The sequence below is a fragment of the Pseudorhodoferax aquiterrae genome, assembly GCF_014652235.1.
Classification (GTDB): domain Bacteria; phylum Pseudomonadota; class Gammaproteobacteria; order Burkholderiales; family Burkholderiaceae_C; genus Pseudorhodoferax; species Pseudorhodoferax aquiterrae.
On record NZ_BMYK01000004.1, the window covers coordinates 220,236 to 274,115 of the forward strand.

The 53,880-nt window shown below is 69.1% G+C and carries 61 protein-coding genes and 1 tRNA gene (2 of these 62 running past the window's edge); 39 read left to right on the forward strand and 23 right to left on the reverse strand.

What is annotated here, in order from left to right:
• A protein-coding gene (locus IE209_RS08965) for a uracil-DNA glycosylase (RefSeq protein WP_189686615.1) crosses the window boundary here: on the forward strand, positions 1–144 show its end. Its footprint begins 723 nt before the window's first position; the window shows 144 of its 867 coding nt (coding positions 724–867); its start codon lies off the left edge, out of view; it ends in the stop codon at positions 142–144.
• Here the strand turns inward: IE209_RS08965 and IE209_RS08970 are convergent.
• Positions 131–1,024 (reverse strand): DMT family transporter, encoded by an 894-nt coding sequence (locus tag IE209_RS08970; RefSeq protein WP_189686616.1) that lies wholly within the window; start codon positions 1,022–1,024, stop codon positions 131–133. The two genes, IE209_RS08965 and IE209_RS08970, sit on opposite strands and share 14 nt — an antisense overlap.
• A gap of 44 nt (positions 1,025–1,068) precedes the next feature.
• On the opposite strand from IE209_RS08970, the gene pyrF reads away from it, so the two are divergent.
• Entirely contained in the window at positions 1,069–1,911 is an 843-nt protein-coding gene (gene pyrF / locus IE209_RS08975; protein ID WP_189686617.1) for an orotidine-5'-phosphate decarboxylase, read from the forward strand.
• Positions 1,912–1,914: 3 nt separating this feature from the next.
• Here the strand turns inward: pyrF and IE209_RS08980 are convergent, their stop codons facing one another.
• The 6 genes from IE209_RS08980 to IE209_RS09000 form a co-directional block, all read right to left on the reverse strand.
• On the reverse strand, positions 1,915–2,640 hold the full coding sequence (locus tag IE209_RS08980) for an LrgB family protein (protein WP_189686618.1): 726 nt from the start codon (positions 2,638–2,640) through the stop codon (positions 1,915–1,917).
• 9 nt (positions 2,641–2,649) lie between these two features.
• Entirely contained in the window at positions 2,650–2,997 is a 348-nt protein-coding gene (locus tag IE209_RS08985; protein WP_189686619.1) for a CidA/LrgA family protein, read from the reverse strand.
• Complete coding sequence (locus tag IE209_RS34510) at positions 2,994–3,296, reverse strand: DUF4143 domain-containing protein (RefSeq protein ID WP_268245959.1); 303 nt, start codon at positions 3,294–3,296, stop codon at positions 2,994–2,996. Before IE209_RS34510 ends, IE209_RS08985 begins: the two co-directional genes overlap by 4 nt.
• Before the next feature lie 18 nt (positions 3,297–3,314).
• Positions 3,315–4,196 carry an ATP-binding protein gene (locus tag IE209_RS08990; protein ID WP_229882763.1) on the reverse strand — a complete coding sequence of 294 codons (882 nt, stop codon included), beginning with the start codon at positions 4,194–4,196 and terminating at the stop codon, positions 3,315–3,317.
• Between the two features lie 50 nt (positions 4,197–4,246).
• Positions 4,247–5,716, reverse strand: a complete 1,470-nt coding sequence (locus tag IE209_RS08995; RefSeq protein ID WP_189686620.1) for an FAD-linked oxidase C-terminal domain-containing protein — start codon at positions 5,714–5,716, stop codon at positions 4,247–4,249.
• Positions 5,717–5,800: 84 nt separating this feature from the next.
• Entirely contained in the window at positions 5,801–6,694 is an 894-nt protein-coding gene (locus IE209_RS09000; RefSeq protein ID WP_189686621.1) for a LysR substrate-binding domain-containing protein, read from the reverse strand.
• Between the two features lie 87 nt (positions 6,695–6,781).
• On the opposite strand from IE209_RS09000, the gene asd reads away from it, so the two are divergent.
• A complete protein-coding gene (gene asd / locus IE209_RS09005) occupies positions 6,782–7,642 on the forward strand; it encodes an archaetidylserine decarboxylase (RefSeq protein WP_189686622.1) in 861 nt (286 codons plus the stop codon).
• On the opposite strand, the gene purU is transcribed toward asd, so the two are convergent.
• The 4 genes from purU to IE209_RS09025 all read right to left on the reverse strand — a co-directional run bounded on the left by purU (position 7,635) and on the right by IE209_RS09025 (position 10,966).
• Complete coding sequence (gene purU / locus IE209_RS09010) at positions 7,635–8,489, reverse strand: formyltetrahydrofolate deformylase (RefSeq protein ID WP_189686623.1); 855 nt, start codon at positions 8,487–8,489, stop codon at positions 7,635–7,637. The genes asd and purU overlap by 8 nt on opposite strands.
• A gap of 28 nt (positions 8,490–8,517) precedes the next feature.
• Complete coding sequence (locus tag IE209_RS09015; protein WP_189686624.1) at positions 8,518–9,318, reverse strand: ChaN family lipoprotein; 801 nt, start codon at positions 9,316–9,318, stop codon at positions 8,518–8,520.
• A 47-nt stretch (positions 9,319–9,365) separates the two neighbouring features.
• Positions 9,366–9,695 carry a BTH_I0359 family protein gene (locus tag IE209_RS09020; protein ID WP_145548793.1) on the reverse strand — a complete coding sequence of 110 codons (330 nt, stop codon included), beginning with the start codon at positions 9,693–9,695 and terminating at the stop codon, positions 9,366–9,368.
• Between the two features lie 110 nt (positions 9,696–9,805).
• Complete coding sequence (locus tag IE209_RS09025; RefSeq protein ID WP_229882764.1) at positions 9,806–10,966, reverse strand: DUF3108 domain-containing protein; 1,161 nt, start codon at positions 10,964–10,966, stop codon at positions 9,806–9,808.
• A 56-nt stretch (positions 10,967–11,022) separates the two neighbouring features.
• Here IE209_RS09025 and IE209_RS09030 point away from each other — a divergent pair, with 56 nt between their 5' ends.
• From IE209_RS09030 to IE209_RS09050, 5 genes are all read left to right on the forward strand, one after another.
• Entirely contained in the window at positions 11,023–11,979 is a 957-nt protein-coding gene (locus IE209_RS09030) for a fumarylacetoacetate hydrolase family protein (protein WP_189686625.1), read from the forward strand.
• A gap of 39 nt (positions 11,980–12,018) precedes the next feature.
• Positions 12,019–12,672, forward strand: a complete 654-nt coding sequence (locus IE209_RS09035) for a PhaM family polyhydroxyalkanoate granule multifunctional regulatory protein (RefSeq protein WP_189686626.1) — start codon at positions 12,019–12,021, stop codon at positions 12,670–12,672.
• A gap of 73 nt (positions 12,673–12,745) precedes the next feature.
• The gene (locus tag IE209_RS09040) at positions 12,746–14,008 is read left to right on the forward strand and encodes an FIST signal transduction protein (protein ID WP_189686627.1); all 1,263 of its coding nucleotides are present in this window, start codon (positions 12,746–12,748) and stop codon (positions 14,006–14,008) included.
• A 58-nt stretch (positions 14,009–14,066) separates the two neighbouring features.
• Positions 14,067–16,001, forward strand: a complete 1,935-nt coding sequence (locus IE209_RS09045) for an MFS transporter (protein ID WP_229882765.1) — start codon at positions 14,067–14,069, stop codon at positions 15,999–16,001.
• Between the two features lie 5 nt (positions 16,002–16,006).
• Positions 16,007–17,059, forward strand: coding sequence for a zinc ribbon domain-containing protein (locus IE209_RS09050; protein ID WP_189686629.1), 1,053 nt, complete (start codon positions 16,007–16,009; stop codon positions 17,057–17,059).
• On the opposite strand, the gene IE209_RS09055 is transcribed toward IE209_RS09050, so the two are convergent.
• The 3 genes from IE209_RS09055 to IE209_RS09065 all read right to left on the reverse strand — a co-directional run bounded on the left by IE209_RS09055 (position 17,014) and on the right by IE209_RS09065 (position 20,367).
• On the reverse strand, positions 17,014–18,120 hold the full coding sequence (locus IE209_RS09055) for an AI-2E family transporter (protein ID WP_189686630.1): 1,107 nt from the start codon (positions 18,118–18,120) through the stop codon (positions 17,014–17,016). The two genes, IE209_RS09050 and IE209_RS09055, sit on opposite strands and share 46 nt — an antisense overlap.
• A gap of 127 nt (positions 18,121–18,247) precedes the next feature.
• A complete protein-coding gene (locus tag IE209_RS09060) occupies positions 18,248–19,225 on the reverse strand; it encodes a Bug family tripartite tricarboxylate transporter substrate binding protein (protein WP_189686631.1) in 978 nt (325 codons plus the stop codon).
• Between the two features lie 26 nt (positions 19,226–19,251).
• Complete coding sequence (locus IE209_RS09065; protein ID WP_189686632.1) at positions 19,252–20,367, reverse strand: aryl-sulfate sulfotransferase; 1,116 nt, start codon at positions 20,365–20,367, stop codon at positions 19,252–19,254.
• Between the two features lie 116 nt (positions 20,368–20,483).
• On the opposite strand from IE209_RS09065, the gene IE209_RS09070 reads away from it, so the two are divergent.
• Positions 20,484–21,434 carry a LysR family transcriptional regulator gene (locus IE209_RS09070; protein ID WP_189686633.1) on the forward strand — a complete coding sequence of 317 codons (951 nt, stop codon included), beginning with the start codon at positions 20,484–20,486 and terminating at the stop codon, positions 21,432–21,434.
• Between the two features lie 3 nt (positions 21,435–21,437).
• Here IE209_RS09070 and tgt read toward each other — a convergent pair whose 3' ends face one another.
• Positions 21,438–22,610 (reverse strand): tRNA guanosine(34) transglycosylase Tgt, encoded by a 1,173-nt coding sequence (tgt, locus tag IE209_RS09075; RefSeq protein WP_189686634.1) that lies wholly within the window; start codon positions 22,608–22,610, stop codon positions 21,438–21,440.
• Positions 22,597–23,652 carry a tRNA preQ1(34) S-adenosylmethionine ribosyltransferase-isomerase QueA gene (gene queA / locus IE209_RS09080; RefSeq protein ID WP_189686635.1) on the reverse strand — a complete coding sequence of 352 codons (1,056 nt, stop codon included), beginning with the start codon at positions 23,650–23,652 and terminating at the stop codon, positions 22,597–22,599. Before queA ends, tgt begins: the two co-directional genes overlap by 14 nt.
• 81 nt (positions 23,653–23,733) lie before the next feature.
• Between queA and IE209_RS33770 the strand changes: the two genes are divergently transcribed.
• The 5 genes from IE209_RS33770 to ubiA all read left to right on the forward strand — a co-directional run bounded on the left by IE209_RS33770 (position 23,734) and on the right by ubiA (position 29,275).
• The gene (locus tag IE209_RS33770) at positions 23,734–24,678 is read left to right on the forward strand and encodes a TIGR01777 family oxidoreductase (RefSeq protein ID WP_229882766.1); all 945 of its coding nucleotides are present in this window, start codon (positions 23,734–23,736) and stop codon (positions 24,676–24,678) included.
• Between the two features lie 2 nt (positions 24,679–24,680).
• Entirely contained in the window at positions 24,681–26,726 is a 2,046-nt protein-coding gene (gene recG / locus IE209_RS09085; protein WP_308433159.1) for an ATP-dependent DNA helicase RecG, read from the forward strand.
• Between the two features lie 23 nt (positions 26,727–26,749).
• Positions 26,750–27,703, forward strand: coding sequence for a hydrogen peroxide-inducible genes activator (locus IE209_RS09090; RefSeq protein WP_145548777.1), 954 nt, complete (start codon positions 26,750–26,752; stop codon positions 27,701–27,703).
• Between the two features lie 96 nt (positions 27,704–27,799).
• On the forward strand, positions 27,800–28,330 hold the full coding sequence (locus tag IE209_RS09095; protein WP_229882768.1) for a Dps family protein: 531 nt from the start codon (positions 27,800–27,802) through the stop codon (positions 28,328–28,330).
• Positions 28,331–29,275, forward strand: coding sequence for a 4-hydroxybenzoate octaprenyltransferase (gene ubiA / locus IE209_RS09100; protein ID WP_229882769.1), 945 nt, complete (start codon positions 28,331–28,333; stop codon positions 29,273–29,275).
• On the opposite strand, the gene proC is transcribed toward ubiA, so the two are convergent.
• The 4 genes from proC to IE209_RS09120 are packed head-to-tail and all read right to left on the reverse strand — an operon-like array spanning position 29,276 to position 33,522.
• Complete coding sequence (proC, locus tag IE209_RS09105) at positions 29,276–30,103, reverse strand: pyrroline-5-carboxylate reductase (RefSeq protein ID WP_189686636.1); 828 nt, start codon at positions 30,101–30,103, stop codon at positions 29,276–29,278.
• Positions 30,103–31,239: an esterase-like activity of phytase family protein gene (locus IE209_RS09110; RefSeq protein WP_189686637.1), complete on the reverse strand. Its 1,137-nt coding sequence runs from the start codon at positions 31,237–31,239 to the stop codon at positions 30,103–30,105. Before IE209_RS09110 ends, proC begins: the two co-directional genes overlap by 1 nt.
• A gap of 12 nt (positions 31,240–31,251) precedes the next feature.
• Positions 31,252–32,745 (reverse strand): glycerol kinase GlpK, encoded by a 1,494-nt coding sequence (gene glpK / locus IE209_RS09115; RefSeq protein WP_189686638.1) that lies wholly within the window; start codon positions 32,743–32,745, stop codon positions 31,252–31,254.
• A 12-nt stretch (positions 32,746–32,757) separates the two neighbouring features.
• A complete protein-coding gene (locus IE209_RS09120; RefSeq protein WP_189686867.1) occupies positions 32,758–33,522 on the reverse strand; it encodes a DeoR/GlpR family DNA-binding transcription regulator in 765 nt (254 codons plus the stop codon).
• A 123-nt stretch (positions 33,523–33,645) separates the two neighbouring features.
• Here IE209_RS09120 and IE209_RS09125 point away from each other — a divergent pair, with 123 nt between their 5' ends.
• The 25 genes from IE209_RS09125 to IE209_RS09245 all read left to right on the forward strand — a co-directional run bounded on the left by IE209_RS09125 (position 33,646) and on the right by IE209_RS09245 (position 50,423).
• Positions 33,646–34,722, forward strand: a complete 1,077-nt coding sequence (locus IE209_RS09125) for an ABC transporter ATP-binding protein (protein ID WP_189686639.1) — start codon at positions 33,646–33,648, stop codon at positions 34,720–34,722.
• Positions 34,723–34,729: 7 nt separating this feature from the next.
• A complete protein-coding gene (locus IE209_RS09130) occupies positions 34,730–35,803 on the forward strand; it encodes an ABC transporter ATP-binding protein (RefSeq protein WP_189686640.1) in 1,074 nt (357 codons plus the stop codon).
• Complete coding sequence (locus IE209_RS09135; protein WP_189686641.1) at positions 35,800–36,693, forward strand: carbohydrate ABC transporter permease; 894 nt, start codon at positions 35,800–35,802, stop codon at positions 36,691–36,693. Before IE209_RS09130 ends, IE209_RS09135 begins: the two co-directional genes overlap by 4 nt.
• Positions 36,686–37,495: a carbohydrate ABC transporter permease gene (locus IE209_RS09140; protein WP_189686642.1), complete on the forward strand. Its 810-nt coding sequence runs from the start codon at positions 36,686–36,688 to the stop codon at positions 37,493–37,495. Before IE209_RS09135 ends, IE209_RS09140 begins: the two co-directional genes overlap by 8 nt.
• On the forward strand, positions 37,495–37,803 hold the full coding sequence (locus IE209_RS09145) for a DUF2160 domain-containing protein (RefSeq protein ID WP_189686643.1): 309 nt from the start codon (positions 37,495–37,497) through the stop codon (positions 37,801–37,803). Before IE209_RS09140 ends, IE209_RS09145 begins: the two co-directional genes overlap by 1 nt.
• Before the next feature lie 92 nt (positions 37,804–37,895).
• Positions 37,896–39,623 (forward strand): ABC transporter substrate-binding protein, encoded by a 1,728-nt coding sequence (locus IE209_RS09150; RefSeq protein WP_189686644.1) that lies wholly within the window; start codon positions 37,896–37,898, stop codon positions 39,621–39,623.
• A gap of 76 nt (positions 39,624–39,699) precedes the next feature.
• Positions 39,700–41,301, forward strand: coding sequence for a glycerol-3-phosphate dehydrogenase/oxidase (locus IE209_RS09155; RefSeq protein ID WP_189686645.1), 1,602 nt, complete (start codon positions 39,700–39,702; stop codon positions 41,299–41,301).
• Between the two features lie 212 nt (positions 41,302–41,513).
• Entirely contained in the window at positions 41,514–41,882 is a 369-nt protein-coding gene (gene rplN, locus IE209_RS09160) for a 50S ribosomal protein L14 (RefSeq protein WP_145548763.1), read from the forward strand.
• A gap of 9 nt (positions 41,883–41,891) precedes the next feature.
• Entirely contained in the window at positions 41,892–42,215 is a 324-nt protein-coding gene (rplX, locus tag IE209_RS09165; RefSeq protein WP_145548762.1) for a 50S ribosomal protein L24, read from the forward strand.
• A gap of 2 nt (positions 42,216–42,217) precedes the next feature.
• Entirely contained in the window at positions 42,218–42,757 is a 540-nt protein-coding gene (rplE, locus tag IE209_RS09170) for a 50S ribosomal protein L5 (RefSeq protein WP_189686646.1), read from the forward strand.
• Positions 42,758–42,767: 10 nt separating this feature from the next.
• The gene (rpsN, locus tag IE209_RS09175) at positions 42,768–43,073 is read left to right on the forward strand and encodes a 30S ribosomal protein S14 (RefSeq protein WP_189686647.1); all 306 of its coding nucleotides are present in this window, start codon (positions 42,768–42,770) and stop codon (positions 43,071–43,073) included.
• An 18-nt stretch (positions 43,074–43,091) separates the two neighbouring features.
• Positions 43,092–43,487 carry a 30S ribosomal protein S8 gene (rpsH, locus tag IE209_RS09180; RefSeq protein ID WP_145548759.1) on the forward strand — a complete coding sequence of 132 codons (396 nt, stop codon included), beginning with the start codon at positions 43,092–43,094 and terminating at the stop codon, positions 43,485–43,487.
• Positions 43,488–43,511: 24 nt separating this feature from the next.
• The gene (rplF, locus tag IE209_RS09185; protein WP_189686648.1) at positions 43,512–44,045 is read left to right on the forward strand and encodes a 50S ribosomal protein L6; all 534 of its coding nucleotides are present in this window, start codon (positions 43,512–43,514) and stop codon (positions 44,043–44,045) included.
• An 11-nt stretch (positions 44,046–44,056) separates the two neighbouring features.
• Positions 44,057–44,422 (forward strand): 50S ribosomal protein L18, encoded by a 366-nt coding sequence (gene rplR, locus IE209_RS09190; RefSeq protein WP_145548757.1) that lies wholly within the window; start codon positions 44,057–44,059, stop codon positions 44,420–44,422.
• Positions 44,423–44,439: 17 nt separating this feature from the next.
• Complete coding sequence (gene rpsE, locus IE209_RS09195; RefSeq protein WP_145548756.1) at positions 44,440–44,964, forward strand: 30S ribosomal protein S5; 525 nt, start codon at positions 44,440–44,442, stop codon at positions 44,962–44,964.
• Between the two features lie 14 nt (positions 44,965–44,978).
• Positions 44,979–45,161: a 50S ribosomal protein L30 gene (rpmD, locus tag IE209_RS09200; protein WP_145548755.1), complete on the forward strand. Its 183-nt coding sequence runs from the start codon at positions 44,979–44,981 to the stop codon at positions 45,159–45,161.
• A gap of 11 nt (positions 45,162–45,172) precedes the next feature.
• Positions 45,173–45,604, forward strand: coding sequence for a 50S ribosomal protein L15 (gene rplO / locus IE209_RS09205; RefSeq protein ID WP_145548754.1), 432 nt, complete (start codon positions 45,173–45,175; stop codon positions 45,602–45,604).
• A 29-nt stretch (positions 45,605–45,633) separates the two neighbouring features.
• Positions 45,634–46,953 carry a preprotein translocase subunit SecY gene (gene secY, locus IE209_RS09210; protein WP_189686649.1) on the forward strand — a complete coding sequence of 440 codons (1,320 nt, stop codon included), beginning with the start codon at positions 45,634–45,636 and terminating at the stop codon, positions 46,951–46,953.
• A gap of 151 nt (positions 46,954–47,104) precedes the next feature.
• Complete coding sequence (gene rpmJ, locus IE209_RS09215; protein WP_006297867.1) at positions 47,105–47,218, forward strand: 50S ribosomal protein L36; 114 nt, start codon at positions 47,105–47,107, stop codon at positions 47,216–47,218.
• Between the two features lie 20 nt (positions 47,219–47,238).
• The gene (gene rpsM / locus IE209_RS09220; protein WP_189686650.1) at positions 47,239–47,604 is read left to right on the forward strand and encodes a 30S ribosomal protein S13; all 366 of its coding nucleotides are present in this window, start codon (positions 47,239–47,241) and stop codon (positions 47,602–47,604) included.
• 18 nt (positions 47,605–47,622) lie between these two features.
• Positions 47,623–48,027, forward strand: coding sequence for a 30S ribosomal protein S11 (gene rpsK, locus IE209_RS09225; protein WP_056671764.1), 405 nt, complete (start codon positions 47,623–47,625; stop codon positions 48,025–48,027).
• Between the two features lie 97 nt (positions 48,028–48,124).
• Positions 48,125–48,748 (forward strand): 30S ribosomal protein S4, encoded by a 624-nt coding sequence (gene rpsD / locus IE209_RS09230; protein WP_189686651.1) that lies wholly within the window; start codon positions 48,125–48,127, stop codon positions 48,746–48,748.
• A 108-nt stretch (positions 48,749–48,856) separates the two neighbouring features.
• Positions 48,857–49,846 (forward strand): DNA-directed RNA polymerase subunit alpha, encoded by a 990-nt coding sequence (locus IE209_RS09235; protein ID WP_056671768.1) that lies wholly within the window; start codon positions 48,857–48,859, stop codon positions 49,844–49,846.
• A gap of 73 nt (positions 49,847–49,919) precedes the next feature.
• Entirely contained in the window at positions 49,920–50,321 is a 402-nt protein-coding gene (rplQ, locus tag IE209_RS09240; protein ID WP_145548750.1) for a 50S ribosomal protein L17, read from the forward strand.
• 25 nt (positions 50,322–50,346) lie between these two features.
• Positions 50,347–50,423 (forward strand) — tRNA-Met (locus IE209_RS09245).
• A 279-nt stretch (positions 50,424–50,702) separates the two neighbouring features.
• Here IE209_RS09245 and IE209_RS09250 read toward each other — a convergent pair.
• The 3 genes from IE209_RS09250 to IE209_RS09260 form a co-directional block, all read right to left on the reverse strand.
• Positions 50,703–52,169, reverse strand: a complete 1,467-nt coding sequence (locus IE209_RS09250) for a M81 family metallopeptidase (protein ID WP_189686652.1) — start codon at positions 52,167–52,169, stop codon at positions 50,703–50,705.
• Positions 52,166–53,437, reverse strand: a complete 1,272-nt coding sequence (locus IE209_RS09255) for a Zn-dependent hydrolase (RefSeq protein WP_189686653.1) — start codon at positions 53,435–53,437, stop codon at positions 52,166–52,168. Before IE209_RS09255 ends, IE209_RS09250 begins: the two co-directional genes overlap by 4 nt.
• Before the next feature lie 83 nt (positions 53,438–53,520).
• Positions 53,521–53,880, reverse strand: partial view of an ABC transporter ATP-binding protein gene (locus IE209_RS09260; protein ID WP_189686654.1) — the end only. The gene runs 378 nt beyond the window's last position; only the last 360 of its 738 coding nucleotides appear in the window; its start codon lies beyond the right edge, outside the window; its stop codon occupies positions 53,521–53,523.

A 53,880-nucleotide genomic window follows, 5' to 3' on the forward strand; every position in this document is an offset into this window, starting at 1 on the left:
CGGCTGCGCGGCAAGGTCTACCGCTACGAGGCCGTGCCCGTGGTCGTGAGCTACCACCCGGCCTATCTGCTGCGCAGCCTGCCCGAGAAGGCCAAGGCCTGGGCCGACCTGTGCCTGGCCATGGAGACCGTCAAGAGCCTGTGACGGCGGGCCGCGCGGGCCACAGCACCGAGGCGATGGCCAGCACCATGAGGCCCATCGCGGCCCAGTCCTGCCAGTGCAGCGATTCGCCCAGCCACCAGGCGCCGCTGAACACGCCGAGGATGGGGATCAGCATCACGCCCAGCGTGGAGGCCACGGGCGGCAGCGCCCGCGCCAGCGAGAACCAGACCACCTGCGCCGCCGCGAAGATCAGCACGCCGTTGTAGAGGATGGCGCCCCAGATGGCCGGCGTCGGAGCCATCCAGCGTTCGTGCTCGAACAAGAGGGACAGCAGGCTCATGATGCAGGCGCTCATGGCCGTCATCCAGAACACCAGCGCGGGCGTGGAGACCGGAATGGTGTGGCGCCGCATCTTCTGCGTGCCGACGGCCCATGTCGCTGCACCCACCAGGGCCAGCAGCACACCCAGCGGCCGGCCCGCCATGTTGGACAGCTCGTGCCAGAGCAGCAGCAGCACGCCCAGCGCCGCGGCGGCGACGCCGGCCCAGGCGCGCGCACGCAACCGCTCGCCGAAGAACAGCGCCCCGAACACGGCCGAGAAGATCGGCATCGAGTAACCGAGGATGGCCGCGCGCCCGCTGGACAGCGCCTGCACCGCCAGCACCATCAGCGCGTGCCAGACGAACATGTTGGTCACGCCGAGCCAGAACAGTTCGCCCCAGTACCTGCGCGACACGGCGAGCGGCTGGCGCAGCACCAGCAGGCCCAGGCCCAGCAACGGCACGCCGACCCACAGCGAGATGACGCGGAAGGTGATGGCCGGGTAGCCCGTCACGCCGATCTTCATGACCGGCCAGTTCAGTCCCCAGACCAGGGTGAGCGCCACCAGCATGGCGGCTTGTCTCTTGCTCAATGCCTGCATAGGCGGCCGATGGTAGCGGGCGGCCGGTTCGTAAAATCGGCGCCATGACCTTCCTCGACATGCTGCGCGGTGCCGAGCAGCGCAACGCCTCGCTGCTCTGTGTGGGCCTGGACCCCGACCCGGCCCGTTTCCCGGCCACGCTGCGCGGCGACGCCAGCCGCATCCACGACTTCTGCGCCGCCATCGTCGATGCCACAGCCGACCTCGCGATCGCCTTCAAACCGCAGATCGCCTACTTCGCCGCGCACCGCGCCGAAGACCAGCTCGAACGTCTGATCGGCCACATTCGCCGCGCTGCGCCGCATGTGCCCGTGATCCTGGACGCCAAGCGCGGCGACATCGGTTCCACCGCCGAGCAGTACGCCGTCGAGGCCTTCGAGCGCTACGGTGCCGATGCGGTCACGCTGTCGCCGTTCATGGGCTTCGATTCGGTCGAGCCCTACCTGCGCTACGAAGGCAAGGGCGCCTTCCTGCTGTGCCGTACCTCCAACCCGGGTGGCGACGACCTGCAGAACCAGCGTCTGGCCGGCGTCGAGGGCGAGCCACGCCTGTACGAGCACGTCGCAGGCCTGGCGCAGGGCCCCTGGAACCGCAATGGCCAGCTCGGCCTGGTTGTCGGCGCGACCTATCCGTCGGAGCTGGAGCGCGTGCGCGCGCTGGCACCCTCGGTGCCGCTGCTGATCCCGGGCGTGGGCGCGCAAGGCGGCGATGCCGTGGCCACGGTGCGCGCGGCCTGGCGCGGCGATGCGGCGCAGACCACGGGGCCGGTGGTCGTCAGCTCCTCGCGCGCGATCCTGTACGCGTCCGCGGGCGAGGACTTCGCCGCCGCGGCGCGGCGGGAAGCCCAGCGCACGCGCGACGTGCTGCACGCTGCGCGCGGCGTCTGAGCGTCAGAGCCAGCGGAAGGCCAGCGGAATCAGCAGCGAGGCCAGCACCACCTGCAGGCCCAGCGCCAGCCCGGCATAGGCGCCTGCATCGGCATCGACCTGCAGCGCGCGGGCCGCGCCGATGCCGTGGGCGGCCGTGCCGAGCGCGAAGCCGCGGGCGCGCATGCCGGCCGGGTCGCGCGCGATGCGCAACCCGTCGAACAGGTACTTGCCGCTCAACGCACCCACGAGCCCTGTGATCACCGCGAACACGGCCGACAGCGCGGGAATGCCGCCGATGGCTTCGGCCACGCCCATGGCCACGGGCGCGGTGACCGACTTGGGCGCCAGCGACAGCACCACCTCGTTCGGCAGCTCGAGCGCCCGGCCCAGCAGCACGGCCGTGGCGCAGGCCGCACCACCGCCGGCCAGGGCGGCCAGCAGCAGCCGACTCCAGCGCTGGCGCAGTTCGCCGCGGCGCTGCCACAGCGGCCATCCCAGCGCCACCACGGCCGGCCCGAGCAGGAAGTGGATGAACTGCGCACCCGCGAAGTAGGTGGGGTAGGGCAGCCGCGTGAGCAGCAGCACGGCACCGATGCAGACCACGCTCCACAGCACCGGGTTGGCCCAGGGCGCATGGCCCAGCCGCGCGTAGGCGGCCTGGGCCAGCACGTAGACAACGAGCGTGGCCGTCAGCCCGAACAGCGGCGTGGCGGACAGGTAGACCCAGAGTTCGACGAACTGCGCCATGGCTTCTCCTCACTTGGGCGGGCGCTGGCGCCCCGCGTACAGCACCAGCGCCGTGACGGCCAGGCCGACCCAGGTCGACACCACCAGCACGACCAGCATGCGGCCGCCGTACTGCGCCAGCAGCGGCAGATGCACGATCACGCCGACACCGACCGGCACGAACAGCAGCGACAGGTGCGACAACAGGAAGTTCGCGCAAGCGGCGACAGGTGTGCGCACCGGCTCCCAGCGTAGGGCGACGAGCAGCAGCACCATGCCGATGACGGGGCCCGGAAAGGGCAGGTGCAGGCCGCGCGCGAGCAGCTCGCCGGCCGATTGCAGGGCCAGCAGCCAGGCCAGTCCGCGCAAGGGGATCATGGTGTCGTGAACCAGCGGTGGAGATCGAGGCCGCCGCTGCCGAGAACCAGCGGCCTGGCCTTCGGAAAGCCCGTACGGAACGCATCGAGCCCGGAGACATTGCCGCGCTGCCGGCCGCTCTTGACCTCCAGCGCGAACAGCTCGCGCCCATCGGGCAGCACATAGTCGACCTCGCGGCCGGCCTCGTGCCAGTAGTACAGCGCGGGCTGTGTGCTGCTGTGCGTGAGCTTGCGCGCCAGCAGTTCGGCGCCCACGGCGCTTTCGACCAGGCGGCCCCACTGCTCGGGTGTGGCGCGCAGCTGAGCGAAGCCCCAGCCCTAGGCCACGGCCAGAGCGCCCATCAGCGCCGTGTTGTAGACCTGCAGCTTGGGGCTGGAGGCGCGCTGGCGCAGCGCCTGGCCCGCATACTTCTGCAGCCCGCAGACCATGCCCGCGCCTTCCAGCAGCTGCAGGTAGTGCGCCAGCGTGGTGGTGTTGCCCGCATCGGCCAGCTGGCCCATCATCTTCTGGTAGCTCAGCATCTGGCCGCTGTAGCGGCAGGCCAGGTCGAACAGGCGGCGCAACAGCGCGGGCTTTTGCACCGGCGCCATCAGCAGCACGTCCTTGCTGATGGTGGTCTCGATCAGCGCGTCGCGGATGTAGGCGGCCCAGCGCATCTCGTCATGCACCAGCGGCGCAGCACCGGGGTAGCCGCCGAAGAAGACGTACTGCTCCAGCGTGAAGTCGAAGGCCTCGCGCATCTCGGTGTAGCGCCAGTGGCCCAGGCGCGTGATCTCGAAGCGGCCGGCCATGCTCTCGGTGAGGCCGCGGGCGATCAGCAGTGGTGCGGAGCCCAGCACCACGGCCCGCACGTCGCGGCCGGCGGCGCTGTCTTCGTCCCACAGGCGCTTGACCTCCTCGGTCCAGCCGGGGAGCTTCTGCACCTCGTCGAGCACCAGGATGCAACTGCCGGCCTGCGCGGCCAGCGCGCGGGCGGTTTCCCATTGCGCAGCCAGCCAGCTCGCGCCTTGCAGGCCCGGGCTGTCGGCGCTGACGCTGTGCTGCGCGACGCGCTCGGATGCCAGTGCCGCCAGTGCCTGCCGCACGAGCGTGGTCTTGCCCACCTGGCGCGGCCCTGCCAGCACCTGAAGAAAGCGGCGCGGCTCGCGCAGGCGTTCGACGAAAGGCTGCAGCGCGGCGCGCTGGATCTCAATGGGCATCGGGAAATTACTCAATGGGCTGAGATAGTTTACTCAGCGCATTGAGTAAATCAGAACCGCGGCAGGTCCGGATGCGCGATCCGGCCGCCGCGCACCAGCATCTTCCCGTATTCGGCGCAGCGATTCAGCGTCGGGATCACCTTGCCGGGGTTCAGCAGGCCCTTGGGGTCGAAAGCGGCCTTGATGCCGAACATCTGCGCGTTCTCCTCGGCGGAGAACTGCACGCACATGCTGTTGAGCTTCTCCACGCCCACACCGTGCTCGCCGGTCACGGTGCCGCCCATGGCCACGCTGGTCTCCAGGATGTCGGCGCCGAACAGCTCGCAGCGGTGCAACTGGTCGGGGTCGTTGGCATCGAACAGGATCAGCGGGTGCAGGTTGCCGTCGCCGGCGTGGAACACGTTGGCGCAGCGCAGACCGTACTTCTTCTCCATTTCGGCGATCGCGAGCAGGATGTCGGCCAGGCGCTTGCGCGGGATGGTCGAGTCCATGCACATGTAGTCGGGGCTGATGCGGCCCGAGGCCGGGAAGGCGTTCTTGCGACCGCTCCAGAAGCGCAGGCGCTCGGCCTCGTTCTGGCTCACGGCGATCGCCGTCGCACCACAGCCGCGCAGCACGGCGCTCATGCGGGCGATCTCTTCCTCGACCTCCTCGGGCGTGCCGTCGCTTTCGCAGAGCAGGATGGCCTCGGCCGTGAGGTCGTAACCGGCGCGCACGAAGTCTTCCACGGCGGCCGTCATGGGCTTGTCCATCATCTCCAGCCCGGCCGGGATGATGCCGGCCGCGATCACCGCGGCCACGGCATCGCCGGCTTTGCGCATGTCGTCGAAGCTGGCCATGATGCAGCGCGCAAGCATGGGCTTGGGCACCAGCTTGACGGTGACCTCGGTGGCCACGGCCAGCATGCCTTCGGAGCCGATGGCCAGGGCCAGCAGGTCCAGGCCCGGGCTGTCCAGCGCCGCGCCGCCGAAGGTGACGGGCTCGCCCTCGGCCGTGAAGCCGCTGATCTGCAGCACGTTGTGCACGGTCAGGCCGTACTTGAGGCAGTGCACGCCGCCCGAGTTCTCGGCCACGTTGCCGCCGATGGTGCAGGCGATCTGGCTGGAAGGGTCGGGCGCGTAGTACAGGCCGTGCGGCGCGGCGGCCTCGCTGATGGCCAGGTTGCGCACGCCGCATTGCACGACGGCCGTGCGGCTGACCGGGTCCATCTTGAGGATGCGGTTGAACTTGGCCATGGACAGCGTGACCCCCTGCGCATGCGGCATGGCACCGCCCGACAGGCCGGTGCCGGCGCCGCGCGCGACCACGGGCACGCCCAGCGCGTGGCAGGTGCGCAGCACCGCCTGGACCTGTTCGTAGGTCTCGGGCAGGGCCACGGCCATGGGGCGTTGGCGGTAGGCCGTGAGGCCGTCGCATTCGTAGGGTGTGGTGTCCTCGGGCTGCGACAGCAGCGCGTGCGCGGGCAGCACGCGCCGCAGGGCGGCCAGGGTCTCGGCGGGCGGCGGGGCGGTCTCTGCCATGGTGTTCTCCGTGGGGGCGCCAGACTGTAAGCCAGCCGTCCGGCGCGAAGGCTGAGGAATGTTCAAGCCCGGCGTGAAGCCGCTTCAGGCCAGCGCCTGGCGCAGCCAGTCGGCAAAGGCCGTGCACTCCCAGCGGTCCATGGTGCCGGTGCGCCAGCACAGGTAGTGCGCGTGCGGGCTGGGCACGCTCTCGGTGAACGCCGGCGTGGTGCCCAGGCGCACGAGCGCGCCGCTGTCCAGCCAGGGCGCGGCGAGCTTGAGCCGCACGAGCGCGATGCCCATGCCGGCGGCGGCCGCGTCGCACATCAGGCCCACGTCGTTGAACTGCGAGCCTTCGCCGGGCTCGGGCCAATCGAGCTTGCGGGCCGCGAACCAGGTGCGCCAGGGGTCCAGCGCCGAGCGCAGCAGGCGCTGGCCTTCGAGGTCTTCGGCCTGGTTGAAGGGGCCGCCGGCCTCGCGCAGGTAGCTGGGCGCGGCCAGCGGCGTGACCTCGTCGCGCGCCAGCAGCAGATGTTCCACGTCGGCATAGCGGCCGGCGCCGAAGCGCACCATGAGGTCGGCGTCCTCGGCCACCACGTCGAGCAGCGGGATGCTGACCTGCAGCAGCAGGTCGATCTCGGGGTAGGCCTCGGTGAACTGGCGCAGCCGCGGGATCAGGATGGCGCGCGCGAAGGTCGGCGTCACGGCCAGGCGCAGCTTGCGCTTGCCCGGTGTCGGCTGGGCGCCCGGGAAGCGGCCCAGCATGGCCAGGCCTTCGCGCACATGGGCCAGGTACTCGCTGCCCTCGGTGGTCAGCGAGAAGTCGGCCCGGCCGAACAGCTTGGTGCCGATGCTCTGCTCGAGCTGACGCACACGGTGGCTCACGGCGCTGGGCGTGACGCAGAGTTCGTCGGCCGCCAGCGTCACGCTGCGCAGTCGCGCCAGCGCCTCGAAGGTCAGCAGGCACTGGATCGGCGGGATGCGGGCGGTGGCGGCCATGTGTCCGATTGTCGTTCCAGCCGCCCGCCTACGCGCGCCCGGGGAGCGGCAGCTACACTTCCTGACCGACCAGAAGAGAGTGCCCACTTGTCCGATCGCCTTGCCGTCCTGCCGCAATACCTCTTGCCCAAGCACCGCCTCACGCGGTTCGCCGGGAGGGTGGCCTCGGCCCGGCGCGGTGCACGCACCACGGCGCTGATCCGCTGGTTCGTCAACAAGTACGGGGTGGACATGGCCGAGGCAGCCGATCCCGACATCGCCTCCTATTCCAGCTTCAACGAGTTCTTCACGCGTGCACTCAAGGAAGGCGCGCGGCCGCTGGCCCGGGCCGATCTGGTCTGCCCGGTCGATGGCGCCATCAGCCAGTTCGGCCGCATCGAGGACGACCAGATCTTCCAGGCCAAGGGCCATGCCTATTCCACGCGCGCGCTGGTCGGCGGCGACGCAGCGCTGGCCGCGCATTTCCGGCACGGCAGCTTCGCCACGCTGTACCTGAGCCCGCGCGACTACCACCGCATCCACATGCCCTGCGACGGGCGGCTCACGCGCATGGTCTACGTGCCGGGCGACCTGTTCTCGGTCAACCCGACCACGGCGCGCGGCGTGCCCGGCCTGTTCGCGCGCAACGAGCGCGTGGTCTGCGTGTTCGAGACGGCACACGGCCCCTTCGTGCTGACACTGGTGGGCGCCACCATCGTCGGCAGCATGGCCACCGTGTGGCACGGCGTGGTCAATCCGCCGCGCCTGGGCGAACTGCGCGAATGGCGCTACGAAGGCGCCGACGCCGTCATGCTGCGCCAGGGCGAGGAAATGGGCCGTTTCCTGCTCGGCTCCACGGTGGTGATGCTGTTTCCAGAGGGGCCGCTCAGCTTCAACCCCGATTGGGCGCCGGCCCGCGCGATCCGCCTGGGCGAGCGCATGGCCGACTGGGGCTCCGCGGCTACTTGAAGATCACGGTCTTGTGGCCGTTCAGCAGCACGCGGTGCTCGCTGTGCCACTTGACCGCGCGCGCCAGCACCTGGCTCTCGGTGTCGCGGCCCATGGCGGTCAGGTCTTCCACGGTCTTGCTGTGGTCGGCGCGGGCCACGTCCTGCTCGATGATGGGGCCTTCGTCCAGGTCGGCCGTCACGTAGTGGGCGGTGGCGCCGATCAGCTTCACGCCGCGGTCGTGCGCCTGGTAGTAGGGCTTGGCGCCCTTGAAGCTGGGCAGGAAGGAGTGGTGGATGTTGATCGCGCGGCCGGCCAGCTTGCGGCACAGCTCGTCCGACAGGATCTGCATGTAGCGCGCCAGCACCACGAGCTCGGCGCCTTCGCCCTCGATCACCTCGTAGGCGCGGGCCTCGGCCTGGGCCTTGGTCGCGCCCGTCACCGGGATGTGGTGGAACGGAACGTTGTAGCTGGCCGCCAACTGGTAGAAGTCGCGGTGGTTGGAGACGATGGCGCGGATGTCCACCGGCAGCAGGCCGCTCTTCCAGCGGAACAGCAGGTCGTTCAGGCAATGGCCTTCCTTGCTGACCATGATGACGGTGCGCATGGGCGCGGCCGTGGCGTGCAGGCTCCAGCGCATCTGGAAACCCTCGGCGAACGGCGCCAGCTGGGCCTGCAGCGTGGCATGGTCGTCGCTGCTGGCGAAGCGCACGCGCATGAAGAACAGGCCGGTGGCGTGGTCGTTGTACTGGGCTGCCTCTTCGATGTTGCCGCCGCGCTCGAACAGGAAGCCGGAGACGGCGTGGACGATGCCGGTGCGGTCGGGGCAGGACAGGGTCAGGATGTAGGAGGCGCTGGTCGTCGTCATAGGGGCGCGATTGTCGCAGCCCCTCGCATCACCCGCCCAGGCGCTGCCGCAGTGCCGCGCAGTGGTCCGTGGCCGGCAGCGCAGGCGTGGTCCACACCGCGTCGAAGACCGGTGACGCGGCGTCCCTGCCGCCGGCCTGCAGGCGCACCGCGCGCACCGTGAAACCCGGGGGCAGATGCTGCGGTACGCCGAGCTGCCGGTCGACATGGCCGCTGCCCGCCAGCAGCAGCACCACCTGGCCCGGCCGGGCTGCGGCCTGCACGGTGCGCGCCATGGACAGGTCGCGCGCGATCTGGATGCGGGCCATGGGCGCCAACTGCGTCGCTGGCAGCAGGTCGCAGTGGCCGACGCGGATGGCTTCCCGCTGTGCGTCCAGGGCGGGCGCCGGCAGCGTCGCGTCCAGCGCCTGGTCCTGCATGACGGCGCCAAAGCGCGCACGGGGCAGGTTGCCGCCCAGCACCGGGACGCCTGCGTGAACGGCAGCCATCACCGCCGGCCCGTAGGCAGCCCAGGGCCAGGCCTTGTCGTTCCATTGCAGCGCCTGGCGCACGGCCGCTTCTTCGGCCCGGTGTGGCAGTGCGGCCGTGGTCTGGCCTGCGTCGGCCATCTCGACCACCAGGGCCGAGAGTTGCCCGCGTGCGGACAGTTCGCGCACGACGCGCGCATGGATCTGCTGGTGCTCGGGCGCGTCGTGCTGCTCGCCGAGCAAGATGGCATCGGCCGGCAGCAGGGCCGCAAGCGCGTTGTGGGCCCGGTCGCTGGCACAGCCAGCCAACAAAAAGGCCACCAGAACGGTGGCCAGGGTGACAAAAATGCGCGGGGCTGGCATGCCCCGATGATGTACCGGGCCCGGCAATGGCCGGGCCGATGGCAGGGTCAATGCATCACGACCGGGTTCTGCGCCAGTTCGGCGTAGCGGTCCAGCGTGTCCTCGACTTCTTCCTGGGTCGGGGTGTGGGCGCGCCAGGCGGCAATCTGTTGCTGGAAGAGTTCAGCCCAGGAGCCGTCCAGGTAGACCTCCTTGCCGGAGCGCTTGTCCACGATCTCGAAACCGTGGCGTTCCAGCGCCGGATGGGCCGCGGGCGCGGCATCTTCCTTGGCACGCGCGACCAGGCCGACGCCTTCCTGCATCTGCACATCGATGTCGCCAGCGTGCGGCTCCATGTGGACCACCACGAAGGAGTCGGAGTCGTACAGCATGTTCATGTCGGTGCCCTTTCCAGTTGGCGCTATCTTGCTCCCTAGATTGCAACTTCCGGGCCGGTTTCAAGGCCGGACTGTGGTAGTCCTGCGACTACTTGCCAAAAAATGCGCAGTCAGGGGCTGTCCACGCTGCGCAGCAGCTGGTCCACGAAGTCGCCGTTGGGCTGGGTGATGCGCACCCGCACGGGCATGTAGGCCAGGCTGGGGGCCAGCCAGGCCTCGACCTTCTGGTCGAATTCCTTGCGCGGGTTGCGTGTGAGCTTCAAGGTCGGCAGGTTGTCGTAGGGCAGATAGGACAGTTCCTCGCCCTGCATCGTGAAGGTCCAGACATCGGCATCGCGCGGGCCGACCACGGGCAGCGTGACACTGGCGCCGGCCCCGAAGCGGCCCGGGTCGCCCGCCATCATGGCGCTGAGCTGCAGCAGCACGCTGAGCTGGTCCTGCGCGTCGGGCAGCAGGGGCGCGCTGGGCGTGTTGGCGCTGAAGCTGACGATGCCCTTGTCACGCTCGAAATGCGCGGCGAGGTCGCGTTTGCGCCACTTGTCGGAAAAGCGCGTCGGTTCCAGGCCGCGTTCGCTCAGCCTGCCGCTGCTGGTGCGCACGCGCGAGCCGATCAGGAAGGCGCTGTACTCCAGCCGCGCGTCGTAGGTCTTGCCATCCTGCAGCCACAGCAGCTCGCCCAGGGCATGGTAGGTCTGCTGCTTGGCCTCGCCCGTCAGCGTGTACTTGAGCCGCACCGAGCCCGGGATGCCCAGCGCCAGCGCGGTCGCGGGGGCTGGCGGTGCGGCCGGTTCCGGGGCGGGTGCAGGGGCAGGCGCAGCATCTGCTGCAGAGGCCGCCTGCGCGGGCGGTTCGGGCTGGGCTGCGGTCTCCGGCGTGGCCGCGGCGGCCGGATCGGGCTCGACCACAGCCGGCTCCGGCGCCGCCACGGCGACCGGTGCCTCGGCCGCCGGTGCGGGCGCGGGCGCGGGCGCGGGCGCGGGCGGAGTTTGCGCCGCAGGGGCGGGGCGCGGTTTCCTGCGCGGCGGTGGTGGTGGGGGCGGTGCCGGTTCCGGCGCGGCGGTCACGGGGGGCGCCGGCGCTTGGACCACGATGCTGCGCGTGGTGAAGGCGCGCGTCTGCGCCAGATCCGGCGGCGCCAGCACGGCAGGCAACTGCTGCAAGGCCACCAAGTGGGCCAGGACCACGACCGCGCCCAGCCCCAGCAGCGGCCGGCTGCTGCGCCAATTGCTTGTATCCTGCGCCCCACCGGCCGCCACGCGATCTGCTTGCACGCCCGGATTGTCTGCCGGGCGCTGGCCCGGCGCCAAAGAGTCCCACCGATCACCCCATGAAACTTGCCACCTACAAGGACGGCTCGCGCGACGGCCAGCTCGTCGTCGTCTCGCGCGACCTGGCCAGTGCGCACTACGCCACCCATGCCGCCCACCGCCTGCAGCAGGCCCTGGACGACTGGAACTTCATCGCGCCGCAGCTGCAGGACCTCTATGACGCGCTGAACGCCGAGCGCGCGCGCCACGCATTTCCGTTCGACCCGCGCCAGTGCATGGCGCCGCTGCCGCGCGCCAGCCACTGGGCGCTGGCCCAGGCCTGGCAGCATGGCCTGGAGCCGGCCGATGCGAGCGATCCCGGGTTCCGCCTGGCCGCCGGCGACAGCTTCAGCGGCCCCTGCGACCCGCTGGTGCTGGCCTCCGAGCAGCTGGAGATGGACTTCGGCGCCGGCCTGGCCGTCGTCACGGGCGAGCTGCCGCAGCGCGCCAGCCCGGCACAGGCGCTGGACGGCGTGCGCCTGCTGCTGCTGGCCAATGCCGTGCAATTGCAGGCCGTGGGCCTGTCGGCCGCGCAGCGTCTGCCCGTGACGGCCTTCGGGCCGGTGGCGGTCACGCCCGACGAGCTCGGCGAGGCCTGGACCGGCGGGCGCGTCGGCCTGGCGCTGCAGACCAGCTGGAACGGCCGGCGCGTGGGCATTGCTGATGCCGACGAAGACATGCGCTGGTCCTTCGGCGAACTCATCGCCCACCTGTGCGCCACGCGGCCCCTGCGTGCCGGCAGCATCGTCGGTGCCGGCACCGTGCGCCAGCGCGGTGTGGAGAGCGGCAAGCGACGCGACTGGCCCAAGGGCTACCACGCGATCGCCGACAAGCGCGCGTTCGAGACCGCACAGGACGGCGAGGCCCGCACCGCCTTTCTGCGGTTGGGCGACACCGTGCGCACCGAGATGAAGGATGGCGAGGGCCACAGCCTGTTCGGCGCGATCGAGCAGGAGGTGGTGGCGCCGGTGCAGTAAGCTGCACGCAACCCCCACGCCCCATCCAGGAGGAGACCCATGAGCGATGAGACACCCGGCGCCGGTTTCGGCAAGTTCGTCCCCGGCTTCGACTTCCTGCAAAGCCTGGCCAAGGGCGCGGCGCAGAGCATGCCGCAAATGCCCGGTCTGGGCGGCTGGGTCGCGCCCACGCTCAATGTGGAAGACCTGGACAAGCGCATCGCCGAACTCAAGGCCGTGCAGTTCTGGCTGGACCAGAACACCATGGCGCTCAAGGCCACGGTCCAGGCGCTCGAGGTGCAGAAGATGACCCTGGCCACGCTCAAGGGCATGAACGTGAGCATGGCCGAGGTCGCCAAGGCCTTCACCGTGCAGCCCAGCGAAAGCACCGAGGCGCCCGCGCCGGCACCGCCGCCGGCAGCCAGGCCGGCCCCGGAAGCCGCGCCGGAGCCCGCGGCCGCGCCGCAGGCCGCAGAAACCGCCGATGGCGAAGCCGCGCGCCCCGGCGTCATCGATGCCATGCAGTGGTGGGGTGCACTGACGCAGCAGTTCCAGCAGATCGCCGCCACGGCCATGAAGGAGGCTGCGGCCCGCGCCACGCCGGAGCCGGCCGCCGCCTCCGCAGCGGACCGGCCGCGCGCTGCTGCCAAGAAGGCCGCCGCACCGGCCAAGAAAGCCGCGAAGAAGGCGGCGCCACGCAAGCGCGCCTCCTGAATTCCCTTTGGCGCGCCCAGGCATGCCCTGGCCCAGGCGCGGCTTGCCGCACCGCCCATGGCAGGATGGCCCCATGAAACTGTTCCCCTACGCCCACGCCACCCATCCACAGTGGCGCATGGCCGCCGGTCTGGTGCTGGCGCAGCTGCGTGCGCAGCTCGCCCTGCCCGACTACGCAAGCACGCCCACGCTGGCGCTGCTCTACATCACCGACCACTACGCCAGCGCGGCCCAGGACATCCTGGACCACCTGAGCGGCGAGTTGCCGGAGGTGACCGACTGGTCGGGCACAGTGGGTGTGGGCATTGCCGCCAACAACGTCGAATACTTCGACGAGCCCGCCATGGCCGTCATGCTGCTGGGCCTGCCTGCGCACCAGTACCGTGTGTTCTCGGGCGTGGCACCGCTGGGCATGGCTTTCGAGGCGCACACGGCCCTGGTCCATGCCGACGGCAACACCCAGGACCTTTCCGAGCTGGTGGCCGAGATGGCCGGCCGCACCGACACCGGCTACCTGTTCGGCGGCCTGGCCTCCAGCCGCGGCAGCACGGTGCAGTTCGCCACGGGCGGCAACGGCAACATCAAGGGCCACGGCGGTGCGCGCGGCGTGTTCCACGGCGGCCTGTCGGGCGTGGCCTTCACGCAGGACGTGGCGCTGAGCTCGCGCGTGACGCAGGGCTGCCAGCCCATCGCACCGGAGCGCAGCGTCACGGCCTGCGAAGGCAACGTGGTCACCGCGCTGGATGGCGAGCCCGCGCTACAGGTGCTGCTCGGCGACCTCGGCGTCTCGCTGGCCGAACCGCGCGAGGCGCTGGGGCGGGTGCGGGCCACGCTGGCCGGCCTGCGCTCGGCCCCCAGTGAGGGCGACAGTGTGCGCCGCCCCGGCAGCTTCGGCCCCGACGTGCGCGTGCGCCACATCATCGGTCTGGACCCGGCGCGCGAGGGCGTGGCGATCGCCGAGACGCTGGAGGTCGGCATGCGGCTGTCGTTCTGCCAGCGCAATGCACAGGCGGCGCGGGCCGACCTGGTCCGCGTCTGCGCCGAGATCCGCGAGGAACTGGAGCCCGAGGACATGCCGGCCGAGGCCGCACTCGCGCTGTCGAACAACCTGGCCGCCTCGGCGCCGCATCCGGCGCGCCGCATGGCGGGCGCCATCTACGTGAGCTGCGCAAGCCGCGGCGGCGCGCATTTCGGCGGCCCCAGCGCAGAGCTGCAGATCGTGCGCCATGCGCTCGGCGACGTGCCGCTGGTCGGCTTCTTCGCGGGCGGCGAGATCGCCCGCCACCACCTGTACGGCTACACCGGCGTGCTGACGGTGTTCACCGCGACGGATTGAACGCCCGGCCATGCCTGCGGGCATGGCAGCATGGCGGCCTCCACAATCCTGGGCTGCCATGACCGACGACGACCAGACCCACCCGAACCAGTTCGCGCTGCTGCGCCAGCGCCGCTTCGCGCCGTTCTTCTGGACCCAATTCTCGGGCGCGGCCAACGACAATCTGTTTAAGTTCGCTTTCACGGTGATGGTGACCTACCAGCTCAGCGTGGCCTGGCTGCCGCCGGCCATGGCGGGCCTGGTGATCGGCGCGCTGTTCATCCTGCCCTTTCTGCTGTTTTCGGCCACCAGCGGGCAGCTGACCGACAAGCTGCCCAAGACCCAGGTGATCCGCTTCGTCAAGAACCTGGAAATCGCCATCATGGCGGTGGCGGCGCTGGGCTTTCTGTCGGACGACGTGGGCCTGCAGGTGCCGCTGCTGTTGGCCTGCACCTTCCTGATGGGCCTGCACTCGACGCTGTTCGGGCCGGTCAAGTTCGCCTACCTGCCGCAGGTGCTGCACGAGCGCGAGCTCACGGGCGGCAACGGCATGGTGGAGATGGGCACCTTCGTCGCCATCCTGCTCGGCAACATCGTGGGCGGGCTGCTGATCGCGCTGCCGGGCGTGGGCCGGACCTGCGTGGCCATCGGCTGCGTGGCGCTGGCCCTGCTGGGCCGGCTCGCGGCCCAGGGCATCCCGCAGCTGCCCGCCACCGACCCGCAGCTGCGCATCCACTGGAACCCCGTCAGCGAGACCTGGCGCAACCTCAAGCTCGCGCATGGCAACACCGTGGTGTTCCGCTCGCTCTTGGGCATCAGCTGGATGTGGTTCTTCGGTGCGGTGTTCCTGAGCCAGTTTCCGAGCCTGGCCAAGGAGGTGCTGCATGGCGACGAGCATGTGGCCTCGCTGCTGCTGGTGGTGTTCTCCATCGGCATCGCCATCGGCTCTCTGCTCTGCGAGGTGCTGAGCCGGCGCCATGTGGAGATCGGCCTGGTGCCGCTGGGCGCCATCGGCATGAGCGTGTTCGGCGTGGACCTCTACTTCGCGCTGCGCGGACTGCCGGCCTCCAGCCTGCTGGGCCTTGCGGAGTTCCTGGCCCGGCCCGCGCACTGGCGCGTGATGGCCGACCTGGCGCTGCTGGCGCTGTCGGCTGGCCTGTACAGCGTGCCCATGTACGCGCTGATCCAGCTGCGCAGCCCGGCCACGCACCGCGCCCGCATCATCGCGGCCAACAACATCCTGAACGCGCTGTTCATGATCGCGAGCAGCCTGATCGCCGGCGCGCTGCTGGGGGCCGGCTTCACGGTGCCGCAGGTGTTCCTGTTCACGGCGCTGGCCAATGCCGTCGTGGGCCTGTACATCTTCCTGCTGGTGCCCGAGTACCTGCTGCGCTTCATCGCCTGGGTGCTCTCGCATGTCGTCTACCGCTTCCGCGTGCGCGGCGACGTCCACATCCCGCTCGCCGGGCCGGCCGTGCTGGTCTGCAACCACGTGAGCTTCGTCGATGCCATCTTGCTCATGGCCGCCAGCCCGCGGCCGATCCGCTTCGTGATGGACCACCGCATCTTCCGCGTGCCGGTGCTGGGCTGGCTGTTCCGGCTGGCCAAGGCGATCCCGGTCGCGCCGCAGAAGGAGGACGCCGCGGCCTACGCCGCCGCCATGGCCGCGGCGGCCCAGGTGCTGCGCGAGGGCGATCTGCTGGGCATCTTTCCCGAGGGCGCGATCACGCGCGACGGCCAGTTGCAGCCGTTCAAGGGCGGTGTGGCCAAGATCCTGGCGCAGGCGCGCGACGACGACATGGTGGTGCCCGTGGTGCCGATGGCGCTGACCAACCTGTGGGGCTCGTACTTCAGCCGCATCGAGGCCGGTGGCGCCATGGTGCGGCCGTTTCGGCGCGGTGTCTTCAGCCGCGTGGGCCTGAACGTGGGGCCCGCGCTGGCGGCCGAGGCAGCGACGCCCGAGGTGCTGCAGGGCGCGGTGGCCGCCCTGCTGGCCCAGCACCCCGGAGAATGAGCGCCATGGCCCATGCACTGCGTCTGTCGGAAAAGTGGTTTCGCCGCGGGCTGTGGCTCGTGGCCTTCGTGTTCGCCAGCTTCCTGATCGGGTTGGGCGGCCGCATCGTGGGCGATCTGCCGCAGGTCGAGCGCAGCCTGCAGCTGGACGACTTCATCGACCGTGCCGTCGCCGAGCCGCTGCGCACCCAGCTGCGCGAGGGCGAGCGCGCCCAGCAGCAGTCGGAGGCCGCGCGCGAGCAGGCCGAACTGGCCTTGCAGGTGGCGCAGCAGGCCACGGTGGCTGCGCGCGAGACCTTCAGCAACTGGCTGGCGACGCGGCGCGCCACCGCGCAGCCCGACCAGGATGCCGAGCTGATCGCGCGCACCCAGGCCCTGGATGCGCTCAAGGCCAAGGAGGGCGAAGCCCAGCGCCGCATCGACGCACTGCGCCAGGCCGAACTGGACCAGGCCCAGCAGCTCGATGGCGTGCGCGCGCAGTTGAACGACCTGGAATCCGCCGCGCACGCGGCGATGGATGCGGAGCAGCGCCGCATGGAACTGCGCGTGTTCGGCTACCGTCTGGCCCTGACGCTGCCCCTGCTGGTGCTGGCCGGATGGTTGTTTGCCAAGAAGCGCAAAAGCACCTGGTGGCCCTTCGTCTGGGGCTTCATCTTCTTCGCGCTGTTCGCGTTCTTCGTCGAGCTCGTGCCCTACCTGCCCAGCTACGGCGGCTATGTGCGCTACATCGTGGGCATCGTGCTGACAGTGCTGGTGGGCCGCTACGCCATCGTGGCGCTGAACCGCTACCTGGCGCGCCAGCGGCTCGCCGAAGACCAGCCCGACGCCGTGCGCCGCAACGAACTCAGCTACGACACGGCGCTGACGCGGCTGGGCAAGGGCGTGTGCCCCGGCTGCGAGCGCGGCGTGGACCTCAAGGACCCGGCCATCGACTACTGCCCACACTGCGGCATCCGGCTGTTCGACAGGTGCCTGGCCTGCCAGGCACGCAAGAGCGCGTTCTCGAAGTTCTGCTATGCGTGCGGCACGTCGGCCGCGCGCCCGGCGGCCGGCGGCTGAGGCGCCTGCTCGGCACGGATGCTGAGCACCCATTCGCGCCAGATCGCCACCAGCAGCGCCATCAGCACCGGGCCGACGAACAGGCCGACGAAGCCCATGGTCTTGACGCCGCCGACCAGCCCGAAGAAGGTCGGCAGGAAGGGCAGCTTGACCGGCCCGCCCACCAGGTGCGGGCGCAGCGTCTTGTCGACGATGAAGAGCTCGATCGAGCCCCACAGGAACAGGCCCACGCCGGCTGCGAAATGCCCGCCGCCCACCAGGTACAGCGAGACCAGCGTGAACGACAGCGGCGCACCGCCCGGGATCAGCGCCATGAAGCCCGTGACCACGCCCAGCAGCACGGGCGAGGGCACGCCCGCGATCCAGTAGGCCACGCCCAGCACCACGCCTTCGCCGAGCGCGATCAGGCCCATGCCCGTGACCGTGGAGCTGACCGTGGCTGGCACCACGCGTGAGAAGCGCTGCCAGCGCTGCGGCAGCGTGCGCTCGCCCACCACGTCGAGCTGCGCGGCGAAGTGGGCGCCGTCCTTGTAGAGGAAGAACAGCGTGATCAGCATGAACAGCAAGGTGAGCGCCAGCTGCAGCAGGTTGCCCGTGGTGGCCAGGGCCAGGCGGTAGATGTTGCCGATGTGCTGGCCGCTCAGCAGCTCCACCCATTCACCCAGGGCGCCCGGCGCGCCCAGGTGTTCCACCCACCACTGCGCCATGCGCTCGCCGACCAGCGGGAACTCCTGCACCCAGTGCGGCACGGCCGCGCCGACCCGGTTGGCCTTGAGCAGCCACTGCACGAAGGTCGCGGCTTCCTGCAAGGCGTAGTGCAGCGCCAGCGAGAGCGGCACGACGAGCCCGATCACGACCACCAGCGTGGCCAGGCTGGCCGCCAGCGCCGTGCGGCCGCCGCAGCGCTGCACCAGCCGCGCGTACAGCGGCCAGCTCGCGAAGCCGATGATCAGCGCCGCCAGCACCGGCACCAGGAAGCCGCGGAAGAAATAGACGCCCGCGGCCAGCAGCAGCAGCAACAGCAGGCGGGCGATCAGGGGGGCTTGCAGGACCGGGGGCATGGGCGGGTGTCTCGTGGTGAGCGCTGCGCCCGGTCAGCGCACGCGGTCTCAGGGTACGGCGAAGCGGAAAAGTATAGACACCGCTTGTTGCAACCCCCGTCGAGCCCTTGCGGGGCCGACGGCCTTGTCAGTCGACCGTGATGTGGGCCGCGGCGATGGTGGCGGCCAGGTCCTTCTTCTCGCGGGCCAGGTAGTCGGTGAACTGTGCCTGCGTCATGGCCATGGGCGCGAAACCGGCCTCGGCCAGGCGGCGCTGCGTGTCGGGCTCGGCGAGCACGGCGGCGGTCTCGCGCGCCAGCCGGGCGGCGATCGCGGCGTCGGTGCCGGCCGGCAGCAGCAGGCCCTGCCAGGCCAGAACGTCCAGGCCCGCGAACTCGGCCGTCTCCGACAGGCTGGGCACGTCGGGCAGCGTGGCGGCGCGCTGGCGCGAGGTCACGCCGAAGGCCTTGACCTTGCCCTCGCGCGCCATGCCCTGGGCCAGCGCCACGGGCAGTACCGCCAGGTCGATCTGGCCGCCGGCCAGCTCGGTCAGCACCTGGGGCCCGGATTTGTAGGGCACGTGCACCATGTCCAGCTGGGCCTTCTGCTTGAGCATCTCGGCCGTCACGTGCAGGCTGGTGCCCACACCATCGGTGCCGAAGTTGAGCTTGCCGGGCTGGCCGCGCACCAGCTTCACGAGTTCGGCGGCGTTGGCCGCGGGCAAATCGGGCCGGCCGACCAGCACGAAGGCCGAGGCCGCGACCGGCACTACCGGCAGCAGTTCCTTGAGGCCGTCGTACTTGAAGCGGGCCGGCGAGACCAGCGGCGCCACCGTGACCGGGCTGGCCACGCCGAACAGGAAGGTGTAGCCATCGGGCCTGGCCTTGATCACGCGCTGGGTGGCGATGGTGCCGGAGGCGCCCACGGTGTTTTCGACCACGACGGGCTGGCCCAGGCGTTCGGCCAGTCTGGGCATGAGGATGCGGGCGGCCACGTCCACGCTGCCGCCGGCCGAGAAGGGCACGACGGCGGTGATGGGCTGGCTGGGCCAGGCGCCGGGCTGGGCCTGGGCCAGCAGCGGGAGGGCAAGCATCAGGGCCGATGCGAGGCGGCGGGTGACGGGCATGGTGGTGTCCTCGTGGGATGCAGGAATCAAGCCTGGAGCCAGGGCAGTGCCGAGGCCGGATAGCGGAAGGTCTGGAACACGCTGTTGAGGCGGCCCGGGCCGGTCTTGCGCGCGGCCGCGTCGGGGTATTCGGCGAACCAGGGCAGGATGAACTCCCAGACCACCTCGCCTTCGGGATTGACCTCGAACAACCGGCCCGTGGCCGATTCGGTGATGTGGGTGTTGCCGTTCCACAGCCGCTGGGCGTTGCCCATGAAGGCCGTGAAGAAGGCGTTGACCATCTCGTCCTGGTAGCTCCAGACGACTTCGTTGGTCTTGGGGTCGATCTCGACCACCCGCGAGAAGGCCACGTGGGCGCCGTGCCGGAAGTTGCCGTTGTCGAAGGCCAGTACATTGCCGTTGGCCAGCGGCACGGGCGCATGCTGGTGCGACACCACCGAGGGCGGGATGTGCTGCTTCACCGCGCCTGTGGCCTTGTCCACGCCGACGATGCCGGCCGTGGTGCGCAGGCTCATGTAGATGGTGCCGTCTTCGGCGACGCCCAGGCCATTGACCAGCGGCCAGTGGTAGCGGCCGAAGCCCGGGTGGATGGGGAAGTCCTCGGGCTTGAGGTGCTCCCAGGCCTTCCACTCCCAGACCAGCTGGCCGGCGCGGTCGACCTCGCGGATCACGTCGCCGTACATGACTTCGTTCTCGCCATGGGCCGTGCCGCCCGGCACGCGTTCGGCGAAGCCCTCGGGCACCGGCGCGCAGGCCGCGTACAGCAGGTGGCCGTTGGGCAGCCACTGGGCGTCGTGGTGGTGGGCCGGGTCCTGGTAGCGCCAGACGGTCTCGCCTTGCGGCGTGACCTCGTAGAAGTCGCCGCCGTGCCACATGGACCAGGGTGCGTAACGGTCGGGCGAATCGGCGTGGTTGCCGTTGTAGCCCAGGTTGCCGTTGGGCAGGATCACGGCGTGGCGGCCCGCCCGCACGGGCATCTGCCATTGGTGCACGACCTCGCCTGCCATGTCGATCAGGTAGACCTTGCCGCCGGCCGTCTGCGGCGCGATCAGGGTGTAGCCGCCGGCACTGGCGGCGGGATCGTGGGCAATCAGTCCGACGCCGCGGCGGCGTTGCGTGATCTGGTCGACGGTGGTGGCCATGGGGTGCTCCTGTGAAAGTCGAAGTGCTGCGGTGGAGCGGATTCTGGGCAGCGCCAAGCGTCTGGAATAGCGGAACGTTTTTGCATGGGTGTAAAGAATTTCTTTACACTCATCCGATGCCCGCCATCTCCCAGGCCTTCCGCTGCTTCGACGAGGTCGCGCGCCGCGGCTCGGTGCGCAAGGCCGCCGAGACGCTGCACCTGACGGCCGCGGCCGTGAACCAGCAGGTGCTGAACCTGGAGGCCCAGGTCGGCGTGCCGCTGTTCGACCGGCTGCCGCGCGGCATGCAGCTCACGACCGCCGGCGAAATCATGATCGCGGCCGTGCGCCGCAGCCAGCGCGACTTCGACAACGCGCTCTCGCAGGTCGAAGACCTGCGCAAGGTGCGGCGCGGCCATGTCAACGTGGGCGTGCCCTACGCCACGGCCGAGCACCTGCTGCCCCAGGTGATCGAGAACGTGCAGAAGAGCCACCCCGACATCACCTTCAGCGTGCGTTCGGGCAACGGCGAGGCACTGCAGCGCTGGGTCGCCAACGGCGAGATCGACGTGGCCTTCTGCCTGCGCCGCAAGCCGCCGCCGGGCGTGGAGGAGGTGCGCGCCTACGCCCAGCCGCTGGGCGTGGTCACCGCGCCGGGCCACCCGCTGACGGCCACGCCGCGGCTGCTGCGCCTGCGCGACTGCCTGGACCATCCGCTCATCATGCTGTCGCCCGAGATGGAGTTGCGCAGCCTGCTCGAGCGCGTGGACCCGCGCTTGAGCCGGCTGGGCCGCCCGCTCGTGGAGACGGGCTCGGTCCCCATGGTGCGCCGGCTCGTGGCCGGCAGCCAGGCCGTGGGCTTCCTGATTCCCGACAACGTGGCCGAGGACGTGGATGCCGGCCGCCTGGTCTGGGTGGCGCTGGAAGACCAGGGCGCGGCGCTGTACAGCTGCATCTACCAGCGTTCGGGCTACAGCACCGCGGTGGCGATGGGCCTGTTCCTCGAGGCGCTGGATGCGGAGGTCAACCGCATCCGCGAGCGCTTCGACACGCGGCACGCGCTGCGGCTGCAGGCGTTCGCGACCTGAGGCTTACACGCCGCGCGCACGGTCCCGCGCGAACTGCGCGCGGAATTCCGTGAACGTGCCCGCGTCCAGCGCCTCGCGGATCTCGCGCATGAGGTTCAGGTAGTAGTGCAGGTTGTGGATGGTTGTCAGCATCGGCCCCAGCATCTCGCCGCAGCGGTCCAGGTGGTGCAGGTAGGCGCGCGAGAAACCGCCTGTGCCCCCCTGGCTGCTGGCAACACCGCTGGTGCCGGCGCAGGCGTGGCAGGTGCAGGTCTCGTCCAGCGGGCGCTCGTCGGCGCGGTGCTTGGCGTTGCGCATCTTGAGGTCGCCGTAGCGCGTGAAGATGGTGCCGTTGCGCGCATTGCGCGTGGGCATCACGCAGTCGAACATGTCCACGCCCTGGGCCACGCCCTCGACCAGGTCTTCGGGCGTGCCCACGCCCATCAGGTAGCGCGGCTTGTGGGCCGGTAGCCGGTGCGGCGTGTGGGCCATGATGCGCAGCATCTCGGGCTTGGGCTCGCCCACGCTGACGCCGCCGATGGCATAGCCCGGGAAGTCCAGCTCCACCAGTGCGTTGAGCGACTCCTCGCGCAGGTGCTCGAACATGCCGCCCTGCACGATGCCGAACAGCGCGTTCGGGTTCTGCAGCCGTGCGAACTCGGCCTGGCAGCGCTTCGCCCAGCGCAGGCTCAGCTCCATCGAGCTGCGCGCCTCGGCCTCGGTCGTGATGTGGCCCTTGGTGTCGTAGGGCGTGCACTCGTCGAACTGCATCACGATGTCGCTGTTCAGCACCGTCTGGATCTGCATGCTGATCTCGGGCGTCAGGAACAGCTTGTCGCCGTTGACGGGCGAGGCGAACCTGACGCCCTCCTCGCTGATCTTGCGCATCGCGCCCAGGCTCCAGACCTGAAAGCCGCCCGAGTCCGTCAGGATGGGCTTGTCCCAGCGCTCGAAGCGGTGCAGCCCGCCGAACTGGCGCACCACGTCCAGGCCCGGCCGCATCCACAGGTGGAAGGTGTTGCCGAGGATGATCTGCGCGCCCATCTCTTCGAGGGAGCGCGGCATCACGCCCTTGACCGTGCCGTAGGTGCCCACGGGCATGAAGATCGGCGTCTGCACCACGCCGTGGTTCAGCGTGAGCGTGCCGCGGCGGGCGTGCGAAGCGGGGTCGGTGGTGAGCAGGTCAAATTGCAGCATGGTCGTCGTCTCGTGCGAGCAGCATGGCGTCGCCATAGCTGAAGAAGCGGTAGCCCTCGCGAATCGCGTGGCGGTACAGGCCCATGATGTGCTCGTAGCCCGCAAAGGCCGAGACCAGCATCATGAGCGTGGACTTGGGCAGGTGGAAGTTGGTCAACAGCAGGTCCACCACCTGGAAGCGGTGGCCGGGCCGGATGAAGATGCTGGTATCGCCCTCGGTCTGGCCGCTCTGGGCCCAGGACTCCAGCGTGCGCACGGTGGTCGTGCCCACGGCCAGGATGCGGCCGCCGCGCGCGCGCGTGCGCTCCAGCGCGGCCAGGGTTTCGGGCGGGATCGCGTACCACTCGCTGTGCATGCGGTGCGCATCCAGGTCCTCGGTCTTGACGGGCTGGAAGGTGCCGGCGCCCACATGCAGCGTGACGCTGGCGCGGCCCACGCCACGTGCCTCGAGCGCGGCCAGCACGCCTTCGTCGAAGTGCAGCGCCGCCGTGGGGGCGGCCACGGCGCCGGGCGCGCGTGCGAACACGGTCTGGTAGCGCTGCGCGTCCTCGGCCGTGTCGCTGTGCGTGATGTAGGGCGGCAAGGGCACGTGGCCGTGTGCGGCCATGAGCTGGTGCGGCGTCTCGCCGGCGGGGCCGTGCAGGGCCAACCTGAACAGCGGACCATCTGCATCGGGCCAGCGGCCCAGCAGTTGCGCCGAAAAGCCGCCCGCCATCTGCAGCACGGTGCCAGGCGGCGGCTTCTTGCTCACTTTCATGTGCGCCACGACCTCCTGGCCCAGCAGCACGCGCTCGACCAGCAGTTCGAGCTTGCCACCGCTGGGCTTTTCGCCGAACAGCCGGGCCTTGACGACCTGGGTGTCATTGAACACCAGCAGATCGCCGGCCTGCAGCAGCGCGGGCAGGGTGCGGAAGATGCGGTCGATGGGGGTGGGGCCGCGGCCGTCGAGCAGCCGCGAGGCGCTGCGTTCGGGGGCGGGGTGCTGGGCCACGAGCTCGGGCGGCAGCGTGAAATCGAAATCGGACAGTGTGTAGGAGCGCATGGCTTGAGGGCCGGACGGGCCCGTTCCAAGAAGGGCGGGATTCTCCCATGGCGCCGCAGGCGGCGGGCACAATGCCGGCCCATGACCTCCGTGAGCGAACCGATCCACTTCGGCACGACCCCGCAACGGGTGCTGCTCACCGGCGGCACCGGCTTCATCGGCCGGCAGCTGGCCCAGGCGCTCGTGCGCGACGGCCACAGCGTCAGCGTGTGGACGCGCGACCCTGCCGCCGCGGCGCGGCGCCTGGGCGGCGGGGTGACCTGCGTGGCCTCTCTGCAGGCGCTGCCGCCGTGCGATGTGGTCGTCAACCTGGCCGGCGCACGCATCCTGGGCTGGCCCTGGACGGCGGCCCGGCGCGCCACGCTGCTCGCGAGCCGCGAGGGCCTCACGCAGCAACTGGTCGGGTGGATGGCCACGCAGCCCCGCAAACCCTGGCTGCTGCTGCAGGCCTCTGCCGTGGGCTACTACGGCGTGCAGGCGCCGGGCGATGACACCCCGCTGACCGAGGAGGCGCCGCCCCAGCCGGTCTTCATGTCCGAGCTGTGCCAGCGCTGGGAGCAGGCCGCGCTGCGCGCAGCCGACGGGGGTGTGGCGGTGGTGCGGCTGCGCCTGGGCGTGGTGCTGGGGCGCGAAGGTGCGCTGCCGCAGATGCTGCTGCCGATCCGGCTGGGCCTGGGCGGGCCGCTGGCCGGAGGCCGGCAGTGGTTCAGCTGGGTGCATGTGCAGGACGTGCTGCGTGCGATGGCCCACACCTGGGGCCTGGCCGAGGGCGCGCCGCCCGGCACGCCGGTCTACAACGTCACGGCGCCCGGCGCGCTGCGCCAGGCCGAGTTCAGCCGCATGGCCGCGCGCCAGCTCGGGCGGCCCAGCTGGCTGCCCACGCCGGGCCTGCCGCTGCGCCTGGCGCTGGGCGAGCAGGCCGAACTGCTGACCGCGGGCCAGCGCGTGCTGCCCCGTCGGCTGCTGGGCAGCGGCTTTGCCTTCCGCTTTCCGGACGCGGCTGCGGCCCTGAAGGACCTTTGCTGAGCGTGCCGGCCGAACGACCGCGCGAGAGCCCGGCGCAGCGCGCGCTGCACAAGCTGGGGCTGCGCCGCCCCATCGACCTGGCCCTGCACCTGCCGCTGCGCTACGAGGACGAGACGCGCATCGTGCGGCTGGCCGACACGCACGACGGCGACACCGTGCAGATCGCCGCCGCCGTGGTCGGCAGCGAGATCCGACCCGGCCCGCGGCGCCAGCTGCTCGTGACCGTGGACGACGGTACCGACCGCTGCCTGCTGCGCTTCTTCAGCTTCTACCCCTCGCACCAGAAGTCGCTGGCACCGGGCGCCCGCATCCGCGTGCGTGGCGAGGTGCGCGGCGGCTTCGCCGGGCGGCAGATGCTGCACCCGCAGTTCCGGCCCGACACGGGTGAACTGCCGACCGCGCTGACGCCCGTCTACCCGACGACCGCCGGCTTGCCGCAAAGCTACCTGCGCAAGGCGGTGCTGGCAGGTCTGGCACGGGCCGACCTGTCCGAAACCCTGCCGACGCCGCAGGCCTGGAGCCTGCGTGCCGCGCTCGACTTTCTGCACCATCCCGCGCCCGAGGTGTCGCTGGCCGCGCTGGAAGACCGCAGCCACCCGGCCTGGCAGCGCCTGAAGGCCGAGGAACTGCTGGCCCAGCAACTCTCGCAACTGGCGGCCAAGCGCGAACGCGACGGGCTGCGCGCGCCGCGCCTTCCCGCAACCGCAGGCGGTGTGCGCGACGGCCTGCTGGCCGCGCTGCCGTTTGCGCTGACCGGCGCGCAACAGCGCGTGGTGGCCGAGATCGCAGCCGACCTGGGCCGGCCCCAGCCCATGCACCGGCTGCTGCAGGGCGACGTGGGCTCGGGCAAGACCGTGGTCGCTGCGCTGGCAGCGGCCGTCTGCATGGACGCGGGCTGGCAGTGCGCGCTGATGGCGCCCACCGAGATCCTGGCCGAACAGCATTTCCGCAAGCTCGCCGACTGGCTGGCGCCGCTGCTGGCCGCGCGCGGCCGCGGCATCGCCTGGCTGGGCGGCGGCCAGAAGAAGAAGGACCGTGAAGCCCAGCTTGCGCGCATCGCCAGCGGCGAGGCCGCGCTGGTGGTGGGCACGCACGCCGTGATCCAGGACAGGGTGCAGTTCCAGCGCCTGGCCCTGGCCGTGATCGACGAACAGCACCGCTTCGGCGTCGCGCAGCGGCTGGCGCTGCGTGCCAAGCTGGCCCACGCGGGCCAGGAGCCGCACCTGCTCATGATGAGCGCCACGCCGATCCCGCGCACGCTGGCCATGAGCTACTACGCCGACCTGGACGTCTCGACCATCGACGAACTGCCGCCCGGCCGCACGCCCGTGGTCACGCGCGTGGTGCACGAGGGCCGGCGCGACGAGGTGGTCGCGCGCATCGGCGAGCAGCTGCGCGAGGGCCGGCAGGTCTACTGGGTCTGCCCGCTGATCGAGGAGAGCGAGGCCATCGACCTCGTCAACGCCACGGCCACGCATGCCGAGCTGTCCGATGCGCTGCCCGGCGTGCTGGTCGGCCTGCTGCACGCGCGCATGCTGCCCGCCGAGAAGAAGGCCGTCATGGCGCTGTTCACCGAGGGCCTGATGGGCGTGCTGGTCAGCACCACGGTGATCGAGGTCGGCGTGGACGTGCCCAACGCCTCGCTGATGGTCATCGAGCATGCCGAGCGCTTCGGCCTGTCGCAGCTGCACCAGCTGCGCGGGCGCGTGGGCCGCGGTGCGGCGGCATCGGCCTGCGTGCTGCTGTACTCCACGGGCGATGCGCCACGCCTGGGCGAGACGGCGCGCGCGCGGCTCAAGGCCATGGCCGAGACCACCGACGGCTTCGAGATCGCGCGGCGCGACCTGGAGATCCGCGGCCCGGGCGAGTTCCTCGGCGAACGCCAGTCCGGCGCGCCGCTGCTGCGCTTTGCCGACTTGGAGGAGGACGCGGACCTGCTGGCCTGGGCGCGCGAACTCGCGCCGCGCATGCTGGACGAACACCCCCTGCTGGCCCAACGCCATGTGCAGAGATGGCTGGGCGGGAAAGCGGAATTTCTCAAGGCCTAGCGCCGGACGCGACAATACGGGGCATGACACTTACCGAGCTGAAGTACATCGTTGCGGTCGCGCGGGAGAAGCACTTCGGCAAGGCCGCCGAGGCCTGCTTCGTCTCGCAGCCCACGCTGTCGGTGGCCATCAAGAAGCTCGAGGAGGAGCTGGACTTGAAGCTCTTCGAACGCAGCGCCAACGAGGTCACGGTCACGCCGCTGGGCGAGGAGATCGTGCGCCAGGCGCAGAGCGTGCTGGAGCAGGCGGCCAACATCAAGGAGATCGCCAAGCGCGGCAAGGATCCGCTGGCCGGCCCGCTCAAGCTCGGCGTGATCTACACCATCGCGCCCTACCTGCTGCCCGACCTGGTGCGCAACGCGATCGCGCGCACGCCGCAGATGCCGCTGATGCTGCAGGAGAACTTCACAGTCAAACTGCTGGAGTCGGTGCGCACGGGCGAGCTCGACTGCGCCATCATGGCCGAGCCCTTTCCCGACGCGGGCCTGGCCATCGCACCGCTCTACGACGAGCCCTTCGTGGCCGTGGTGCCCACCAGCCACCCGCTGGCGGCGCAGAGCCACATCACGGCCCAGCAGCTCAAGGCCGAGACCATGCTGCTGCTGGGCAACGGCCATTGCTTCCGGGATCACGTGCTGGAGGTCTGCCCCGAGTTCGCGCGCTTTTCCAGCGACGCCGAGGGCATCCGCCGCAGCTTCGAGGGCTCCTCGTTGGAAACCATCAAGCACATGGTGGCCGCTGGCATGGGCGTGACCCTGGTGCCGCGCCTGGGCGTGCCCAGCGAGGCGCTGGAGCACAAGGGCAAGCGCAAGCGGGCCGACGAGCCCTACGTGAAGTACCTGCCCTTCGACGGCGACCCGCCCACGCGCCGCGTGGTGCTGGCCTGGCGCCGCAGCTTCACGCGCTACGAGGCCATCGCCGCGCTGCGCAACGCGATCTACGCCTGCGAACTGCCGGGCGTGAAGCGTCTGTCCTGATCTGCCGCAAGGCTATCGTGCGCATAGCCCACCTTGGGGTCGCCGCGACACGCCCGCATGTTAAAAAACCACCCTTTGCCTCAACAGGAGCACGACATGGCCAAGAAGAAGTCCAGCGCATCCGCGGTCCTCGCACTGCCCACCGGCGGCGCACCCGCGATCAACATCGGCATCAGCGAGAAGGACCGCGAGGCCATCGCCAAGGGCCTGTCGCGCCTGCTGGCCGACACCTACACGCTGTACCTCACCACGCACAACTTTCACTGGAACGTGACCGGCCCGATGTTCAACACGCTGCACGCGATGTTCATGGCCCAGTACACGGAACTGTGGAACGCGGTGGACCCGGTGGCCGAGCGCATCCGCTCGCTGGGCCACAAGGCGCCGGGCTCCTATGCCCAGTTCGGCCAGCTGACCTCCCTGGCCGACGCGCCGACCGAGCCGCCGGCCGCGCTGGAGATGGTGCGCATCCTGGTCAAGGGCCACGAGGCCGTGGCCCGCACCGCGCGCGAGTTGTTCCCGGTCGCCGACAAGGCCAGCGACGAGCCCACGGCCGACCTGCTGACCCAGCGCCTGACCGTGCACGAGCAGACCGCCTGGATGCTGCGCTCGCTGCTCGAGGAGTAATTGGCCGCGACCCTGCCAGCGCCGCCCGCGCCCGGGCGGCTGGCGCTGTACCTGGACCTGATCCGCTGGAACCGGCCCGCGGGCTGGTTGCTGCTGCTGTGGCCGTCGCTGGGCGCGCTGTGGATCGCGGCCGGCGGCTTTCCGGGCTGGCACCTGCTGGCCGTGTTCACGCTGGGCACCATCCTCATGCGCAGTGCGGGCTGCTGCGTCAACGACGTGGCCGACCGCGACTTCGACCGCCATGTCAAGCGCACGGCGCAGCGGCCCGTGACCAGCGGGCGCATCGCACCGCGCGAGGCGCTGGCGGTGGGCGCGGTGCTGGCGCTGGCGGCCTTCGGGCTGGTGCTGACGACCAACCTGGCCACCATCGCCTGGTCGTTCGCGGCGCTGGCCGTCACACTCGTCTATCCGTTCGCCAAGCGCTATGTCTCCATGCCGCAGGCCGTGCTGGGCGTGGCCTTTTCCTTCGGCATCCCGATGGCGTTCTCGGCCGTGCGCGGCGGGCCGGCCTGGGAGCTGTTCACGGGAGGTGGCACGTTCAGCCTGCAGGCCGCCTGGGCCAGCGTGCCGCCGCTGGCCTGGCTGCTGCTGCTGGGCAACCTGTTCTGGGTGATCGCCTACGACACCGAGTACGCCATGGTCGACCGCGACGACGACCTCAAGATCGGCATGAAGACCTCGGCCATCACGCTGGGCCGCTTCGACGTGGCCGGCGTTCTGGCGAGCTACGCGCTGTTCCTGGCGATCTGGACACTGGCGCTGCGGCCGCGGGTGCCAGGTTGGTTGTTCTACGTGGGTATTGCCGCGGCAGCCGTGCAGGTGCTGTGGCATGCCACGCTGATCCACGACCGCACGCGCGAAGGCTGCTTCAAGGCCTTCCGGCTCAACCACTGGCTGGGCTTCGCGGTGTTCGCCGGCATCGTGGCCGGCTACACGCTAGCCTGATCAGGCCTTGCCGAACTCGTCGCCCAGTTCCCGGGCGCGCTGTTCGGCGGCCTGCATCGCGCGCTCGAAGGCCGGGCCCACGCCGGCTTCCTGCATGGACGTGATCGCCGCATAGGTCGTGCCGCCCTTGGAGGTCACGCGCTGGCGCAGCGTCGCCAGCGGTTCGTCGGAGCGGCGCGCGAGTTCCGCGGCGCCCGCGAAGGTGCCGACGGCCAACTGCTGCGCCTGCGCGGCCGACAGGCCCATGCCGGTTCCGGCCTGCACCATGGCTTCGAGGAAATAGAACACGTAGGCCGGGCCCGAGCCCGACAGCGCGGTCACGGCGTCGAGCTGGGCTTCCTGTTCCACCCACAGCGCGGCGCCTGTGGTGGCGATGACCTGCTCGACTTGGGCGCGGTCGGCCGCGCTGACGGCGTCGCGGGCGTACAAGCCCGTCATGCCCAGGCCCACCAGCGCGGGCGTGTTGGGCATGGCGCGCACGATGCGCTCGCTGCCGAGCCAGCCCGCGATGCTGTCGCTGCGGATGCCTGCTGCCACGCTCAGGTGCAGCGCACCGGCGGCATGGGCGCGCACAGGCGCGGCGGCTTCGGCGAAGACCTGGGGCTTGACGGCCCAGACCACGAGGCCGGCATCGGCCAGCGCCGGGCCGGCCTGCGGCGTGGCCTGCACGCCGTGGTCGGCCAGCAGCTTGGCTCTGGTTTCGGCGAACGGCTCGACCACCTGCACACGGGCGGCCGGCAGGCCCTGGCGGACCAGCCCGCCGATGATGGCGCTGGCCATGTTGCCGCCCCCAATGAAGGCGATGGTCGTGTCGAAAGAAGTGGACATCACAAGGGTTCCGTGAGGGCGAAGGCCACGAACTGCGTGACCTGCCCGGGGTTGAAGTTGTCGTCGCTGAGCAGCACCAGCGTGCGCAGGGCGGGACGGTCGGCCGTGGCCGGCAGCAGCGGGCCCCAGGCCAGCGATTCGGTATTGTCCAGGCGCGACAGACCCGATCCTTGCGGCCCAGCGAGGTAGGCCGACAGGTCGGCCACGAGCGTCTTGGCCAGCGGTCGGAAGCGGCCTGGCACGAGCGGGTCCAGCGCCAGCGTGTCGTCGCCGCTGGCCAGGTCCACGCGGTACAGGCGCAGCGTGTTGCCCACGCCCATGGCGTAGGCGCGCTCGAGCACCAGCATGCGCTGCGCATCCAGCATCAGGATCTCGGACACGCCGTTGTCGGCGTACAGACCCGGCGCCCGGGGCGCTTGGGGAATGGCCTCGGGGATGTAGGCGCGCTGGGCCAGCGCGCGGCCGCTGGCCAGGTCGAACAGCGTGAAGCGGCAGGGGCCGCCCATCTGCTGCAGCGTGGGCTCGGGGCCGTCCTGCACGAGCGCGTTCTCCATGGCCAGCCAGGCCTGTCGGCCGTCCGGCGTGAGCGCCAGGCCCTCGAAGCCCAGGTTGTGCCGCGGGCCGCGCTGGCCCTGCGGATCGGGCACGAACTGGGGCGGCAGCGCGAAGCTGCGCAGCAGCCGGCCCTCGCGCGTGGATTCGTGCAGGGACGGACCCACGCCGTGGCGCACATCGCCTTCGGTGGACCACAGCACGGTGCCGGTGGTCGGGCGCCAGCGGATGGCTTCGGCGTCGGGGCGCGCGGGCGCGTCCAGCCGCACCACCTCCAGCAGCGCGGGCGGGCCCAGCCGCTCGGCCGTGAGCGGCAGGCGCAGCGTGTAGAAGCGGGCATCGCCCGGGGCGTCGCTGATGGCCACCCAGAGGCCTTGCGCGGGGTCGTAGTCCAGGCCCGAGAGCCCGCCGACCGTGCTGCCGCCAAAGCGCAGGCGGTGCGGCAGCGTGGTCTCGCCGATCAGGCGCAGCCCTGGGTGGCGCACCGCGGCCGGCGCCACGGCATGGCCGCAGGCGGCGAGCGCCAGGCCGGCGCAGGCGCCGAGCAGCAGATGGCGGCGGGGCAGGGAGAGGGCGGGCGGCATCGGCCCGCGAGTCTACGCGGCCGTGGCCTGGCGCACGGCGTGTTCCCACGCCTGCATGCGCTCGGCCGCCTGGCCGCGCGACAGCGTGGGCAGGAAGCGCCGCTCCACGCGCCACAGGCTGGCCAGTTCGTCCCGGCCGGCGAACACGCCCGTGGCGAGTCCGGCCAGGTAGGCGGCACCCAGCGCCGTGGTCTCGGTCACGGCCGGGCGCAGCACGGGGATGCCGAGCAGGTCGGCCTGGAACTGCATGAGCATGTCGTTGACGGCGGCCCCGCCGTCCACGCGCAGCTCGGCCAGCGGCGGCGCGCCGGCGGCCACGGCGTCGCGGCTCATGGCTTCCAGCAGTGCCGCACTCTGGTAGGCGATGCTCTCCAGCGAGGCGCGCGCGATGTGGGCCAGCGTGCTGCCGCGCGACAGGCCCGTGATGGTGCCGCGCGCATCGGGCTGCCAGTAGGGCGCGCCCAGGCCCGTGAAGGCCGGCACCACCATCACGCCGCCCGCGTCGGGGACGCTCTGCGCCAGGGCCTGCACCTCGCCGCTGCTCTCGATGGCGCGCAGGCCGTCGCGCAGCCACTGCACGACGGCGCCGCCCACGAACACGCCGCCCTCGAGCGCGTACTCGGGGTTGGCGTCGGTCTGCGCCGCGCTGGTGGTGATCAGGCCGTTGCGCGAGTGCAAAGCCTTCCCACCCGTGTGCATGAGCATGAAGCAGCCCGTGCCATAGGTGTTCTTGGCCAGGCCCGGCGTGAAGCAGGCCTGGCCGAACAGCGCGGCCTGCTGGTCGCCCGCGATGCCGGCGATGGGCACGGCGTGGCCCAGCAGCTCGGCCTGCACCTCGCCGAACAGCGCGGCCGACGGGCGGACCTCGGGCAGCAGGCTGTCGGGAATGTCCAGCAGGGCCAGCAGCTCCGGGTCCCAGCGGTTGCGGTGCACGTCGAACAGCATGGTGCGCGCGGCGTTGCTGACATCGGTGGCGTGCACGCGGCCGCCGGTGAGCTGCCAGACCAGCCAGCTGTCCACGGTGCCGAAGGCCAGTTCGCCGCGCTCGGCCTGCGCGCGGACGCCGGGCACGTGGTCCAGCAGCCAGCGCAGCTTGGTGGCCGAGAAGTAGGCGTCGATGAGCAGGCCGGTGCGCTCGCGCACGAACTCCGCCTTGTCCTGCGCCCGCAGCTCGGCGCACAGCGGCTCGCCGCGCCGGTCCTGCCAGACGATGGCGTGGTGCACGGGCTGGCCGGTCTTCCGGTTCCACAGCACCGTGGTCTCGCGCTGGTTGGTGATGCCCAGCGCGCGGATGTCGCGCGCGGCCAGGCCGGCCTTGGCCAGCACCTCGCGCGCCGTGGCCAGCTGCGTGCTCCAGATCAGCGCCGGATCGTGCTCGACCCAGCCGGGCTGCGGATAGATCTGCGGCAGCTCCTGCTGCGCGCTGGCCACGACCTGGCCGCGGGCGTCGAACACGATGCTGCGCGAACTCGAGGTGCCCTGGTCCAGGGCGAGCAGGTAGGTCATGGATGTCTCCGTTCAGTTCGCGACGTGGCAGCGTACCTGAGCGTCGTGCAGTAACGCGGGAAAGGGCTCGGGCACAGGCGCGTCGGTGAACAGCCGGTCGATGCCCGACAGCCGCGCCACCTCCACCATCGCCGGCCGGTTGAACTTGCTGTGGTCGGCCGCCAGCCAGACCTCGCGCGCATGGGCCATGATGGCCTGCGAGACCTTGACCTCGCGGTAGTCGTAGTCGCGCAGCGTGCCATCGGCCTCGATGCCCGAGATGCCGACCAGCGCGATGTCCACCTTGAACTGGCGGATGAAGTCGATCGCGGCCTCGCCGACCACACCGCGGTCGCGCCCGCGCAGCACGCCGCCGGCCACGATCACCTCGCACTGCGGGTTGGCCGACAGGGTCAGCGCCACGTTGAGGTTGTTGGTGATCACGCGCAGCCCGGTGTGGCGCAGCAGCGCCTGGGCGATGGCCTCGGTGGTGGTGCCGATGTTGAGGATCAGCGAGCAGTCGTTGGGCACCTCGCGCGCCACCGCCCGTGCGATGCGCGCCTTGCCTTCGGCATGCAGGGTCTGGCGCTGGCCGTGGGCGATGTTCTCCACCGTGGAGCCGGCCACGCGCACGCCGCCGTGGAAGCGCGCGAGCAGGCCTTCGTCGGCCAGGCGCTGCACGTCGCGGCGCACGGTCTGCAGGCTCACACCGAGCGTGGCCGACAAGTCGTCCAGCATCACCGAGCCCTGGCTTTGCACGGCGTGCAGCAATGCCAACTGGCGCGGGTTGGGGGTCATGCTCACGGGGCCGGACTTTAAGACGAAACAAAAGGAAAGGCTTCGAGGGTAAGTCTCTAGAGATTTGTTCCAACTGCGAACAACAATGCTCAAAACCGAAAGACCGCAGGAGACCGGGCCGCCATGCAGTTGTCGCTGGAGGGGATCGAGAAAAGCGTTGGCGCGGAGCGTTGGCTGCATCCGCTGAACCTGGCATTGCACAGCGGTGCGGTGTCGGTGCTGCTGGGCGCCACGCAGGCGGGCAAGACCAGCCTGATGCGCATCATGGCCGGCCTGGACCAGCCCAGCGCGGGCCGCGTGCAGGCAGACGGCCGCGACGTGACGGGCGTGCCGGTGCGCGAGCGCCAGGTGGCCATGGTCTACCAGCAGTTCATCAACTACCCCTCGATGACGGTGGCCGAGAACATCGCCTCGCCGCTGCGCCTGCAGGGCCGGCTGGACCGCACCGCGATCGCCGCACGCGTGCAGGCCCTGGCCGAGCGGCTGCACATCGCGCCCTTCCTGCAACGCCTGCCGGCCGAACTGTCGGGCGGCCAGCAGCAGCGCGTGGCCATGGCGCGCGCGCTGGCCAAGGGCGCGCCGCTGCTGCTGCTGGACGAACCGCTCGTGAACCTGGACTACAAGCTGCGCGAGGAGTTGCGCGAGGAACTGGTCAGCCTGTTCGCGGCCGGCGAATCGACCGTGGTCTACGCCACGACCGAGCCGACCGAGGCGCTGCTGCTGGGCGGCTACACGGCCGTGCTCGACGCCGGCGAACTGCTGCAGTACGGGCCCACGGCCGAGGTGTTCCACCGGCCGGCCTCGATCCGCGTGGCGCGCGCGTTCAGTGACCCGCCCATGAACTTGCTCGCCGGCCGCGTCGAAGACGGTGGCGTGCTGCTGCCCGGCGGCGTGCATCTGGCGCTGCGGCTGCCTTTGGCGACGGGCGCGCCCGTGACCGTGGGCGTGCGTGCCTCGGCGCTGCGCGTGCAGCCGCGGCCCGGCGACCGGGTGCTGCCGGGCCAGGTGGAGCTGGCCGAGATCTCCGGTTCGGACAGCTTCGTGCACGTGGCCACTGCGGCCGGCGAACTCGTGGCGCAGCTGACCGGCGTGCACGATTTCGCGCTCGGCAGCCGCATCGCGCTGCACCTGGCGCCCGAGCAGGCCTATGCCTTCGACGCGCAGGGCGCCCTGCTGGTCGCCCCCCCGCGCGCCGCCTGAGACCGCCATGGCACGCATCGAACTCGACCTCGCCCACGCCTACAAGGCCAACCCGCAGCAGGACAGCGACTACGCGCTGCTGCCGCTGCAGATGGCCTTCGAGGACGGCGGCGCCTACGCCTTGCTGGGCCCCTCGGGCTGCGGCAAGACCACCTTGCTCAACATCGTCTCGGGCCTGGTGCGCCCGTCGCAGGGCCGCGTGCTGTTCGACGGCCGCGAGGTCACGGCCGACTCGCCGCAGCAGCGCAACATCGCCCAGGTGTTCCAGTTCCCCGTCATCTACGACACGATGACGGTGGGCGAGAACCTGGCCTTCCCGCTGCGCAACCGCGGCGTGGCACCGGAGCGCATCAAGGAGCGCGTGGGCCGCATCGCCGAGATGCTGGAGCTCTCGGGCCAGCTGGGCCAGCGCGCCGCGGGGCTGGCGGCCGATGCCAAGCAGAAGATCTCGCTGGGCCGCGGCCTGGTGCGCGAAGACGTCAGCGCCGTGCTGTTCGACGAGCCGCTCACGGTGATCGACCCGCACCTCAAGTGGCAGCTGCGGCGCAAGCTCAAGCAGATCCACCACGAGCTCAAGCTCACGCTGATCTATGTCACGCACGACCAGGTCGAGGCACTCACCTTCGCCGACCAGGTGGTGGTCATGACGCGCGGGCGCGCCGTGCAGGTGGGCAGTGCCTCCGAGCTGTTCGAGCGGCCGCGCCACACCTTCGTCGGCCACTTCATCGGCTCGCCGGGCATGAATTTCGTGGCGGCGCAATGCCAGGGCGGCCAGCTGCAGACGGCTGGGCGCTCGCTCGGCGCGGCGCCTGCGGGCCTGGCCGACGGGCCGCTCACGCTGGGCGTGCGGCCCGAGTACCTGGCGCTGGCGGCGGCCGAAGCGCCCGGTGCGCTGCCGGCCACGGTCACGCAGCTGCAGGACGTGGGAACCTACCAGCTGCTCACGGCGCGCAGCGGCGAGCAGGCGCTCAAGGCACGCCTCGCGCCCGGCCTGTCCACGCCTGCTGTGGGCGCCATGGCCTGGCTGCAGGTGCTGGGCCCGCACACCTGCCTGTACCGCAACGAGGAGCTCGTGGCATGACCTCGCCCAAACCCCTGAACCAGAAGGCCTGGCTGCTGGTGTTGCCGGTGTTCATCTGCGTGGCCTTCAGCGCCATCCTGCCGCTCATGACGGTGGTGAACTACTCGGTGCAGGACATCATCAGCCCCGAGCGGCGCGTGTTCGTGGGCACGGAATGGTTCGCGAGCGTGCTGCGCGACGAGGAGCTGCACGGCGCGCTGCTGCGCCAGATCGGCTTCTCGCTGGCCGTTTTGGCGGTGGAGATCCCGCTGGGCATCGGGCTCGCGCTGTCCATGCCGGCCCAGGGCTGGAAAGCCAGCGCCGTGCTGGTGCTGGTGGCACTGTCATTGCTGATCCCCTGGAACGTGGTGGGCACGATCTGGCAGATCTACGGGCGTGCCGACATCGGCCTTTTGGGCCACACGCTGCAGCAATTGGGTTTCGACTACAGCTACACGGGCGACGCCACCCATGCCTGGCTCACGGTGCTCGTGATGGACGTGTGGCACTGGACGCCGCTGGTCGCGCTGCTGTGCTACGCCGGCCTGCGCAGCATCCCCGACGCCTACTACCAGGCCGCACGCATCGACGGCGCGAGCAAGCTCGCGGTGTTCCGCTACATCCAGCTGCCCAAGATGCGCGGCGTGCTCATGATCGCCGTGCTGCTGCGCTTCATGGACAGCTTCATGATCTACACCGAGCCCTTCGTGCTGACCGGTGGCGGCCCCGGCAACGCGACGACCTTCCTCTCGCAGTACCTCACGCAGAAGGCCGTGGGCCAGTTCGACCTGGGGCCGGCGGCGGCCTTCTCGCTGGTCTACTTCCTGATCATCCTGCTCCTGTGCTTCATGCTCTACAACTGGATGCAGCGGGTGGGCACGGCCGACAAGGAAGGAGCCGGCCATGAATGAACTGTCCAAGAAGCGCTGGGTCTTTCTCATCTGCTACCTGGTGTTCGCCATCCTGCCCATCTACTGGATGGTCATGATGTCCTTCAAGACCAACCAGGAGATCCTGTCCAGCTTCAGCCTGTGGCCCCAGCAATTCACCTGGGACAACTACCGCACCATCTTCACCGATGCGTCCTGGTACTCGGGCTACATCAACAGCCTGATCTACGTGGCCATCAACACGGTGATCTCGGTCACGGTGGCGCTGCCCGCGGCCTATGCCTTCAGCCGCTACAGCTTCCTGGGCGACAAGCATGTGTTCTTCTGGCTGCTGACCAACCGCATGACGCCGCCCGCGGTGTTCCTGCTGCCCTTCTTCCAGCTCTACACCACGGTGGGCCTCATGGACACGCACCTGGCCGTGGCGCTGGCGCACCTGGTGTTCAACGTGCCGCTGGCGGTCTGGATCCTGGAAGGCTTCATGAGCGGCATTCCGCGCGAGATCGACGAGACGGCCTACATCGACGGCTACAGCTTCCCGCGCTTCTTCCTGACCATCTTCCTGCCGCTGATCAAGGCCGGCGTGGGCGTGGCGGCATTCTTCTGCTTCATGTTCAGCTGGGTCGAGCTGCTGCTGGCGCGCACGCTGACCAGCGTGAACGCCAAGCCCATCGTGGCGACGATGACGCGCACGGTGTCGGCCTCGGGCATGGACTGGGCCACCTTGGCGGCGGCTGGTGTGCTGACGATTGTTCCGGGCGCGATCGTGATCTGGTTCGTCAGGCACTACATCGCCAAAGGCTTTGCCATGGGGAGGGTGTGATGTTCGACTGGATGGTCTGGACCACCCCGGTGGCCATCTTCTTCATCTGCATCGCGCTGATGCTGGCCGGCATGACGGTCTGGGAGCTCAAGTCCCCCACCGTGCTGCGCAAGGGCTGGCTGCCGATCGCCACCACGCGCGGCGACCGTTTGTTCATCGGCCTGATGGCGGCGGCCTGGATCAACCTGGCCTTCGTGGGCCTGGGCGAGAAGCTCATGGAATGGCTGTCGCTGGAGAACCCGCCCAGCGTCTGGATCAGCTTCGTGTTCTCGATGGCCGTGCTGGCACTGGTCATGCGCAAGGGCTGAGTTCGAAAAAGGGCATCCGGCCCGGATGCTTCCCCGGGGCCGTGGTCACCCGTACCGCAAAGACGGGGGAGCATCTTGAGGAGACAAGCACCATGAAGTTCAACGCGATCGCATTGGCTGCCGCGCTGGCGGCGGCCGGACTGCCGGCCTGGGCCGGCGAGGCCGAGGCCCAGAAATGGGTGGACAGCGAATTCCAGCCCTCCACGCTCAGCAAGGACCAGCAGATGGCCGAGATGAAGTGGTTCATCGAGGCCGCCAAGAAGCTGCAGGCCAAGGGCGTCAAGGAGATCTCGGTCGTCTCCGAGACCATCACCACGCACGAGTACGAAAGCAAGACGCTGGCCAAGGCCTTCACCGAGATCACCGGCATCGCCGTCAAGCACGACCTGATCCAGGAAGGCGACGTGGTCGAGAAGCTGCAGACCTCGATGCAGTCGGGCAAGAGCATCTACGACGGCTGGATCAGCGATTCGGACCTGATCGGCACGCACTACCGCTACGGCAAGATCATGAACCTGACCGACTACATGGCCGGCGCGGGCAAGGACTTCACCAACCCGGGCCTGGACCTCAAGGACTTCATCGGCACCAAGTTCACGACCGCGCCGGACGGCAAGCTCTACCAGCTGCCCGACCAGCAGTTCGCCAACCTGTACTGGTTCCGCGCCGACCTGTTCGCCCGGCCCGACATCAAGGACAAGTTCAAGGCCAAGTACGGCTACGACCTGGGCGTGCCGCTGAACTGGAGCGCCTACGAGGACATCGCCGAGTTCTTCACCAACGACGTCAAGCAGGTCGACGGCAAGCCCATCTACGGCCACATGGACTACGGCAAGAAGGACCCCTCGCTGGGCTGGCGCTTCACCGACGCCTGGCTGTCCATGGCCGGAACCGCCGACATCGGCGCGCCCAACGGCCTGCCCATCGACGAATGGGGCATCCGCGTGGCCGACGACAAGTGCACGCCCGTGGGCGCCAGCGTGGAGCGTGGCGGCGCCACCAACTCGCCGGCCGCCGTCTACGCGCTGACCAAGTACGTGGACTGGATGAAGAAGTACGCGCCCAAGGAAGCCACGGGCATGACCTTCGGCGAGGCCGGCCCGGTGCCGGCGCAGGGCCAGATCGCACAGCAGATCTTCTGGTACACGGCCTTCACGGCCGACATGACCAAGCCCGGCCTGCCCGTGGTCAACGCCGACGGCACGCCCAAGTGGCGCATGGCGCCCGGCCCGAACGGCCCGTACTGGAAGCAGGGCATGCAGAACGGCTACCAGGACGTGGGCTCCTGGACCTTCTTCTCGGGCCACAACGCCGACCGGACGGCCGCCGCCTGGCTTTACGCGCAGTTCGTGACGGCCAAGAGCGTGAGCCTGAAGAAGACCATCGTGGGCCTGACGCCGATCCGCGAGAGCGACATCCAGAGCAAGGCCATGACCGACATGGCGCCCAAGCTCGGCGGCCTGGTCGAGTTCTACCGCAGCCCCGCGCGCGTGGCCTGGAGCCCGACCGGCACCAACGTGCCCGACTACCCCAAGCTCGCGCAGCTCTGGTGGAAGAACGTGGCCCAGGCCGTGACCGGCGAGAAGACGCCGCAGGCCGCCATGGACACGCTGGCCAAGGAGATGGACGACGTGATGGCGCGGCTCGAGCGCGCCGGCATGGCCCGCTGCGCGCCCAAGCTCAACAAGCGCGAGGACCCCAAGAAGTGGCTGTCGGACAAGCAGGCGCCCTGGGCCAAGCTGGCCAACGAGAAGCCCAAGGGCGAGACGATCGCCTACGACACGCTCCTGAACGCGTGGAAGGCGGGCAAGGCCCGATAATCGGCCGCGCGTCGCCCACCGCGGCGCGCACCCGGGCCGCGCGGCGCCACCAGCGCGGGCGCGGCCCGCCCATCCCATGAGTTCCAGCCCTTCCTCCCCTCTGGCCACCGAGCGCGCGGCGCTGTTCGCGGCGCTTGGCGCTGCGCCGGCGTTCGACATCGCCATCGTCGGCGGTGGCGCCACCGGCCTGGGCGTGGCCGTGGACGCGGCCTCGCGCGGGCTGCGCACGCTGCTGGTGGAGTCGCACGACTTCGCCAAGGGCACGTCTTCGCGCGCGACCAAGCTCGTGCACGGCGGTGTGCGCTACCTGGCCCAGGGCAACGTGGGCCTGGTGCGCGAGGCGCTGCACGAGCGCACCACGCTCCTGCACAACGCGCCGCACCTGGCCCAGCCGCTGGCCTTCGTGATGCCCTGCTACGCGCTGTGGGAGGGGCCGTTCTACGGCGCCGGCCTCAAGGCCTACGACCTGCTGGCCGGCGACGCGGGCCTGGGTTCCACGCGCTTCCTGTCACGAGGCGGCGTGCTGTCGGCCTTGCCCAACATCCGGCCGCAGGGTCTCAAGGGCGGCGTCTTGTACTGGGACGGCCAGTTCGACGATGCGCGGCTGGCGCTGGCGCTGGCGCGCACGGCGGCGCGGCATGGGGCGCTGGCGATCAACTACTGCGCGGCCACGGGCCTCGTGCACGAAGGCGGCAAAGTCGTCGGCCTCACCTTGGAAGACCGCGAGACCGGGGCCGTGCACACCGTGCGCGCCGGTTGCGTGGTCAATGCCACCGGCGTCTGGGTCGACCAGCTGCGCGCGCAGGATGCCCAGGCGCTGGCACGGCCGGTCACGCCCATCGTCGCGCCCAGCCAGGGCGTGCATGCCGTGGTCGACCGCGCGTTCATGCCGACCGACCACGCGTTGCTGGTGCCCAAGACGGCCGATGGCCGCGTGCTTTTCGCCGTGCCCTGGCTCGGCAAGCTGATCCTCGGCACGACCGACACGCCGCGCCAGGACCTGCCCTATGAGCCGCGCCCGTTCGCCGAGGAGCTGGACTTCATCCTGCGCGAATCGGCCCGCTACCTGGCCCGCCCGCCCACGCGCGGCGACATCCTGAGCTGCTGGGTCGGCCTGCGCCCGCTGGTCAAGCCCTCGGGCGAGGACGCCGCCACCAAAAAGATCAGCCGCGAGCACACGGTGCAGGTCAGCGCCAGCGGCCTCGTCACCGTGACCGGCGGCAAATGGACCACCTACCGCGCCATGGCCGAAGACGTGTTGCAGCAATGCTACGCACGCCGGCTGCTGCCCGGCGAAGCGCCGTGCCGCACCCAGCGGCTGCGCCTGGTGGGCGCGGACGACCGGTTGCCGCAGGACCGGCCCGCCATGAGCGCGCCGCAGGGCGCGCAAGGCTATGGCAGCGACTGGGCAGCCGTGGCCGCCACGCCAGGAAGTGAGCGCATGCTCGGCTCCGGCGTCAGCGAGGCCATGGTGCGCTTCGCCGCGCGCCATGAATATGCACGCACGGTCGAGGACGTGTTGGCCCGGCGCGTGCGTCTGCTGTTCCTGGATGCACGCCAAGCGGCCGCACTGGCGCGGCCGGTGGCGGAGATCTTGCGCGAGGAGGGCTGCCCCGCCCCCGAGCCCGAATCCTTCCAGGCCCTGGCCCAGTCCTATCTGCCCGCCACGGCGCCCTGACGTGTCTCACGTGTTAGCTACTTGACACGCTTTTCAAGCGCGAACATAATCGCGGGCTTCGCCCCTAAAAGGCGATGAAGTTTCTTGCCCAAACGTGAGCGCTCCGAGTGGTTCGGGGTGTGAGCGACGGGCCCAAGACTGACCAGGCGGGTTGCAGGTTCGGGGTTGTCCCGGTGCCGCGGCCCTCCCGGTACAAGTTGGGAATAAGCTAAATGATCCAAACTGAATCCCGGCTGGACGTGGCCGACAACACGGGTGCGAAGTCCGTCCTGTGCATCAAGGTGCTGGGCGGCTCCAAGCGTCGCTACGCCAGTGTCGGCGACATCATCAAGGTGAGCGTCAAGGAAGCTGCGCCGCGCGGTCGCGTCAAGAAGGGCGAGATCTACAGCGCCGTCGTGGTGCGCACCGCCAAGGGCATCCGCCGCGGCGACGGCTCGCTCGTCAAGTTCGACGGCAATGCCGCCGTGCTGCTCAACAACAAGCTGGAGCCCATCGGCACCCGCATCTTCGGACCCGTGACGCGCGAACTGCGCACCGAGAAGTTCATGAAGATCGTGTCCCTGGCCCCCGAAGTTCTGTAAGAGGACGCCATGAACAAGATTCGCAAGGGCGACGAAGTGATCGTGCTGACCGGGCGCGACAAGGGCAAGCGCGGCAAGGTGCTGCTGCGTTCGGACGATTCGCATCTGGTGGTCGAGGGCATCAACCTCGTCAAGAAGCATGTGAAGCCGAACCCCATGAAGGGCACCACCGGCGGCATCGTGGAAAAGGGCATGCCCATCCACCAATCCAACGTGGCGATCTTCAACGCCGCCACCGGCAAGGCCGACCGCGTGGGCATCAAGCTGTCCGCAGATGGCAAGACGCGCACCCGCGTGTTCAAGTCCAGCGGCGAAGAAATCAAGGTGGCATGACCATGGCACGACTGCAAGAACAGTACCGCGACAAGATCGCTCCCGAGCTGACCGCCAAGTTCGGCTACAAGTCGCCGATGCAGGTCCCGCGCCTGACCAAGATCACGCTGAACATGGGCGTGAGCGAGGCCGTCGCCGACAAGAAGATCATGGACAACGCCGTTGGCGACCTGACCAAGATCGCCGGCCAGAAGCCCGTCGTGACCAAGGCCAAGAAGGCCATCGCCGGCTTCAAGATCCGTGAAGGCCAGGCCATCGGCTGCATGGTCACGCTGCGTGGCGTGAAGATGTACGAATTCCTGGACCGCTTCGTCACCGTGGCCCTGCCGCGCGTGCGCGACTTCCGCGGTATCAGCGGCCGTGCCTTCGATGGCCGCGGCAACTACAACATCGGGGTCAAGGAACAGATCATCTTCCCCGAGATCGAGTACGACAAGGTCGACGCCCTGCGCGGCCTGAACATCAGCATCACCACGACGGCCAAGACCGACGAAGAGTGCAAGGCACTGCTCGCCGGCTTCAAATTCCCGTTCAAGAACTGAGGACAGATCCATGGCCAAAAAAGCTTTGATCGAACGCGAACTGAAGCGGGAACGTCTGGTTGCCAAGTTCGCAGCCAAGCATGCCGAGCTGAAGGGCATCGCCAACAGCGCCAAGCACAGCGAAGAAGAGCGCGACGCCGCCCGTCTGGCGCTGCAGAAGCTGCCGCGCAACGCCAACCCCACGCGCCAGCGCAACCGCTGCGAAATCACGGGCCGTCCGCGTGGCACCTTCCGTCAATTCGGTCTCGGCCGCGCCAAGATCCGCGAAATGGCTTTCGCGGGCGACATCCCCGGCGTGACCAAGGCCAGCTGGTAAGCAGGCAGGAGTTTCGAAATGAGCATGAGTGATCCGATCGCCGACCTGCTGACCCGCATCCGCAACGCGCAGATGGTGTCCAAGACCACGGTGTCGCTGCCTTCTTCCAAAGTGAAGATCGCCATCGCCCAGGTCCTGAAGGACGAGGGCTACATCGACGGTTTCCGCGTCGTCCAGGACGGCAACAAGTCCGAGCTGGAAATCGCGCTGAAGTACTACGCCGGCCGTCCGGTGATCGAGCGCATCGAGCGCGTGAGCCGTCCCGGCCTGCGCGTCTACAAGGGCCGCGACGCCATTCCCCAGGTCCAGAACGGCCTGGGCGTGGCCATCGTGACGACGCCCAAGGGCGTCATGACCGACCGCAAGGCGCGCGCATCCGGTGTGGGTGGCGAAGTCCTTTGCTACGTCGCCTAAAACCGGCAGCAGGAGAAAGAGCAAATGTCTCGAGTAGGTAAAGCGCCGGTGTCCATTCCTGCGGGCGTGGACGTGGCGGTCAAGGACGACCAGATCAGCGTCAAGGGTTCGGGCGGTCAGCTGTCGCTGGCCCAGAACCGTCTGGTCACGGTCAAGAGCGAAGGCGGCAAGCTGAGCTTCACGCCCATCGACGAATCGCGCGAAGCCAATGCCATGAGCGGCACCATGCGCCAGCTGGTGAACAACATGGTGGTCGGCGTCAGCAAGGGCTTCGAGAAAAAGCTGACCCTGATCGGCGTGGGCTACAAGGCCACCGCACAGGGCGCCAAGCTGAACCTGGCCGTCGGCTATTCGCACCCCGTCAATGTGGACATGCCCGCCGGCATCACGGTGGCCACGCCCGCTCCCACGGAAATCGTGATCAAGGGTGCCGACCGCCAGCGCGTCGGCCAGATCGCCGCCGAGATTCGTGCCATCCGTCCGCCCGAGCCCTACAAGGGCAAGGGCATCCGCTACGCGGACGAGAAGGTCACGATCAAGGAAACGAAGAAGAAGTAAGGGGCAGCATGATGTTGACCAAGAAAGAACAACGTCTGCGCCGCGCGCGTCAGACCCGTATCCGGATCGCCACGCAAGGCGTTGCACGCCTGACCGTGAACCGTACCAACCTGCACATCTACGCCAGCGTCATCTCCGGCGACGGTGCCAAGGTGCTGGCCTCCGCTTCCACGCTGGAAGCCGACGTGCGCAAGGAACTGGGCGCCTCGGGCAAGGGCGGCAATGCCGCCGCTGCCACGGTGATCGGCAAGCGCATCGCCGAGAAGGCCAAGGCCGCCGGCGTCGAGAAGGTCGCCTTCGACCGCTCCGGCTTCGCCTACCACGGCCGCGTCAAGGCCTTGGCCGACGCCGCCCGTGAAGCCGGCTTGCAGTTCTAAAGAGATCGGAATCCATCATGGCAAGAATGCAAGGGAAGATGCAGGGCAAGGCTGAAGGGCCTGAGGACGGCCTGCGCGAGAAGATGATCGCGGTCAACCGCGTGACCAAGGTGGTGAAGGGCGGCCGTATCCTCGGTTTCGCCGCACTGACCGTGGTCGGCGACGGTGACGGCCGCGTCGGTATGGGCAAGGGCAAGTCCAAGGAAGTGCCTGCAGCCGTGCAAAAGGCGATGGACGAAGCCCGTCGCAACATGCTCAAGGTCACGCTGAAGAACGGTACCGTGTTCCACACGGTGCACGGCCACCATGGCGCCGCCCGCGTCATGATGAGCCCGGCCCCCAAGGGTACCGGCATCATCGCCGGCGGCCCGATGCGCGCCGTGTTCGAAGTGCTGGGCATCACCGACGTCGTGGCCAAGAGCCATGGCTCGTCCAACCCGTACAACATGGTGCGTGCAACGCTGGACGCGCTGCGCAACTCCACCACGCCGGGTGAAGTGGCCGCCAAGCGTGGCAAGACGGTCGAAGAGATCTTCGGCTGAGCGAGGGAACAGACATGTCTACCCAACAAACCGTGAAGGTGCAGCTGGTGCGCAGCCCCATTGGCACCAAGGAATCCCACCGTGCCACCGTGCGCGGCCTGGGCCTGCGCAAGCTCAACAGCGTGAGCGAACTGAAGGACTCCCCCGAGGTGCGCGGCATGATCAACAAGATCGCCTACCTGGTGAAGGTCCTGTAAGAGGAACGACGATGGAACTCAACAGCATCCAACCCGCCGCTGGCGCCAAGCATGCCAAGCGCCGTGTCGGCCGCGGCATCGGCTCCGGCCTGGGCAAGACCGCGGGCCGCGGTCACAAGGGCCAGAAGTCGCGCGCTGGTGGCTACCACAAGGTCGGCTTCGAGGGCGGTCAAATGCCCATGCACCGTCGCCTGCCCAAGCGTGGCTTCAAGTCGCACCTGCTGCAATTCAACGCCGAGGTCACCCTCGCTGCGCTGGAGAAGCTGGGCGCGGGCGAAGTCGACGTGCTGACGCTCAAGCAAGCCGGCCTGATCGCCGAGCAGGCCAAGGTCGTCAAGGTCATCAACACGGGCAAGCTGACGCTGGCCGTGAAGCTGACCGGCATCGGCGCCACCGCATCTGCCAAGGCTGCGATCGAAGCAGCCGGCGGCAGCCTGGCCTGATCCACAGGTCGTGAACGAGGATCTGCCTGGTGGCCACTAGTTCGGCAAACATCGCAAAGACGGGCAAGTTCGGCGACCTGCGTCGCCGGCTGGTCTTCTTGCTGCTGGCGCTGGTTGTCTACCGCATCGGGGCGCACATCCCGGTGCCGGGCATCAACCCAGATCAGCTGCGTCAGTTGTTCAGCGGCCAGCAAGGCGGCATCCTGAACCTGTTCAACATGTTCTCGGGCGGAGCGCTGTCGCGCTTCACCGTGTTCGCGTTGGGGATCATGCCGTACATCTCGGCGTCGATCATCATGCAGCTGGCGACCTACGTCGTGCCGACCTTCGAGCAGTTGAAGAAGGAAGGCGAGGCCGGTCGTCGCAAGATCACGCAGTTCACGCGTTATGGCACGCTGGCGCTGGCGCTGTTCCAGTCGCTGTCGATCGCGATCGCGCTGGAAAGCTCGGCTGGCCTGGTGATCTCGCCCGGCTTCGGCTTCCGCATGACGGCGGTCGTGAGCCTGACGGCGGGCACGATGTTCCTGATGTGGCTGGGTGAGCAGATCACCGAGCGTGGTCTGGGCAACGGCATCTCGATCCTGATCTTCGCCGGCATCGCGGCCGGTCTGCCGAGTTCCATCGGCGGCCTGCTGGAGCTGGTGCGCACGGGTGCGATGAGCATCATCGTGGCGCTGATCATCGTGGTCGTCGTGGCCCTGGTCACCTACTTCGTGGTGTTCGTGGAACGTGGTCAGCGCAAGATCCTCGTGAACTATGCGCGGCGCCAGGTCGGCAACAAGGTGTACGGCGGGCAATCGTCCCACCTGCCCCTGAAGCTGAACATGGCCGGTGTGATCCCGCCCATCTTCGCCTCGTCCATCATCCTGCTGCCGGCGACGGTGGTGGGCTGGATGAGCTCGGGTGGCGAGAGCTGGTTCTCCCGTCTGCTGCGCGATGCCGCCGCGACGCTGAGCCCCGGCCAGCCGGTCTACGTGATGTTCTACGCCGCGGCGATCGTGTTCTTCTGCTTCTTCTACACGGCGCTGGTGTTCAACAGCCGTGAGACGGCAGACAACCTGAAGAAGAGCGGCGCGTTTATTCCGGGCATCCGTCCGGGCGAGCAGACCGCACGCTACATCGACAAGATCCTGCTGCGACTGACGTTGGCCGGTGCCATCTACATCACCTTCGTCTGCCTGCTGCCGGAGTTCCTGATCCTGAAGTACAACGTTCCGTTCTACTTCGGAGGCACGTCGCTGCTGATCATCGTGGTCGTCACCATGGACTTCATGGCCCAGGTGCAGAACTACATGATGTCGCAGCAGTACGAGTCCCTGCTCAAGAAGGCGAACTTCAAGGGCGGTTGAAGAAGGATTTCACCGGGAAGGGTCGGACACGCGTCCGCCCCGACTGCGGTGGCAAGGTGACGGTCGAATTGACGCCTTACGACCTGTCGCGAGTGCGGAAGAGGTTCCGCACCAATGGGTTGGCAAGGGCAAACAGTTTTAGGAGAGAGTTATGAGAGTTTCGGCTTCGGTCAAGAAAATCTGCCGCAACTGCAAGATCATCCGCCGCAACGGCGTGGTCCGCGTGATCTGCACCGATCCGCGTCACAAGCAGCGCCAAGGCTGAGCAGGATTTAAGAGGACGTTATGGCACGTATTGCTGGTATCAACATTCCGCCGCATCAGCACGCTGAGATCGGCCTGACCGCGATTTATGGCATCGGCCGCACCCGCGCACGCAAGATCTGCGTCGCTTGCGGCATCGACTTCGCCAAGAAGGTCAAGGATCTGACGGACGGCGACCTGGAAAAGATCCGCGACCAGATCGCCCAGTTCACGATCGAAGGTGACCTGCGCCGCGAGACCACGATGAACATCAAGCGCCTGATGGACATCGGCTGCTACCGCGGTTTCCGTCATCGCCGCGGCCTGCCGATGCGCGGTCAGCGCACGCGCACCAACGCCCGCACCCGCAAGGGTCCGCGCAAGGCCGCCCAGGCCCTGAAGAAGTAAAGAGATTGAGAGATCACCATGGCTAAGCAACCGTCGAACAACGCCGCCCAGCGCGTGCGCAAGAAGGTCCGCAAGAACGTCTCCGACGGTGTTGCGCACGTGCACGCTTCCTTCAACAACACCATCATCACGATCACCGACCGCCAGGGCAACGCCCTGTCGTGGGCATCGTCCGGTGGTCAAGGCTTCAAGGGCTCGCGCAAGTCCACGCCCTTCGCTGCCCAGGTGGCGTCCGAAGTGGCTGGCCGTGCGGCCATGGAGCAGGGCATCAAGAACCTGGACGTCGAGATCAAGGGCCCCGGCCCCGGCCGCGAGTCCTCGGTGCGTGCACTGGGCGCCCTGGGCATCCGCATCACGTCGATCTCCGACGTGACGCCTGTCCCGCACAACGGCTGCCGCCCGCAAAAGCGCCGCCGCATCTGAGCGTTTCTCGCTTCTCTCATAAGCCCACCGCCGTCGGCATCTGACCGACGGCTCCTGCCGCATGCCGCGGCAGCAGTTGATTCAAAGGACACACCAAGTGGCACGCTATCTCGGCCCCAAGGCCAAACTCTCCCGCCGCGAAGGCACCGACCTGTTCCTGAAGAGCGCCCGCCGCTCGATCAGCGACAAGGCCAAGTTCGACTCCAAGCCTGGCCAGCACGGCCGCACCTCGGGTTCGCGCACCAGCGACTACGGCCTGCAGCTGCGCGAGAAGCAGAAGGTCAAGCGCATGTACGGCGTGCTCGAGAAGCAGTTCCGCCGCTACTTCGAGGAAGCCGACCGCCGCCGTGGCAACACCGGCGCCAACCTGCTCACGCTGCTGGAATCGCGCCTGGACAACGTGGTCTACCGCATGGGCTTCGGCTCCACGCGCGCCGAAGCGCGCCAGCTGGTCTCGCACAAGGCCATCACCGTGAACGGCAAGAGCGTGAACATCGCCTCCTACATGGTCAAGGTCGGCGACGTGGTGGCCGTGCGCGAGAAGTCCAAGAAGCAGAACCGCATCGTCGAAGCGCTGCAACTGGCCCAGCAAGTCGGTATCCCGGCCTGGGTGGAAGTCAGCGTGGACAAGGCCGAAGGCACCTTCAAGAAGACGCCGGACCGCGATGAGTTCGGCGCCGACATCAACGAATCGCTGATCGTCGAACTGTATTCGCGCTGATCGGCGCGACGCACCAAGCGATTCATTCCTGGGCCCGCACGCACGCGGGCCTAGGCACTTCACCAGCCTTACCGGTGTAACGAGCTGGGGGTATTGAGAGGAAGCTGCATGCAAACCAATCTGCTGAAACCCAAAGCCATCAATGTGGAGCAACTTGGCCCGAACCGGGCCAAAGTTGCTTTGGAGCCGTTCGAGCGCGGCTACGGTCACACGCTGGGCAACGCGCTGCGCCGAGTCCTGCTGTCCTCGATGGTGGGCTATTCGGCAACCGAAGTCACGATCGCCGGCGTGCTGCACGAGTACTCGTCCATCGACGGTGTCCAGGAGGATGTGGTCAACATCCTGCTGAACCTGAAGGGCGTGGTGTTCAAGCTGCACAACCGCGACGAGGTCACGCTGAGCCTGCGCAAGGACGGCGACGGCGTCGTCACGGCCGCCGACATCCAGACGCCCCACGACGTCGAGATCATCAATCCGGAGCATGTCATCGCCACGCTGTCGCAAGGCGGCAAGCTGGACATGCAGATCAAGGTCGAGAAGGGCCGTGGCTACGTGCCCGGCAGCATGCGCCGCCATGGCGACGAGCAGACCAAGTCGATCGGCCGCATTGTGCTGGACGCATCGTTCTCGCCCGTCAAGCGCGTGAGCTACACGGTCGAAAGCGCCCGCGTCGAGCAGCGCACGGACTTGGACAAGCTGGTCGTCGAGATCGAGACCAACGGTGCCATCACCGCCGAAGACGCCGTGCGCGCCTCGGCCAAGATCCTGGTCGAGCAACTGGCCGTGTTCGCACAGCTAGAAGGCAGCGAGCTGGCGGCATTCGATGCACCGGCACCCCGCGGCAATGCGCAGTTCGATCCGATCCTACTGCGCCCCGTCGACGAACTCGAACTGACCGTGCGTTCGGCCAACTGCCTGAAGGCCGAGAACATCTACTACATCGGCGATCTGATCCAGCGCACTGAAAACGAGCTGCTGAAGACGCCGAACCTGGGCCGCAAGTCCTTGAACGAAATCAAGGAAGTGCTGGCCTCGCGTGGCCTGACCCTGGGCATGAAGCTGGAAAGCTGGCCGCCCGCAGGTCTGGACAAGCGATAATTCCTCCCCCTCAACCTGGTGAACGGGCGGTACCTGGTACGGCCGCCCTGATCGATAACGAAAGGAAATCACCATGCGTCACGGACACGGCCTCCGTAAACTGAACCGCACGAGCGAGCACCGTCTCGCGATGCTGCGCAACATGATGAACTCGCTCATCGAGCACGAAGTCATCAAGACCACCTTGCCCAAGGCCAAGGAACTGCGCCGCGTCGTCGAGCCCATGATCACGCTGGCTAAGGAACCCACGGTGGCGAACCGCCGCCTGGCCTTCGACCGCCTGCGCAACCGCGACAGCGTGGTCAAGCTGTTCAACGACCTGGGCCCGCGCTTCAAGGCACGTCCCGGTGGCTACACGCGCATCCTGAAGATGGGTTTCCGCGTTGGCGACAACGCGCCCATGGCGCTGGTCGAACTCGTGGACCGCCCGGAAGTTTCTGAAGAAGTTTCTTCCACGGAAGAGACGAAGGCGTAAAAATACGCTATACTTGCTGTCTTGCCGCGCGATGGAGCAGTCTGGTAGCTCGTTGGGCTCATAACCCAAAGGTCGGAGGTTCAAATCCTTCTCGCGCAACCAACACAGAGTGCTGAAAAGCACTGACAAAGCCCGCCTTGAGCGGGCTTTGTCATTCCAGCGGTGTCGAATCGTTGCTATGTGATTGCTGGCTCCTCGGGGCAGCGCAGGTCTCTCCGATTCCTCGTTGCGGCACGGTCTTGAAGTCGCGGGAAGTTGAGGACATGCATGCCGCGCCGAGTCTCCTGAATAAGCGGTTCCCTAAGCTCCATCAGATGCGCAGGGCCTGACCAGCGCCACGTTGACGTCAGGCAGCGGCGCGCCAGGCGCCACCGCCCTGCGTCAGAGCGGATCGAATGGAAACACCGGTCGCTGAATGTTGGCGTACGGAAAGCGCCCGAAGTCCGCCGTGGTGACCCCTGCGCTGTCGCACTCGACCAGACCGCCGGACAGCGGCACGAACACCGGCCGGCAGTACATGCGGGACTTGAGCAGCACGTAGCGGGCCTGCGTGGGATCGATGCCGACGCAGGTGAACACCGCCAGGTCCCACGGCTCCTGCGTCTGCTCGGTCACGACGATCTGGGCCGTGCCGATGTCCAGTTGCACCGAGCGGCCCATGTGGAAGCGCTGGCCGCGGTAGATCGGGCCGGTCACCGTGTACCAGCCGTCGCTCACGGCACGCACGGTGCCGCGCAGCATCAACGGCCTGGCCTGGCGGCCAATGTGCTCCAGCGGCACCTTGTTCCCCAGCGCGACCTCGATCTCGGCGCCCACGCCGGCGGCGACGAGCTCGGCCACCGCCTGCGGATCGCAGACGGGGCCGACCGCGATGCCGGTCAGGCCCTGGGCGAGTGCCTCCTGCAGCACGTCCATCGTGTCGCAGGTGCCGCCGGACATGCAGTTGTCGCCGTGGTCGAGCAGCAGGATGGGCTTGTCCTGCCCTTCGGCCATCGCCTTGGCGCGCGCCAGCGAGTCGGCCAGCGCTTCGCTGTCGTAGCGGTAGGCCTCGCGCTGCTGCCAGATGCCGTCGGCCAGGGCATCGACGGCGCGTTGGCCGGCGGTGGCCTCCTGCTGCCGCACGGTCGCCACGACGGACATGCAAGGCGCTGCGATGTCGGCCAATGCAAAGCCGCTGAACACCGTCACGGCCGGCATGCCGGCGCGTTCCAGGTCCCTGGCCGCGTTCACCGCGCTCTGCATCGCGCCGCCCAGCGTGGTGCTGCGCAGCGTATGACTCATCAGCGGCAACTGCTTCCACACCACCTTGTAGCGCGCCTGGCCGTGGAGCATCTCCAGCAGCAGTCGGCCAGCATGCTCGCCCGTTTCGTACATGTCGATGTGGGGGTAGGTCTTGAAGCCCACCATCACGTCCGCGTTGCGCACCATGCGCTCGGTGAGGTTGCCGTGCAGGTCCAGCGCCACGCCGATGGGCACGCCGGGCGCGGCCGCGCGCACGCGCTCGAGCAGCGCGCCCTCGCCGTCGGGCGCGTTCTCGGCCACCATGGCGCCGTGCAGGTCCAGCAGGATGGCGTCGCAGCCGGGCACCGCGTCCAGGATGCGCCGGGTCACTTCCTCGTAAGCGGCCGCATGCACCGGACCGCTGGGGTTGGCTGTTGCCGACACTGGCGTCACCGGTGTGGCGCCGATCGCCTCGACCGCATCGATGAACGCGGCCATGGCCGTGCGCATGCCCTTGTTGGCAGCGTAGGCCTGCGGCCCGAAGGTGGGCGCGAACGCGGCCAGCGGCGTCGGCACCGGCGAGAAGGTGTTGGTCTCGTGGTTGAAGCGCGCGATGAGGATCTTCATGCCTGGATTTCCGCTGCGGCGAGCATGGCCCGCAGCAGCACATTGCAGCCGGCCTCGAGGTGTTCGGGCTCCGCGGATTCGATTTCGTTGTGGCTGATGCCGTCGGCGCAGGGCACGAAGATCATCGCCGTGGGCGCTACGCGCGCCAGGTACACGGCGTCGTGGCCGGCGCCGCTGACCACGTCCATGGCGCTGTAGCCCAGGTCGGTCGCGTGCGCGCGGATGGATTCCACCAGGGGTGGTGCGAAGGGCTGCGGCGGGAAGCTGACCACCTGCTCGATGTCGATGGCGATGCCGCTCTGCTGCGCAAAGCGCTCGCAGACCGCGCGCAGGTCCTGGTCCATGGCCAACAGCTGGACATCGTCCGGCGCGCGCAGGTCCACGCTCATCGTCACCTGGCCTGGGATCACGTTGCGCGAGTTCGGGAACACCTGCAGCGATCCGACCGTGCCGCGGCCGTGCGGTGCGCGCACGGTGGCGATGCGGTTCACCTCGGCGACGAGCCGGGCGGCGACCAGCAGGGCGTCCTTGCGCAACTCCATGGGCGTGGGGCCTGCGTGGGCCTCCATGCCGGTCAGCCGGACGTTGTACCAGCGCTGGCCCAGGGCGGCGGTCACGACACCCACGACCTTGCCATGGTTCTCCAGCACCGGCCCCTGCTCGATGTGCGCCTCGAAGTACGCGCCCACCGTGCCGGCCGCTCCCGTGGGCGCCTGGCCGGCGTAGCCGATGGCCTGCAGGGCCTGCTGGACGGACACGCCTTCGGCATCGGTCTGGGCCAGCGCATGCGCCAGCGTGAACGCGCCCGCGTGCACGCCCGATCCCATCATCACGGGCGTGAACCGGGAGCCTTCCTCGTTGGTCCAGACCGCCACCTCGATCGGGGCGCGCGTCTGCACCCTGGCCGCGTTCAGCGTGCGGATCACCTCCAGGCCGGCCAGCACGCCGTAGTTGCCGTCGAACTTGCCACCGGTCGGCTGTGTGTCGATGTGGCTGCCGGTCATCACGGCCGGGCGGTCGGGGTCGGTGCCGGCGCGGCGCGCGAAGATGTTGCCGATGCCGTCGACCCGCACGCTGCAGCCGGCCTGCTCGGCCCAGCGCACGAACAAATCGCGCCCCTGGCGGTCCAGGTCCGTGAGCGCCAGGCGGCAGACTCCGCCCTTGGGCGTGGCACCGATCGCGGCCAGGTCCATCAGCGACGCCCACAGGCGCCTTCCGTCCACCCGCATTTCCCGGGCGCGTCCTTCGACGCTGGTTGTCACCTGCATGGCTGTCTTCTCTCCTTGGGCCGCTTCGCCCGGGCTGCGTTCGCGCAGGCCGGCCGCGGCATGGTTGCTTGCGTGTTGCGCGGTCACAGGATCCCCACCCCGAGGTAGCGGTCCTTGACCTCGTCGTCGGCCAGGAACGCGGCGTTCGTCGCTTCGTGCACGATCGCGCCCTGTTCGATGATGTAGTGGCGGTCGGCCAGCTGCGTGCAGACCTCCAGGTTCTGTTCGACCAGCAGGATCGCCACGCCGGCGGCCCGGATGACCTTGAGCTGCGCCACGATCTCCTCGACGATGACCGGCGCCAGGCCCTCCACGGGCTCGTCCAGCATCAACAGGCGCGGCGCGTTCATGAGCGCGCGGCCGATGGCGAGCATCTTCTGCTCGCCGCCGGACAGCTGCCCTCCGCCGTTGTTGCGGCGCTCCTTGAGCCGCGGGAAGATGCG

Excerpts from the sequence above, each read along its gene's own strand:
- IE209_RS08970 (WP_189686616.1), bottom strand. The coding sequence starts at position 1,024 with ATGCAGGCATTGAGCAAGAGACAAGCCGCCATGCTGGTGGCGCTCACC.
- pyrF (WP_189686617.1), top strand. The coding sequence starts at position 1,069 with ATGACCTTCCTCGACATGCTGCGCGGTGCCGAGCAGCGCAACGCCTCG.
- IE209_RS08980 (WP_189686618.1), bottom strand. The coding sequence starts at position 2,640 with ATGGCGCAGTTCGTCGAACTCTGGGTCTACCTGTCCGCCACGCCGCTG.
- IE209_RS08985 (WP_189686619.1), bottom strand. The coding sequence starts at position 2,997 with ATGATCCCCTTGCGCGGACTGGCCTGGCTGCTGGCCCTGCAATCGGCC.
- IE209_RS08990 (WP_229882763.1), bottom strand. The coding sequence starts at position 4,196 with ATGCCCATTGAGATCCAGCGCGCCGCGCTGCAGCCTTTCGTCGAACGC.
- IE209_RS08995 (WP_189686620.1), bottom strand. The coding sequence starts at position 5,716 with ATGGCAGAGACCGCCCCGCCGCCCGCCGAGACCCTGGCCGCCCTGCGG.
- IE209_RS09000 (WP_189686621.1), bottom strand. The coding sequence starts at position 6,694 with ATGGCCGCCACCGCCCGCATCCCGCCGATCCAGTGCCTGCTGACCTTC.
- purU (WP_189686623.1), bottom strand. The coding sequence starts at position 8,489 with ATGACGACGACCAGCGCCTCCTACATCCTGACCCTGTCCTGCCCCGAC.
- IE209_RS09015 (WP_189686624.1), bottom strand. The coding sequence starts at position 9,318 with ATGCCAGCCCCGCGCATTTTTGTCACCCTGGCCACCGTTCTGGTGGCC.
- IE209_RS09020 (WP_145548793.1), bottom strand. The coding sequence starts at position 9,695 with ATGAACATGCTGTACGACTCCGACTCCTTCGTGGTGGTCCACATGGAG.
- IE209_RS09030 (WP_189686625.1), top strand. The coding sequence starts at position 11,023 with ATGAAACTTGCCACCTACAAGGACGGCTCGCGCGACGGCCAGCTCGTC.
- IE209_RS09035 (WP_189686626.1), top strand. The coding sequence starts at position 12,019 with ATGAGCGATGAGACACCCGGCGCCGGTTTCGGCAAGTTCGTCCCCGGC.
- IE209_RS09040 (WP_189686627.1), top strand. The coding sequence starts at position 12,746 with ATGAAACTGTTCCCCTACGCCCACGCCACCCATCCACAGTGGCGCATG.
- IE209_RS09045 (WP_229882765.1), top strand. The coding sequence starts at position 14,067 with ATGACCGACGACGACCAGACCCACCCGAACCAGTTCGCGCTGCTGCGC.
- IE209_RS09050 (WP_189686629.1), top strand. The coding sequence starts at position 16,007 with ATGGCCCATGCACTGCGTCTGTCGGAAAAGTGGTTTCGCCGCGGGCTG.
- IE209_RS09055 (WP_189686630.1), bottom strand. The coding sequence starts at position 18,120 with ATGCCCCCGGTCCTGCAAGCCCCCCTGATCGCCCGCCTGCTGTTGCTG.
- IE209_RS09060 (WP_189686631.1), bottom strand. The coding sequence starts at position 19,225 with ATGCCCGTCACCCGCCGCCTCGCATCGGCCCTGATGCTTGCCCTCCCG.
- IE209_RS09065 (WP_189686632.1), bottom strand. The coding sequence starts at position 20,367 with ATGGCCACCACCGTCGACCAGATCACGCAACGCCGCCGCGGCGTCGGA.
- IE209_RS09070 (WP_189686633.1), top strand. The coding sequence starts at position 20,484 with ATGCCCGCCATCTCCCAGGCCTTCCGCTGCTTCGACGAGGTCGCGCGC.
- tgt (WP_189686634.1), bottom strand. The coding sequence starts at position 22,610 with ATGCTGCAATTTGACCTGCTCACCACCGACCCCGCTTCGCACGCCCGC.
- queA (WP_189686635.1), bottom strand. The coding sequence starts at position 23,652 with ATGCGCTCCTACACACTGTCCGATTTCGATTTCACGCTGCCGCCCGAG.
- IE209_RS33770 (WP_229882766.1), top strand. The coding sequence starts at position 23,734 with ATGACCTCCGTGAGCGAACCGATCCACTTCGGCACGACCCCGCAACGG.
- IE209_RS09090 (WP_145548777.1), top strand. The coding sequence starts at position 26,750 with ATGACACTTACCGAGCTGAAGTACATCGTTGCGGTCGCGCGGGAGAAG.
- IE209_RS09095 (WP_229882768.1), top strand. The coding sequence starts at position 27,800 with ATGGCCAAGAAGAAGTCCAGCGCATCCGCGGTCCTCGCACTGCCCACC.
- proC (WP_189686636.1), bottom strand. The coding sequence starts at position 30,103 with ATGTCCACTTCTTTCGACACGACCATCGCCTTCATTGGGGGCGGCAAC.
- IE209_RS09110 (WP_189686637.1), bottom strand. The coding sequence starts at position 31,239 with ATGCCGCCCGCCCTCTCCCTGCCCCGCCGCCATCTGCTGCTCGGCGCC.
- glpK (WP_189686638.1), bottom strand. The coding sequence starts at position 32,745 with ATGACCTACCTGCTCGCCCTGGACCAGGGCACCTCGAGTTCGCGCAGC.
- IE209_RS09120 (WP_189686867.1), bottom strand. The coding sequence starts at position 33,522 with ATGACCCCCAACCCGCGCCAGTTGGCATTGCTGCACGCCGTGCAAAGC.
- IE209_RS09125 (WP_189686639.1), top strand. The coding sequence starts at position 33,646 with ATGCAGTTGTCGCTGGAGGGGATCGAGAAAAGCGTTGGCGCGGAGCGT.
- IE209_RS09130 (WP_189686640.1), top strand. The coding sequence starts at position 34,730 with ATGGCACGCATCGAACTCGACCTCGCCCACGCCTACAAGGCCAACCCG.
- IE209_RS09135 (WP_189686641.1), top strand. The coding sequence starts at position 35,800 with ATGACCTCGCCCAAACCCCTGAACCAGAAGGCCTGGCTGCTGGTGTTG.
- IE209_RS09140 (WP_189686642.1), top strand. The coding sequence starts at position 36,686 with ATGAATGAACTGTCCAAGAAGCGCTGGGTCTTTCTCATCTGCTACCTG.
- IE209_RS09145 (WP_189686643.1), top strand. The coding sequence starts at position 37,495 with ATGTTCGACTGGATGGTCTGGACCACCCCGGTGGCCATCTTCTTCATC.
- IE209_RS09150 (WP_189686644.1), top strand. The coding sequence starts at position 37,896 with ATGAAGTTCAACGCGATCGCATTGGCTGCCGCGCTGGCGGCGGCCGGA.
- IE209_RS09155 (WP_189686645.1), top strand. The coding sequence starts at position 39,700 with ATGAGTTCCAGCCCTTCCTCCCCTCTGGCCACCGAGCGCGCGGCGCTG.
- rplN (WP_145548763.1), top strand. The coding sequence starts at position 41,514 with ATGATCCAAACTGAATCCCGGCTGGACGTGGCCGACAACACGGGTGCG.
- rplX (WP_145548762.1), top strand. The coding sequence starts at position 41,892 with ATGAACAAGATTCGCAAGGGCGACGAAGTGATCGTGCTGACCGGGCGC.
- rplE (WP_189686646.1), top strand. The coding sequence starts at position 42,218 with ATGGCACGACTGCAAGAACAGTACCGCGACAAGATCGCTCCCGAGCTG.
- rpsN (WP_189686647.1), top strand. The coding sequence starts at position 42,768 with ATGGCCAAAAAAGCTTTGATCGAACGCGAACTGAAGCGGGAACGTCTG.
- rpsH (WP_145548759.1), top strand. The coding sequence starts at position 43,092 with ATGAGCATGAGTGATCCGATCGCCGACCTGCTGACCCGCATCCGCAAC.
- rplF (WP_189686648.1), top strand. The coding sequence starts at position 43,512 with ATGTCTCGAGTAGGTAAAGCGCCGGTGTCCATTCCTGCGGGCGTGGAC.
- rplR (WP_145548757.1), top strand. The coding sequence starts at position 44,057 with ATGTTGACCAAGAAAGAACAACGTCTGCGCCGCGCGCGTCAGACCCGT.
- rpsE (WP_145548756.1), top strand. The coding sequence starts at position 44,440 with ATGGCAAGAATGCAAGGGAAGATGCAGGGCAAGGCTGAAGGGCCTGAG.
- rpmD (WP_145548755.1), top strand. The coding sequence starts at position 44,979 with ATGTCTACCCAACAAACCGTGAAGGTGCAGCTGGTGCGCAGCCCCATT.
- rplO (WP_145548754.1), top strand. The coding sequence starts at position 45,173 with ATGGAACTCAACAGCATCCAACCCGCCGCTGGCGCCAAGCATGCCAAG.
- rpmJ (WP_006297867.1), top strand. The coding sequence starts at position 47,105 with ATGAGAGTTTCGGCTTCGGTCAAGAAAATCTGCCGCAACTGCAAGATC.
- rpsM (WP_189686650.1), top strand. The coding sequence starts at position 47,239 with ATGGCACGTATTGCTGGTATCAACATTCCGCCGCATCAGCACGCTGAG.
- rpsK (WP_056671764.1), top strand. The coding sequence starts at position 47,623 with ATGGCTAAGCAACCGTCGAACAACGCCGCCCAGCGCGTGCGCAAGAAG.
- IE209_RS09235 (WP_056671768.1), top strand. The coding sequence starts at position 48,857 with ATGCAAACCAATCTGCTGAAACCCAAAGCCATCAATGTGGAGCAACTT.
- rplQ (WP_145548750.1), top strand. The coding sequence starts at position 49,920 with ATGCGTCACGGACACGGCCTCCGTAAACTGAACCGCACGAGCGAGCAC.
- IE209_RS09250 (WP_189686652.1), bottom strand. The coding sequence starts at position 52,169 with ATGAAGATCCTCATCGCGCGCTTCAACCACGAGACCAACACCTTCTCG.
- IE209_RS09255 (WP_189686653.1), bottom strand. The coding sequence starts at position 53,437 with ATGCAGGTGACAACCAGCGTCGAAGGACGCGCCCGGGAAATGCGGGTG.